Raw genomic sequence first — 57671 nt, 5'->3', positions numbered from 1 at the left:
ACTGCAGTCTGATAAGGCAGGCGCACGTGCTGCGGCCCGTCATCGGTGGCCAGCCAGAATTCGACCTCAATGCCCGACGGCGTGTCGTGCCAATGCCGGGTGAGGACAAAGCCCTGTCTCAGGTCCATCCGTTACAGCCGGGTTACAGACATGTCGCCAGCATCGCCATACGGCGCATGGCTGCGCTGTCGTCCGGCTGTTTGGCGTAATAACTGACTGCCGTGCCCGTGCCCTGCGGCACCAGATCGGCAAAGGAACTGGCGTCACGGGTGTAAACCGTCAGTTCGCCGGACTTGCCGGAGTTGATATAAGCGCTGGCATCCACCCCGAACACCCCTTCGTCCTGCCACGAGAACTTGATGCACTCAGCCACCAGCGGGGTCGGTTTGGCCGAAGCCAGTACCCGGGTCGGGCTTTTGCTGCGGGCATCATTCATTGCAGGTGAAACGCAGCCGGCCAGCATCGCCACGCCCAAGGCACCGATCAGTAATCGCATTGCAAATCCCCTCGAAAAGTTGAGCACGATAACACGCTGCCTGACTGGCTTAGCGCCCGGATCCATACCCTGGCAAAAAGCGCCCATCACAGTGACACCCGGGTAAAGAGCCAAAACGTGATGCAGATCATGAAAGCGGCGGATTTATGCCCCGCAACTGGCGAAACAGCAAGTTACTGCTAGCTTCATCCCGTGTTCCGCGCACAATACGAAAATTAGAACAATTACTCTAAAACCGCTTATCAGATCCGCGCATTCACCCTGCCCGGCGCATAACCAGCACTGGTGCCAGTCGGGTGCCGGTCGACAAAACGCCATAGAGCGGTGAAGGAGCAATGCAATGGGGTTAACCACCGCCCGCAAGGCCAGCTACACCGCGTGGACACTGGCCCTGGTGCCGATACTGGGTTACACCGATAACGCCCGCGACTGGCAAAACCTGCCGACCGATTTGAACATGCTGTTCGGCTATTACAGCCGCATTGACACCAACACCCCCATTGACACCTCTCTGCCCATCGACGGCCTGTCCCTTAATGCTGACGTCTACATCATGCGTTACGCCCGCTCCTTTGCGGTGGACGGTCGCAACAGTGCGATCCAGATTCTGCAGCCCTATGCCGATACTTCGGCATCGTTCGATGATGCGCGCTTCTTTAGCGGCACCAAGCACAACGGCGGCATGGGCGACACCCAGGTGGTGCTGGTGCACAACATCTTCGGCGGCCCGGCCCTGAGCAAGGAAGAATTTGCCAGGTGGAAGCCCGAGACCTTCCTCACCGGCGCACTGTGGATCACCACACCAACCGGTGATTACGATAAAAACAAGGTGATCAACATCGGCGCCAATCGCTGGGTGTTCAAACCGGAAATCGGCTTTGGTACCCCTTTCGGTCCGACCTGGCTGGAGGTCAATACCTGGGTCTCGCTGTACGGCGACAACGACGAATACCAGGGCAACGGCAAGCTCGAGCAGAAGCCGCTGTATGCCGTCGAGGGGCACTACAGCTACACCATCAACCCTGCCCTCTGGGCTTCGCTGGACGCCACCTACAGTGCCGGCGGCGAAACCAGAATCGACGGCGACTGGCAGGACAACAAGCAGGCAAACACCCTGGTCGGCGCCAGCATGGGCTTTATGTTGTCGCCGCAATTCGGCGGTTTGCTGGCTTACACCGATACCGTCTCGGAGCGCACCGGCTCGCCGGATGTCGCGACCTGGACTGTGCGCCTGCAGTACGTCTGGTAGAGATATCGAATATGCCTATTGTGCGTAACACCCTGCTGGGCCTGCTCCTGGTGTTTAGCGGCCAGATCTGCGCCGCGCAGCCTGCGACCATTGAACCCGCAGCCGTAAAGGCGCTGCAACGGATGGGCAGTTACTTGCGCAGCCTCAAACAATTTGCGGTTGAGGCCCGCAGTCAGACCGACCAGGTACTGGATAACGGCCAGACCGTCGAGTTTCGCCATACCACCCGCTTGCTGGCCGAACAGCCCGACAAGCTGCAGCTTTCGATCGACAACCAGGACCTGCAGCGCAGTCTGTTTTACAACGGCAAGACCTTCACCCTTTACCAGAGCCCCGGCACTTACTATGCCCGGGCACCGGCGCCCGCCAATATCGATGCGCTGATCGACCAGTTGCACGAGCGCTACGCAATCGAGTTGCCCCTGGCGGACCTGTTTCGCTGGAATGCCGACACCGCCAGGCAGGCCGGTCTGCGCTCGGCCCTGTTGATTGGCAGCGACACCCTCGACGGTCAGCGCTGTGACCATTACGCACTGCGCCAGGACGATATCGACTGGCAGTTGTGGCTGCGCCAGGGCGAACAACCCTTGCCTTGCCGCCTGATCATCAGCCGCCGTGACATCCCCGAACAGCCGCGCCACAGCGTGGACTTCAGCTGGCAGCTGAACCCGCCGCTCAACGCTAAAAGTTTCGAGTTCGTGCCGCCCGCCGGTGCTCAAGAAGTACCGCTGCAATGGGCACCCGCTCAATCCGGCGCGGAGCAACAGCCATGAAAAACACCCATTGGCTGCTCTGTGGCCTGCTCAGCCTCAGCCTGCTGCACACCTCCCTCGCCCAGGCCTGGCAGATGCGTAGCGGTGGCGGCGCCCGGACCTTCGTCGTGCCCCACAACTTCCCCCAGGGCGGCGGTCACCCGCAGCCGGCTCCGCGCCCCATGCCGCCGGGCCCGCACCCCCAACCGCATCCGCATCCGCCACAGCCGGGGCCCCATCCGCAGCCCCATCCCGAACCGGGACCCCATCCTTATCCGCAACCCGGCCCGGGGCCGCACCCTTACCCGCCGCCAGGGCCGCATCCTTATCCACCGCCGGGACCCCATTACGGGCCTGGCCCCTATCCACCGGGACCGCATCCCGATGGCTGGTACAACCCGTGGGCAGCCGCCGCCGTCATTGGCGCAGCCACGGCAACAGCCATAGCCATTGGCACCTATGTGTCCAGCGTGCCTGCCGATTGCGTTTCGGTGGTGGCCAACAACGTGGCGTATCAGCATTGCGGGCCCAATTGGTATCAGCCGCGCTACGTGGGCGGCAATGTGCAGTTTGTGGTGGTCCCCGCGCCCTGGTAATGGTGCTCAGGCAAGGAATGTCATATGACAGTGCTCAACGATTTGAATGCTCTGCAAGCCAGCGTTGGCGAAGCGGTACTGGGTCAGGATGAAGTCATTCGCCAGATCGTCGTGGGCCTGCTGGCCAACGGTCACCTGCTGCTCGAAAGCCTGCCGGGGCTGGCTAAAACCCGTACGGTCAAGGCGCTGGCCAAGCACCTGGACGCAAAGATGAGCCGTATCCAGTTCACCCCCGACCTGCTGCCCTCGGACATCACCGGCGCCGAGGTGCTGCATCAGGCCAACGGACAAAACCAGATCATGTTTCAGCCGGGACCGCTGTTCGGCAACCTGATCCTGGCGGACGAGATCAACCGCGCACCGGCCAAGGTCCAGGCCGCCCTGCTTGAAGCCATGGAAGAGCGCCAGATCACCGTGGCCGGCAACAGCCATGCCCTGCCGGAACTGTTTATCGTACTGGCCACGCAAAACCCCATCGAACAGGAAGGCACCTACCCGCTGCCGGAAGCGCAGATGGACCGCTTTCTGATGAAGCTGGTGCTCGACTACCCCATGCCTGCGGATGAATCCCGGGTGCTGCGCATGCTGCGCGGTGAAGAACAGGCCCAGGGCACGACCCGCGAAGCCGCAGCCGGCTTCGCCCTGGGCCAGGACGTCATTTTCGCTGCCCGCCGTGAGGTCAGCGCAGTGGCCGTGTCCCCGGCCATTGATAGCTACCTGATCGACCTGATCAATGCCACCCGCCACCCCGCCGATTACGACGCTGATCTGGCCCGCTGGATCAGCATCGGTGCCAGCCCTCGCGGTGGTATCGGCCTGGACCGCTGCGCCCGTGCCGATGCCTGGCTGCGCGGCCAGGCATTTGTCTCGCCGGACAACGTGCGCGCCGTGGTCCATCCGGTGCTGCGCCACCGCCTGCAACTGAGCTACGACGCGGTGGCCGATGGCGTCAGCGCCGATCAGGTGCTGGACCGGATTCTCGCTAAAGTCGCGATCCCCGCCTGAGGAGCAAACCGATGCAGGCTCTACAACAGGATGTCGACGGGCTTGTGTATGTCTCGCTGGGGCAATTAATGGCGCTGGAGCACAAGGCCCGGGCGTTGAGTTTTGTCGCCCGCCAGCCCCAGGGCAGCATCCTCTCGGGCAGCCATGCCTCGCGCTTGCGCGGGCGCGGCCTGGATTTCGATGAGTTGCGCCGCTACCAGCCCGGCGATGATCTGCGCCACCTCGACTGGCGCGCCTCGCTGCGCACCGGCAAACCGGTGGTACGCACCTTTACCGAGGAACGGGACCGCCCGGCGTTGATCCTGGTCGACCAGCGCATGTCGATGTTTTTTGGCTCCAGCCGTAGCTTCAAATCCGCCATCGCCGCCGAGCTGGGGGCATTGGCGGCATGGATGGTATTCAACGCCGGTGACCGGGTCGGCGGTCTGGTCTTCAACGACCAGGGGATCGACAGCATCGCCCCGCTGCGCAGCCGCAAACGGATCGAAATGCTGTGCAGCAAAATCGCCCTGCAGAACCAGCAGCTCAATAGCGCCCTGCCCGACTGCGAAGACGCCGACCAGCTGGACAAGGTGCTGCAACGCTGCCTCGCAGTGGCCGGGCACGATCATCTGATTTGCCTGATCAGCGACTTCGCCGGTGCCGGGCCGCGCACCCTGCAGTTGCTGCGCCAGCTGGCCGTGCATAACGATGTCATCGCAATGCAGGTCTATGATCCGCTGGCGCTCAACCTGCCGGACAACGCTCGCCTGCTGGTGACCCAGGGCCAGTTGCAAATGGAACTGGCGGTGCAGCATCAACATGTACGCCAGCCCCTGGGCGACTTTTTCAGCGGCCGCTTTAAAGAGGTCGCCAGCCTGCTGCGGCGCAGCCAGGTGCCGCTGATGATGTTCAGCACCGCACAGGATGCCCGGAGCCAATTGCGCACTGAACTGGGCAAGCTCGGCGGACCCCATCGATGAACCCCCACATCCCCGCCATCGACCAGCTTCAGGAGCTGGGCCTGCCCGCGCCGATCAGCTATATGCCGCAAACCTGGGGCTGGTGGGTGGTGTTCGGGCTTCTGCTGGCCGGCCTGCTGGTCTGGGCGGCACGGGGATATTGGCACTGGCGGCGCAACCGCTACCGGCGCGAAGCCTTGCAACGCCTGGCCCAATTGCGTGCCAGCGACGAGCCGCTGACAGCCCTGCGTGAACTGCCCACCCTGCTCAAGCGCGTTGCTATTTCCATGCCCGTACCACAAGCCGCCGGCCCCCTCAAAGGTGATGCCTGGCAGGGGTTTCTGGTGAGTCACTGCACACAGCCCTTGCCTGAAGATTTCAGCCAGCAACTGGCAATGCTGGCCTATGCCCCGGACGAGCAACTGCTGGCGCTGCCCGACACCCAACGCCAGCAGCTGTTCGATACCTGCGCACTCTGGGTGGAGCAGCATCATGTGGCAGTTTGATTACCCCTGGCTGCTGCTGTTGCTGCCACTTCCCTGGCTGGGCTATCGCTATTTACCTGAATACCGCGAAGCCCGCAGCGCGGTTCGGGTTCCGTTCTTCAATGCCATGAGCCGGGCCATCGATCAGGCTCCGCAAACCTCGGGTGCGCGGCACAACCCCTGGCAACTGCTGCTCAATGTGCTGGTGTGGGCATTGCTGGTGGTGGCTGTCGCCCGCCCGGTGTGGATCGAAAAGCCCATCGAGCGTCAGCAGCCGGTACGCGACCTGATGCTGGCCATCGATATCTCGCAATCGATGCAAACCACCGATTTTACCGATGCCGGCGGACAGAAAATCAACCGGCTGGCAGCCGTCAAACAGGTGGTTCAAGACTTTATCCAGCGGCGCAAGGACGACCGCATCGGCCTGATCGTGTTCGGCAGCGGCGCCTACCCGCAAGCGCCGCTGACCCTGGATCACGCCAGCCTGTCACTGCTGCTGGAGGACACCGGCATCGGCATGGCGGGGCCCAACACGGCCATCGGTGATGCGATCGGCCTCAGCCTGAAATTGCTCGATCAGGCCCACGAGCAAGAAAAGGTACTGATTCTGCTCACCGACGGCAATGACACTAACAGTGCGATCCCCCCGGCCCGGGCCGCCGCCATGGCTGCCGCCAAGGGCGTGCTGATTCACACCATCGGCATTGGCAATCCGAGTGCCGATGGCGAAGCCAAGGTCGATCTCGGCGCGCTGCAAAAAATCGCCAGGGCCACGGGTGGCCAGTACTTTCGCGCCGAAGACCGCGACAGCCTGAATCAGGTGTACGCCACCCTCGACCGGATCACCCCGCATCAGGTCAAGACCCTCAGCCATCAACCCAGGCGCGATCTGTTCTGGTTGCCGCTGGCCACCGCCATCAGCCTGCTGGCGCTCTATCATCTGCTGGCGCTGCTGGCTGCGCGCCTCGGCCAGCGTGCGCAACACGAGGAGGCTTGAAATGGAGATCAACCTCAATGACTTGCACTTTCTGCGCCCGGCCTGGTTGCTGCTGATTGTGTTCGGTGCACTGCTGCCGTGGCTATGGCGCCGCAGCCATGACCAGCAACGCCGGTTGCGGGCGATCATTGCCCCGCACCTGCTGGCGCACTTGCTGATTACCCCGCAGGACAAGCATCGCCTGCGCCCGGTGCATCTGACCGCCGCCCTGCTGATCCTCGGCGCCATCGCGGCGGCGGGCCCCACCTGGGAACAGGACCGCCCGGGGTTTGTGCAAAACCGTGCCCCGCTGATCATCGCCCTCGACCTGTCGCCCTCCATGGATGCCACCGATATCCAGCCCTCGCGCCTCGAAGCCGGCAAGCACAAACTCCACGAGTTGATCGCCCGCCGCAGTGGCGCCCGCAGCGCATTGATCGCCTACGCCGGCAGCGCCCATCTGGTATTGCCCGCCACCGATGACCCGGGGTTGCTGGACAGTTTTATCCAGGCCCTGGCCACCGACCTGATTGCCAGTCCGGGTAAAAACGTGGCCGCGGTCATCGAACAGGCCAAGCGCTTGTTGCAGGCAGAAAACACCCCCGGCACCTTGCTGCTGGTCACCGACGGCGCCGATACCACCCGCCTCGACGGCCTCAAACAGCAGTTGCAGGGCAGTAACCTGCAAGTGCTGGTACTCGCCGCAGGCAGTACCAATGGCGGCATTATTCGCAATGCCGACGGCCAGCCGCGCACCGACAGCAATGGCCGCCCCGAACTGGGCAGTTTCGATCAGGCGGCCCTCAAGCAACTGGCCGCTGCCACTGACGCACCGCTGGGCAGCCTGACCATCAATGATGACGATCTGGACTGGATCGAAGGCCACGCCCGGCAACACTTCCAGGCGGCCAGTGATGAACAGCGTGAACTGCACTGGAAAGACGCCGGTTACTGGCTGTGCATCCCGCTGCTGATCCTGGCTTTTTTCTCGGTGCGACGGGGCTGGAGCCTGAACTGGAACGCCGCCCTGATACTCGGGGTTGGCCTGGCCCTGCAGCCCGCCCCGGCTCAGGCCAATGCCTTGAGCGATGCCTTTTTCACCCGCGACCAGCAAGGGCGCCGGGCCTTTGAACAGCAGCATTTCCCGGCAGCGGCCAGCCTGTTCGAAGACCCGTACTGGAAAGGTATCGCCGCCTACAAGGCCGCCGACTTTGATCTGGCGCTGGCCAGCTTCGCCCGACTGGACACCCCCCAGGCGTACTTCTACCTGGGCAATATTTATGTGCGGCGCTTCAAGTTCGATCAAGCCATTGCCGCCTACACCCGGGCCCTGGCCCTGCAACCAGAATTCCCCGAAGCCAGTAACAACCTGGCGCTGGCCCGAGCCCTGCTCAAAGACACCGACAGCGCCGAACAGAACACCCCCGAGGTCAAGCCCGACCAGATCAAGTTCGACCTGCAACCGGGCAAGGGCCAGAGCAAAGCGCTGCAAACCCCCCAGGCCGCCAGTGATCAACAGTGGCTGGAAAACCTCACCACTTCGCCGGCCAATTTCCTGCGCCAGAAGTTCAGCCTGCAGGACCAGAGCGCACCAAGTCAGAAGGTGGCGCCATGAGCCGTTACTGTCTGGCACTGATGCTGTGCAGCGGGCTGGTGCATGCCGATGAACCGCTGTTAAACGTACAGACCCGGCTGCTGCCCGGGGATTCGGTGGTGGTGGGCCAGCCCTTGCAGTTGCAGGTCGACGTGCTGACCAACAGCTGGTTCACCAGCGCCGCCACGCTGCCGGAGCTGAGCATCGCCGGCACCGATGTCATGCCCCCCGGTGGCGAGGCGCAGCACCTCAGCCAACAACTTCAGGGCCAGACCTTTACCGGCCTGCGCTACACCTACCGCATCACCCCGAATCTGGCGCAAGGCTTCACCATTGCGCCCCTCACTATTCGCGCCACCCCGGCGCAGGCCAGCGTCGAACTGTCGGCGCAAACCCCGGTAATGCACTTCACTGCCAGCCTGCCCGATGGCTTCGAGCCCGGCGAGCCGGTGCTGGTTGCCAGCGGACTGCGCTTTAGCCAACACATCAGCCCCGAGGGCGGCACGCTAAAAGTTGGCGACAGCCTTACCCGCACCCTGACCTTGCAAGCTGACGATGCCCAGGGCCTGTCACTGCCCGCCCCGCAACCGGGCACTGTAGCGGGGCTTGGCGCTTACCCGAAAACCCCGCGGATCACCAACCTGGATGACGGCCGGGGCAACTTCAGCGGCGGGCAACGCATCGACAGCGTGAGCTACCGCATCGAGCGCAGCGGTGATTTCCAGCTGCCGGCGATCAGCGTCAAGTGGTGGGACAGCGTCAACCGCAAGGCACAACTGAGCCAGGTCCCTGCAGTCAACTTCAAGGCCAGCGCCGACAGCAGCTACAGCCCGGTGTTCTCCATCGTTCAGGACCTCAGGCAACTGGGCCAGCCAACCCGGTTACGGCTGCCAGAACCGCTGCTCATCCTCGCTTTCATCCTGCTGTTGGCGGCCGCCGCTTTGCTCAGCCGGCGCTGGTGGCTTCAGGGTCTGCGCCGCGCCAGGCACTGGTTGCGTAGTCGTCCTGCGCGCAAAACCTACGGCTTGCGCCCACTTAACCCCGGTCACGACAAGGACTTCCCATGATCAATAAAACCATGCACCAACCTGTACTCGCTGACGCGCAACCAGGCAGCGATCCAGTGCTCAGCTATCGCCAACCAGACACCGGCGCGAAGTTTTCAACAGTGCTGGCTCTGCTGCTGGCCCTGCCCTTGTTCGCCCAGGCCGCAGAACCGCTGCCCTCCTGGAACGACGGCCCGTCGAAAAAAAGCATCATCGAGTTCGTGCAGACGGTGACCCGACCCGACAGCAAAGGCTTTGTAAAACCCGAAGAGCGGATTGCCGTGTTCGATAACGACGGCACCCTGTGGAGCGAACAACCGGGGTATTTCGAGGAGCTGTTCGCTTTCGACGAGATCAGGCGCATGGCCCCGCAGCACCCGGAATGGAAAGACCAGCAACCCTTCAAGGCGGTGCTGGAAAACGACCACAAGGCCCTGGCAGAAGGCGGCATGGAAGGCCTGCTGAAGATCTTCATGGCCAGCCATGCCGGGCTCACCACCGATCAGTTTCGCAACAACGTGCAGGCCTGGGTCAGCAAGGCCCGCCACCCGACCACCGGCAAACCCTACACCGAGATGGTCTACCAGCCGATGCTCGAAGTACTCCAGTACCTGCGCGAACAAGGCTTCAAGACTTATATCGTGTCAGGCGGCGATACCGGTTTCATGCGCGTGTTCGCCGAAGAGGTGTACGGCATCCCGCCGGAACAGGTGATCGGCTCGACCTTTGTCACCGAGTACCAGAACCAGGACGGCAAGCCGTCAATCCTGCGCACCGCAAAAATCGCCCATAACGATGACGGCCCGGGCAAGCCGCAAAGCATCGACAGCGTGATCGGACGCCGGCCGATCCTGGCATTCGGCAACTCCGACGGCGACCGGCAAATGCTCGAATGGACCGCCGCCGGCGCAGGCCCGCGCCTGATGGGACTGGTGCATCACACCGACGCCAAACGCGAATGGGCATATGACAAGGACTCAAAAATCGGACGCCTGGACAAGGCGCTTGAAGAAGCAAAACAGCAAGGCTGGACTATCGTCGATATGGCGTCTGAATGGCGCCGGATTTATCCCTTCGAAGCCGCCGCCCCTGTGAATCAGCAGTAAGAAGTATCCGTAAGGACTGCATAAAAGCGGTCGCCACAAGCGACTAAAGCCAACAAGGAGCATGTATGACTCGATTAACCAAGTGGTGGCCCCCTCTGGCACTGGTGGCAGCTTCGGTAATGGCTTTCTCGGCCACTGTCGCAGCTGCCGAAAAACCCAACATTCTGGTGATCTTCGGTGATGACATCGGCCAGACCAACATCAGCGCCTACTCCATGGGTGTAGTGGGCTATAAAACCCCCAACATCGACCGGATTGCCAAAGAAGGCATGATGTTCACCGACTACTACGCCGAGAACAGCTGCACCGCCGGGCGCTCGTCCTTTATTACCGGGCAGACGCCGCTGCGTACCGGCTTGTCCAAAGTCGGGGTGCCGGGCGCACCGGTGGGCCTGCAAAAGCGTGACATCACCATTGCCCAGGCCCTCAAGTCCCAAGGCTACGCCACCGGGCAATTCGGTAAAAACCACCTGGGTGACCGCGACGAATACTTGCCCACCAACCATGGTTTTGACGAGTTCTTCGGCAACCTGTACCACCTCAATGCCGAAGAAGAACCCGAGCGTCCGTACTGGCCCAAAGACGACGCCGATTTCGTCAAGAGCGCTTCGCCCCGTGGCGTGATCCACAGTTTTGCCGACGGCAAGATTGAAGATACCGGCGCTTTGACTGCCAAGCGCATGGAAACCATCGACGACGAAACCACTGCCGCGGCACAGGCGTTTATCGAGAAGCAAGCCCAGGCCGACAAGCCTTTTTTCGTGTGGATGAACACCACGCGCATGCACTTGTTTACCCACGTCCGCGATTCGATGAAGGGCCAGAGTGGTATGCCCGGCAACGAATACGCCGATGGCATGCTTGAGCATGACGGCGACGTCGGCAAACTGCTGAAAACCCTCGACGACCTGAAAATCGCCGATAACACCATCGTGGTCTACACCACCGATAACGGGCCTAACCAGTTCTCCTGGCCCGACGCAGCCACCACGCCGTTCCGTAACGAGAAAAACTCCAACTGGGAAGGCGCCTATCGCGTGCCTGCCATCGTGCGCTGGCCGGGGAAAATCAAGGCCGGGGAAGTCAGCAACGAGATGTTCTCGGGCATGGACTGGTTCCCTACCCTGCTGGCCGTCGCCGGCGATACGGAGGTAAAAGACAAGCTGCTCAAAGGCTGGGCACCCGTGGCCGGCGGCACCAACTTCAAGGTGCACCTGGACGGCTACAACCAACTGCCCTACCTGACCGGGCAAGCCCCCAAAGGCGCACGTAACGAGTTCTACTACTTCAACGATGACGGCATGCTGGTGTCGATGCGTTTTGACAACTGGAAGGCGGTGTTCTGCGAACAGCGGGCACCGGGTGGCTTCAAAGTCTGGAGCGAACCGTTCGTGTGCCTGCGGGTGCCGAAAATCTTCAACCTGCGCATGGACCCCTACGAACGTGCAGACGTGGTTTCCGATCAGTATTACGACTGGGCCACTAAAAACGTTTACTTGTCCGGCGTGGCAACCATGAAAGCGGCGAAGTTCCTCGAAACCTTCGTTGACTACCCGCCTAGCCAGAAACCGGCCAGTTTCAGCGTCGATCAAGTGCGCGCAGAAGTAGACGCCAAGATCGCCGAGAAAATGAAAAACCAACCGGCGCAGTAAAGGTTGCACCTCACTCCCGTGGCCACTGGCTTGCCAGCGGCCACGGATTGAGTTCATCTCTGATTACCCCCGAACTCTTTCTGCACAAGGCCCTGCGCAATGCCGTCTCCCCGAGCTTGTACCGCGACTGTTTGCACCCCTCTGAGTCGCACGGCATTGTTAATGCCTGCCTTGTTGCTGTTTATCTCCGGCGCTGCAGCACTGGTCTACCAGGTGCTGTGGATCAAGCAACTGTCCCTGGTGATCGGCGTCGAGGTGTATGCCATCACCACCGGCATCAGCGCTTTTTTCGCTGGCCTGGCCCTGGGCGGCCTGCTGTTCGGCCGCTTCGCCGATCGCCTGGGCAAACCCCTGTTGCTGTATGCCGGGCTAGAGATCGGCGTGGCCGTGCTCGGCATCGGCGCCACCCTGGGCCTGAGCATGGCCGCAGCTCCCTTCGCCTGGCTTGAACAACAGGTCGGCCTGCTGGCCTGGCTGTTGCCTCTGCTGCTGGTGGGCGTGCCGGCGCTACTGATGGGCGGCACGCTGCCGGTGCTGGTACGGGCGCTGGCGGCCGATCCGCAACACCTGGGCCAGGCCGGGGCACGGCTGTATGCCGCCAACACGGCCGGGGCGATTGTCGGCACCCTGCTCAGCGCCTTTGTCTTGATCGCCACCCTTGGCGTGCGCGGCAGCGCCTTTGCCGCGGCCTTGCTGAACCTGGTCGCGGCGGTTGGCGCATTACTGGTGCAGCGCCGTTATTCGACGCCCCTGGCCACGCCTGAAGCCGACGATCCGCCACCGGCGCGCCTGGCCATGGTGCTGTATGCCATTGCCGGCGGCGTGGCGCTGGGCTACGAAGTGGTCTGGTCGCAATCCATCGTGCAATTCATGAGTACCCGCACCTATGCCTTTGCCGTGGTGCTGGCCACCTATCTGGCCGGGCTGTTTATCGGCAGCAGCCTGATGGCCCGCCGGGTTGATCGCCTGCGCGATCCCTGGGGCGTGTTCGGCTTGCTGATCGCCGCTGCCGGGCTGGTTGCACTGCTGGAAATCGCCCTGCTCGGGCGCTGGCTGATCCTGCTGCAGACCCAGGCCGAAAGCCTGGCCCTGGCCATGGGCGGCAGTGTCCTGCTGGGCATGAGTGCACGTTTCGCGATGGCCGCGCTGAGCATCGTGTTTATCCCCACACTGCTGCTGGGCGCCGCCTTTCCGGTAGCGCTGCGCCTGTGTGTCGGCCCGCACCGGGTGGGACGGGATGTCGGCGCGGTCGTGGCCTTCAATACCCTGGGCGGGATTGTCGGGGTGGCCTTGTGCGGTTTCGTATTGATCCCGCTGTTGGGTCTGGTACGCACCCTGGGCCTGCTGGCAATCATTGCCGCAGCGGTGGGCTGGGTCGCCACACGCCAGGGCCAGCGGGTCAGCAAGGGCCATCGTCAGGCGGTGATTGGCGTGGGGCTGGCGGCGCTGGCCGTGGCTGGCCTGACCCCGGTGGACCGCCTTGCCAGCCTGCTCCCGGGGGCGCGTAACGGCGAGCTGGGGTTCTATGAAGAAGGCCGTGGCGGCACCGTGGCCGTGGTCACCCAAGGCAAAGGCGAGCGCCGCTTTCACCGTTTGTACATTCAGGGCGTGTCGAATACCGGCGATGCCATGCCGTCGCTGCGCTATATGCGGATTCAGGCCCTGCTGCCGCTGCTGATCCATACCGGTGAACCACGCTCGGCGCTGGTGATCGGCTTTGGCACCGGGATTACAGCCGGCGCCCTGCTCAGTTATCCGGCCCTGCAACAGCGGGTTGTCGCCGAGCTGCTGCCGGCAGTGGTCAATGCATCATCGTTGTTCAAGGGCAACTTCAATGCGGCGCACGATCCCGGCATCCAGGTACGCTTGCGCGATGGTCGTCAGGAACTGCTGCGCAGCGAGCAGCGCTACGACCTGATCACCCTCGAGCCGCCACCGCCCTCGGCAGCCGGCGTGGTCAACCTGTACTCCCGGGACTTCTACCAGCTGGCTGCGCAACGCCTGCAAGCCAAGGGGCTGGTGGCCCAGTGGCTGCCGTTGCCGACGCAAAACATCGACGACTCGCGCTCACTGGTACGCAGCTTTCTCGATGTATTCCCCTATGCCACGTTGTGGACCAGCGAGTTCCACGAAATGCTCCTGGTAGGCTCGATGCAACCCATTGAACTGGACGCTGCGCGCATCAGTGCCCGCTTCGAGCAGCCCGGAGTACGCAATGCCCTGCAGGACGTGGGCGTGGCATCCGGCGCTGCATTGCTGGCCACCTATGTAACCGACCGCGCAGGGCTGGAACGCTTTGCCGGCGATGCGCCAGCGGTGACTGACGATCAGCCGCGCATCGAGTACGCGCCGTGGGTGCGGGCCAAGGAGATCAGCCGCGTGCTCCCGGCGCTGCTGGACCTGCACACTGCCCCTGACTTGCTCAATGCCGAACCGGCTTTTGTCGATCGAATGAACGTACACCGGCAACGCCTCATGCAGTTTTACCGCTCCAGCCTGCACGCCTATGATGGCGACCGCGAAGCATGGGCCCGCGACATCCGCGAAGTGATCAATGGCGATGGCGCCAACCCCTATTACCGCTGGTTTGTCGGCCAATAAACATCGGAAGTTGTAATGCCTAAAACTAAAAATAAAGTTGCCCCTGAGCAACCTGATTCGCGTTCCAGCCTGATGAGCCGTTACCTGCTTGCTGTGATCGCCGCGCTGTTGCTGGTGGTGATCGCAGGGCTATGGTTTTTTCTCGACCGCCCGCAATCCGTCACGCCAGTGGTGTTTGAGCCCAAGGTCGTAGCGCCGGCACCGGTGGCCAGACCGCCGGCACAGATGGTTGACGAGCAACAGTGCCAGGGCTGCCACGACGCCCAGGTCAAGGACTGGCAAGGCTCCCATCACCAGCTTGCGATGCAGGTCGCGGACCCGCAGACCGTGCTGGCCGACTTCAACAATGTCAGCTTTGTAAGCCAGGGCGAAAGCAGCCGCTTCTTTCGTCAGAGTGACGGGTTCTGGGTCAATACCCCGGGGGCAGATGGCAAGCCCGCCGACTTCAAGGTCGCCTACACCTTCGGCATTGCACCGCTGCAGCAGTATTTGATCGAGGTCGGTGACGGCAAGCTGCAAGCCCTGGGCGTAGCGTGGGATACCGAGAAAAACCGCTGGTTTCACCTGTATCCGGGCCAGGGGGTGAATTTCAAGAACCCGCTGCACTGGAGCAAGCCCAGCCAGAACGCCAACTTTATGTGCGTCGAATGCCATACCACCGGCTACAAGCGCAACTTCGATGCCGCCAGCAACAGCTTCAACAGCCAGTGGAACAGCCTGGGCGTCGGCTGCCAGGCCTGCCATGGCCCGGCTTCAAACCACCTGTTGTCGGTGGCCAACAAAGGCGATTTCGAGCACGCCGGCTTCGACGTCGATCTCAAGGACAAGGACGCCACCGTCGAGATCGAAACCTGCGCCCGCTGCCATGCCCGGCGCGCCCCGCTGGGCGACGGCTTTACCGTCGGCAAAGCCTTGATGGACGACTATCTGCCCAGCGTTTTGACCCGTGAACTGTATGCCCTGGACGGCAAGATCAAGGATGAAGTGTTCGAACACGGCTCATTCCTGCAAAGCAAAATGTTCGACAAGGGGGTGCGCTGCAGCAACTGCCACAACCCCCACAGCACCGAATTGAAAGCAGCGGGCAATGCAGTGTGTCTGCAATGCCACAACCCCGCAGGCAAAGCGGCTATCCCCGGCGTCGACGGCAAAGGGCTGCAGGCGAAGAACTACGACTCTGCCGAACACCATCGCCACACCGAAGGCCAGCCGGGTTCGCAGTGTGTGGATTGCCACATGCCCGGCAAGTTCTATATGGGCAATGATTTTCGCCATGACCACAGCTTCAGCATTCCTGACCCGGTACGGGCGAAAATCCTCGGCACCCCGGATGCCTGTCTGAGCTGTCACCAGGGCAAGGCCGGCGACAAAGTGAGCGAGCAATTCAAGTTGTGGACCGCCCATGATGCGCCACGGGCCGCCCGTTACGACGAAAGCCTGTGGTTGATCCGTGGCGGCCGACCCGGTGCAGCGCAGGCGCTGTACGAGCAATTGCGGCGCAGCAATCTGCCGGCGATTCAGCGCGCGACATTGCTTGGCGAACTGGCGAACTACCCCAGCGAGTCCGCGTTGAAACTGGCCAGCAAAGACCTGAACGACCCCGCCCCCCAAGTGCGTGAGAGCGCAGTGCGGGCCGTCAGTGCCTTCCTGCCGCCGGCGGAACGTATCCCGTTGTTGAGCCCGCTATTGAATGACAAGGTACGCGCCGTACGCATTATCGCCGCGCGCAATCTGCTGGGCGCCGCGCGCAATGGCCTGGGTGCGGCCCAGCAGGCCTGGGAAAACGCCATCGCTGAATACGAAACGGTGCAATTGAGCCTGACCGAACGGGCCGAAGCCAACCTCAACCTGGCCATGCTGTATCAGGCCAGCGGACGCACCGATGAGGTAGAACCCAAACTGCGGGCTGCCCTGCTGCGCGATCCAGACTTCTTTCCGGCGCTGGTGACCCTGGCCCAATGGCTGGAGGCCGGGGGTCGCAGCACCGAGGCCGCAGCGCTGCTGGACACGGCGCTCAAGGAGCACCCGCAAGTGGCCTTGCTGCAACACACCCAGGGCCTGGCGCTGATCCGCGCGGGTCAGCCGAAAGCAGCCATGGCAGCCTTGCAAAAGGCCGTCAACCTGGAGCCGGACAACCCCCAGTACCGCTATGTACTGGCCGTGGCGCTGCACCAGAGTGGCCAGGTCGAAAAAGCCTGTGCCCAACTCGAAGAACTGCTCAAGCGCCAGCCTTCGTTTCGCGATGCGCGGTTATCGTTGATCCAGTTCTATCTCGACAACGGCGAGGAACCCAAGGCCCAGGCCGTGCTGCAGGGGTGGAAGAAAATCAACCCGCAGGATGTGGCGCTGAAGTAGTCGCTGGATCACAGCGTCATCCGTTCCAGGCTGTTGCTCAGGTGCAGCAGCATGGCCGCACGCGCCGCATCAGGGTCCTGGCGGCGGATGGCGCGCAGGATGGCTTCATGCTCAAGCACGGCCATTTGCCCCAACTGCTGTAAATCGGCATCACCGCGCTCGTCAGCATTGATCCGGGTCCGCGGTATGACCGTACGGCCAAGCTGACAGATGATGTCGGTGAAGTAGGTATTGCCTGTGGCCTGGGCAATCAGCTTGTGAAAGCGCAGGTCGTGCTCGACGCTACCATCGTTATTGGCCAGGGCGTTCTGATAGTCATCCAGCGCCTGACGCATCTGCAGCAATTGTTCTTCTGTGCGCCGCCCCGCAGCCAGGGCCGCGGCCTGCGTCTCCAGCCCCATGCGCAACTCAAGAATGCTGCGCACGCTGGCGGCGGTGGCACTGGTCAGGTGTATGCCCTGGGGCTCTTCGCGCTCAAGAACAAAGGTACCAATCCCGTGCCGGGTCTCAACGAAGCCCGATGCCTGCAATCGGGAAATCGCTTCGCGTACTACCGTACGGCTCACCCCCTGCTCGCGGACGATGACCGACTCGGAGGGCAGCTTGTGCCCCGGAGCCAGTTGCCCCAACAGAATCTGCCGGGTCAGTTCGGCCACGATGTCGTGGGCCAGACCCGGCGTGCGCTTGCGTATCGGTTGATCTTGCATGGCTATTCCCTTCACCTGAGGCGGCTTAATACTATCACCTGGTTCGAGCCTGAGAGGCCTCAACTCGTATGACAACCTTGTTAAAACTCAACAAAATTTAAAAAACCCCGAATCCACTTCACCATTCTCAACTTCACACCGTCGCTAAAACCCTGCCTAACCCCCTGTAAACACACTTAAAAGTATTACAAACAGGCCATTTATAACTTATTGGTTTGTTTCCGGGCATTGCGAGGCGAAAACTCAACTCGTATGATGTCCGTCAACCGGTCGGCCAAGCCACCGGTCAGCCACACCCGCATAAAAATAATCAGTGGGGTCAGATTTGTGAACATTTCCAGCAACGTGTCTGCTGCGCCCGCCAACGATCCTGTTCTGGCGCGCGCGATCCAGAAAGTGAAGAGGCATGTACTGCCGCTCTTCGTCATCATGTTCATCGTCAACTACATAGACCGCGTCAACATCGGCTTTGTACGCTCACATATGGAGCATGACCTGGGCATTGGTGCCGCCGCCTACGGCTTTGGCGCCGGGCTGTTTTTCATTGGCTATGCACTGTTCGAAGTGCCCTCCAACATGCTGCTGCAAAAAGTCGGGGCCCGCATCTGGCTGACCCGGATCATGTTCACCTGGGGCATCACCGCCACCCTGATGGCCTTTATCCAGAACGAAACCCACTTCTATATCCTGCGTTTTTTGCTGGGCGTCGCCGAAGCCGGCTTCTTCCCGGGGGTTATCTACTATTTCACCCGCTGGTTGCCTGGCGCCGAGCGCGGCAAGGCGATTGCGATCTTCCTCAGCGGTTCCGCGCTGGCATCCCTGATTTCCGGTCCGCTCAGCGGCCTGCTCCTGCAAATTACCGGCATGGGCCTGCATGGCTGGCAGTGGATGTACATCATTGAAGGCATGGCCTCGGTGCTGCTGTGCTTCTTTGTCTGGTTCTGGCTGGACTCCAAACCCCATGACGCCAAATGGCTCAGCCGTCAGGAACAGGATGCGCTGGTCAACGAAATTGACCGCGAACAACGCGAGCGGGATGCCGTCAACACCGTCAAGCCAACCCTGGGAAAACTGCTCAAGGACCGCCAGATCATGTTGTTCTGTGCCATCTACTTCTGCATCCAGCTGACCATTTACGCGGCCACGTTCTGGCTGCCGAGCATCATCAAAAAAATGGGCGACCTGAGCGATATCCAGGTGGGCTTTTTCAACTCCATCCCGTGGCTGATCTCGATCATTGCCATGTATGCATTCGCGGCCCTGGCCAGCCGGTTCAAGTACCAGCAGGCCTGGATTGCAGCTGCCTTGCTGATTGCCGCGCTGGGCATGTTCCTTTCGACCACCGGCGGTCCGATCTTCGCGTTCATTGCCATCTGCTTTGCGGCCATCGGCTTCAAATCGGCGTCGTCGCTGTTCTGGCCGATCCCCCAGGGTTATCTGGATGCGCGCATCGCAGCAGCGGTGATTGCACTGATCAACTCCATCGGCAACCTCGGCGGCTTCGTTGCACCCACCACCTTCGGCTTCCTGGAACAAACCACAGGTTCGATTCAGGGCGGGCTTTACGGCCTGGCCGGTACCTCGATCATTGCGGCCATCATCGTGTTCTTTGCCAAGACCAAACCCAAGCCCGCGGCTGTGATGCCTGCAGCTCTGCAACCCGCCTAGGCCCCTGACTCTTTTTAAGGAACACGACATGAATAACGAACACCAGCACCACGCGGCAAAAGCCCCGGTTGTCACCAGCCTGCAGGTGATTCCGGTGGCCGGGCATGACAGCATGCTGCTCAACCTCAGCGGTGCCCACGGCCCTTTCTTCACCCGCAACATCGTGATTCTCAAGGACAGCAGCGGCAATACCGGGGTCGGCGAAGTGCCGGGCGGCGAACGTATCCGCGAAACCCTGGAAGATGCCCGCAGCCTGGTGGTAGGCCAACCGATCGGTAACTACCAGAGCATTCTCAATGCCATGCGCACCACCTTTGCCGCCCGCGACTCGGCCGGCCGGGGCCTGCAAACCTTTGACCTGCGCATCACCATCCATGCGGTAACGGCAATGGAAGCCGCCCTGCTCGACCTGCTGGGCCAGTTTCTGCAAGTACCGGTCGCAGCCCTGCTCGGTGAAGGCCAGCAGCGCGACGCGGTAAAGATGCTCGGTTACCTGTTCTACATTGGTGACCGCCAGCAGACCGATCTGGCCTATCGCAGTGAAGCCGATGCCGATGACTGGTTCCGCCTGCGTCATGAACAGGCAATGACCCCGCAAACCATCGTCCGCCTGGCCGAAGCGGCCCAGGCCAAATACGGTTTCAACGACTTCAAGCTCAAGGGCGGGGTATTGCGCGGCGCGGAAGAGATCGAAGCCGTCACCGCCCTGGCCGAACGCTTCCCCGATGCACGCATTACCCTTGACCCCAATGGCGCCTGGTCACTCAAGGAAGCCATCGGCCTGTGCCGCGATCAACACCATGTGCTGGCCTACGCCGAAGACCCCTGCGGCGCCGAAAACGGTTACTCGGGGCGCGAGGTGATGGCAGAGTTCAGACGCGCCACCGGCCTGCCTACAGCCACCAACATGATCGCCACCGACTGGCGCGAAATGGGCCATGCGATCCAGTCCCAGGCGGTCGATATCCCGCTGGCCGATCCGCACTTCTGGACCATGCAGGGTTCGGTGCGGGTCGCCCAGATGTGCCACGAGTGGGGCCTGACCTGGGGCTCGCACTCCAACAATCACTTTGATATTTCCCTGGCCATGTTCACCCAGGTGGCGGCCGCCGCACCGGGCGAAATCACTGCCATCGATACCCACTGGATCTGGCAGGACGGTCAGCGCCTGACCCGCGAGCCGCTGCAAATTGTCGAGGGTCACATCAAGGTTCCGGCCAGACCCGGTCTGGGCGTGGACATCGACATGGACGCAGTGGCCAAAGCCCACGAACTGTATAAAGGCATGGGCCTTGGTGCACGGGACGACAGCGTCGCCATGCAGTACATTGTTCCGGGCTGGAAATACGACAACAAAAAACCCTGTCTTGTGCGCTGAGTTCCATAGCGCGTCTAAAGCCTATCTAGCGAGGATTGAACCGATGTCTACCGTAACAGGCCAAAACTTTATCGGCGGCAGCCGTAGCGCTGCCGGCACAGTCACCCTTGAAAGCCTCGATGCCAGCACCGGCGTTGCCCTGCCCTTTCGCTTTCATCAGGCCACGCCCGAGGAAGTAGACCGCGCCGCCAATGCCGCCGATCAGGCCTTTATCGAATTCCGCCAGCTCAGCCCTGAACGCCGCGCCGAATTTCTCGATGCCATTGCTGACGAAATCGACCAGTTGGGCGACGACTTTGTGGCGCTGGTCTGCCGTGAAACCGCACTGCCCGCCGGGCGTATCCAGGGCGAACGCGGTCGTACCAGCGGGCAGATGCGCCTGTTCGCCAAAGTGCTGCGTCGCGGCGACTTTTTAGGCGCCCGTATCGACCTGGCCATGCCCGACCGCAAACCGCTGCCACGGGTGGACTTGCGTCAATACCGCATCGGCGTTGGTCCGGTGGCAGTGTTTGGCGCCAGTAACTTCCCGCTGGCCTTTTCCACTGCCGGTGGCGACACTGCCGCTGCTTTTGCTGCTGGCTGCCCGGTGGTGTTCAAGGCCCACAGCGGTCACATGGCAACGGCTGACCAGGTCGGTTGCGCAATCATTCGCGCCGCGGAAAAAACCGGCATGCCCAAGGGCGTGTTCAACATGATCTTCGGCGCCGGCGTCGGCGAGCCGCTGATCAAACACCCGGCCATTCAGGCAGTGGGCTTTACCGGGTCGCTGCACGGTGGCAATGCGCTGAGCAAAATGGCTGCCGAGCGCGAGCAACCGATTCCGGTATTCGCCGAGATGTCGAGCATCAACCCGGTGATCCTGCTGCCCCAGGCCCTGGCCGCACGGGGTGGCAAGGTGGCAGGGGAACTGGCCGCATCCGTGACCATGGGCGGTGGCCAGTTCTGCACCAACCCCGGACTGGTGATCGGTCTGCGCTCCCCCGAGCTGTCGGCGTTCGTCGAACAACTCACGCAACAGATGGCCGAACAGGCGCCACACACCCTGCTCAATGCGGGCGGTCTGCGCAACTACGCCAAGGGCGTCGAGCACCTGCTCAGCCATAAAGGCATCACTCACCTGGCCGGCCACAGCCAGTCCGGCGCACAGGCCCAGCCACAGCTGTTCAAGGCCGATGTCAGCCTGCTGCTGAACAAGGATCCTTTGCTGCAGGAAGAAGTGTTCGGTCCGGCGACGATCATCATCGAAGTGGAAAATGACGCCCAGCTCAAAGCAGCGCTGCTGGCCCTGCGCGGGCAACTGACCGCCACCCTGATTGGCGAACCGGCCGACCTTGAGCAATACCAGTGGCTGATGCCGATTCTTGAGCAAAAAGTAGGGCGCATCCTGGTCAATGGCTACCCGACCGGGGTCGAAGTCTGTGATGCCATGGTTCACGGCGGCCCTTACCCGGCCACCTCGGATGCACGCGGCACCTCGGTTGGCTCACTGGCCATCGACCGGTTCTTGCGTCCGGTGTGCTACCAGAACTATCCCGACGCCTTGCTGCCGGCAGCGTTGCAAAATCGCAACCCGCTGGGCCTGCAACGTCTGGTTAACGGCGAGTGGAGTTCGAAAGCGATTGCTTAAGGCTTTATGACTGGACGACGGCGCCTGCAACGGGCGCCGTTTTTGTTTCTGCGCTTGTAGAAATTGGATCCGATATCAAATTTCAGGCAAAAAAAAGCCCAAGTAGCTGATGGAAACTTGGGGCTTAAAAATGCATAAACCGTGGTAGGTGAACGCAGGGCGATCTTACCCCAGTGTCACAATAAGTAACAAGTTATTTTGCACAATTTATTTCAAAGCAATACTGACCTAAGTCATTAAATAGTCACAAGTTTTCCAACCCGGACTGATTCTGGATGGCCACCATTTGCGGGTTTTTCGTTTTATTTCAAGGGTCTAGCTTGCCAATATCGACTTTATGAGCTTATGAGCAATATGCCACTACTGCTGCCCTGGTAAAAACTGCAGCAGCGAGCCTGCTCGCCGCAGCAGAGTGTCAGAAGCCGATGCATCGACTGACCCACCGCCATCGCTGGCAAGCCAGCCCCCATTGGATACAGGCTCCTGCAGGATTGGGCTGTCAGCCCGGGAAATTGGCGCGCAGCGCTGTCAGGCCGACCTGGTAGACACCCGTGAACAGTTCCTGTGCCTCGCCTTCAGTGACACCGACCGCCGTGAAATGACCGGACCATCTCACTCGCGCGCCGTCACCCAGGGCCTCAACGCTCAAGGTCGCCAGATAGTCCTGCACCGGAAAAGGGGACTCGGTCAGGGAGTAGCTGTAGGTTTTAGCGGCGTTATCGAAGGTTTGCAGACGCTCGACAATCACCGTGCCATCCTCGGTGCGCAGGTTGCGCAAGCGCCCGCCTTCACTGAGTTCGCTTCGGGTGACGATCGGCAACCAGTCGGGCAGGCTATTGAAGCCACCGATCAATTGCCAGACCTGGTCGGCCGAAGCCGGGATGTCGATTACCGCTGATGCCGTTGCCATGTGATCTGTGTCTCCGGGTAACTGAAAAGGAAATGAAGCGCCATGCTGTCGACCCTACCACCGCAGCCCCGCAAGACCACGATTACATTGACAAGATCAAACTCGATACTGACCGATCTGCAGTCAAAACCCGAATAAGACTTTAGCCGCCTGCACCTGCAGCGACTGCAGCAATGGCGCCGGGCATTGCAGGGCCTGCAACTGCTCAATCACCCGGGCATAGTCAATAGTGTGTTCATGCTGGGTATGCGGCCAGTCACTGCCCCACACCAATCGGTCCGGGCCAAAGTTCTGCACCAGTAAGGGCAATGCCGCCCGGGCAAACTCGAGGTTTTGCCGCTCGCTGCCACCCAGACGATAGATGCCAGAGACTTTCACCCATACCCGACCGCTGCGCCCCAGTTCGAGCATTTGCGCAAAACCGGGTTGATCCAGACCCAGACGTGCGTCCGGGCGGCCAAAATGATCAATCACCACTTTGACCCCGGACGCCAGTAGCTGGCGTGCAAGATCCGGCAGGTCCTCGATCTGACGGTGCAACTCGATATGCCAGCCCAGCCCGGCAATGCGGCCCAGAAAGTCTTTCCAGACTGGCTCGGCCAGGTCCGGCAAGGCCTTGCCCATCAAGTTCAGGCGTACCCCGACCACGCCCTGGCGGGCCATGTCGTGCAGCACCCCGGGCTTGACCCCGGGTTCCAGCACCACCACCCCGCGCAGTTGCCGGGGCGCCTGTTCCAGCGCTGCCAGCAGGTAGCTGTTATCGGTGCCCAGAAAGCTGGGCTGCACCAGCACGCCGTGACTCAGACCGTGGTCGCCCAGGTATTTCAAGTACTGCACCAGGGTCGCGTCATAGTCCGGGGTGTAACGCCGGGCCGCGCTCAGGCTCAGCTCGCGACTGAATACATGGGCATGGCTATCGATGCCGGTCAGGGTTGTGGAACGGGGATCAGACATGGATTTCATCTACAAAAGTAAGCGGCTTCAGGCACGGGCGCCCTCTTTGCCAAGGGTGTCGTCCGGGATCACGGACGTGGATTTTTCAAGGCTGCGGCCACGGGTTTCCGGCAAGCAAAGGGCGGCGAGAACGGCTACGCCATAGGCGATGCCGGCGTCGATGCCAATCGCCGAGCCCAGGGACATGGACTCGCTCATATGCCCGACCAGGAACGGGAACACCGCCGACAGCACCCGGCCAAAGTTGTAGCAAAAACCCACACCGGCACCGCGCACGTCCGCCGGGTACAGTTCGTTAAACAGGGCCCCAAGGCTTGCGGGAATACCGGCGGCAAAGAAGCCCAGCGGGAAGCCGAGAAACAGCATCTGGGTATTGCTCAGCGGCAGGAACACGTAGCACTGCACCGTGACCACACAGCACAACGCGAACAGCACAATGTTCTTGCGACGCCCGATACGGTCGATCAACAAACCGCTGACCACGCAGCCGCACCAGAAGGCAAAGATAATCACCGCCAGATAACCGCCGGAGTTGAGTACCGACAGGTTGCGCTCGGTTTTAAGGAACGTCGGCAGCCAGGTCATGACCGCGTGGTAACCACCGTGGGCGCCCAGCCCCAGCAGCCCCCCGAACAGGGTCACGCGGATCAGTTCCGGGCGGAAGATGCCCGCCAGGGATTTGAAGAAGCTTTGGGGGATGACACGTTCCTTTTGCATGCGCTGGAAGCTGTCGGGCTCCTCGACATTGCGCCGCACCCAGATGATCAGGAACGAAGGCAGCAACCCGACCACGAACATCACGCGCCAGGCCATGTCCTGCGGTACCAGCGAATAGATCAGGGCGAACACCCCGACCGCCAGACCCCAACCGACCGCCCAGGCGCTTTGCACGGTGCCCATGACCTTGCCGCGATATTTCGGGTTGATGGTCTCGGCCATCAGTACTGCGCCGGCCGCCCATTCGCCACCAATGCCAAACCCCTGCAGCGCCTTGACGATCAACAGTTGATGGAAGCCGGTGACGAAGGCTGACAGAAAGGTGAAGAACGAGAACCAGAGAATCATCCACTGCAGCGTGCGCACCCGACCATAGCGGTCAGACAGCGTGCCGCCGACCCAGCCACCGATCGCCGACGTCACCAGGGTGACAGCGCTGATCAATCCTGCATCGCCCTTGGTCAAGGCGAAGGCGGCAATCAGCGCCGGAATCGCCAGACCGAACATTTGTACTTCCAGCGCGTCGAGGGACCATCCGCCGAAGCAGGCCCAAAACGTTTTTCGCTCCCGGGGAGTGACCTGCCGATACCAACTGAACATGATTCTTATCCTTATGGGTGGAACCTGAGGCAGCCGAACGCGAACCGCGCCGCTATCGGGCCAGTCATGACAAACACAACGATGAACCCCCTGCCGGCCAACGGGCCCACAGGGGTGGGGGGTTAACGGATATCCACGCTGTAACGGAAATGCTCGGCATGCCCGCGCGAGCGTCGCCACTCCAGCGGCGTACCGGCGTAATCCCGGGCCAGCCGCTCGATCACCACCACCGGGCTGTTGACCTCGACCTGCAGCAGCCGGGCATGCACTTCATTGACCGATTCGGCGGTCAGGGTTTCTTCGGCATAGGCCACAACCTGGCCGCACATCTCTTCGTAGATGGGATACAGCAACGGCCCCTGCTCACTCAGATCGATCTTGAGCAGCGGTTCGAAACGGCTGCGGGGCAGCCAGATTTCTTCGGCAAGCAGCGGCTGAACTTCCAGCAGGCGAATACGCACAATCCGGATCACTGCTGCATCGACAGCCAGCCCCAGCGCCTGGGCCACTGCCGAGGGCGCAGCCACGGGCTCGACGCTGAGGATGCGACTTTGCGGCACCAGGCGTTCGCCGGAGGCAGTCTGAAAGCGGAAAAACCGGAACAGCGAAGATTGAAACTGGGGACGGCGGACAAAGGTACCGCGACCCTGTTGGCGTTCCAGGACGCCATCACTGACCAGCATGTCTATGGCTTTGCGCACGGTGCCGGTGGACAGGTGATATTGCGCAGACAGCGCAGCCTCGGTAGGAATCGCCTCCCCCGGGCGCCAGCGGTTCCTGGCGATCTGCTCAGCCAGATGGTCACGCAGGCGTTGGTAATGCGGCAGGCGGGTATCACTGGAAAGAGCATTCATAGACTTTATGCGCCAAGTTATATAGTCATATATATGAATATTGGCGACGAGTATTTCCTCATCGCCAATGACTGTCAATATGGATCGGAATATTCACCCTGGTAATCCGTAGTCGCTGCCCGGTTACTGGAACACCGGACGCAGGAAGCTGCGCTCGTAACTGACAATGCAGCGGTTGTCCTCTGCCAGCTTGAACGCCGCGATGCACTCGGGGTCGGTTTTAGAGCGCTCGCGGTAGTCTTCATAGGCTGCCAGGGAGGGGAACGAAAACATGGCCAGCGCTATGTTGTTGGCGCCTTCCGATGGCAGGAAGTAGCCGTGGTGGATGCCACCGAATTTCTCTACCAGCGGGATCCACAACCGCCCGTACGCTTCGAATTCGGCCAGTTTGTAAGGGTCAATCACATAGCGCAGATGGCAGGTAATCATGTCTTCAGTCCATGGCGTAAAAGGAGGCCGAGACTAAGCTGCGGCCTCCTCTGAGGTCAATATGCCATCACTGCGTCCCACCCGCCTTCCCCTGCAGGAGCGAGCCTTTGCAACCTGACAACAAAGAGCTTGCGAGCACGCTCGCTCCTACAGGGGGCGGTATGCGTCAAACAGCGTGCAGGCGGTCATCCTCGGCATAAATCGCCGTGTGCATACCACCCTCCGCATCCCGCCAGGCGCGGTACATGCCGGGGGTGTTGAAGCTCAGAACGGTCTCGCCCGAAGGGGATACCGCCACTACGCCGCCGCTGCCTCCCAGTTCCTTGAGCTCGCCCTGCACCACCGCCTCACAGGCCTGGTCCAGGCTCGATCCCACCAGGCGGATACGCGACGCGATGTTATGGGCGACCACGGTGCGGATAAAGAATTCGCCGTGCCCGGTGGCCGAGATGGCGGCACTGCGGTCATCGGCCCAGGTACCGGAGCCGATCAGCGGCGAGTCGCCTACCCGACCGTAGCGCTTGTTGGTAATGCCACCGGTGGAGGTGGCTGCTGCCACATGCCCGTTGCAGTCCAGGGCCACAGCGCCCACGGTGCCGAATTTCTTTTCAATGCCCCCCGGCTCCAGCATCAGGGTCTCGGGTTGCCGTTGCTGGGCGGCCCACTGCCGACGACGCAAGGGCGTGTCATACCAATCGTTGCTGACATGCTCCAGCCCCACTTGCTCGGAAAGGAACAGATCGGCGCCGGTACCGGCCAGCAACACATGTTCACTGTGTTCAAGCACCGCCCGCGCTCCGCAAATCGGGTTGCGCACATGGTGCACGCCCGCCACTGCACCGGCCTCCAGGTTGGCGCCGTTCATGATCGCGGCGTCCAGTTCATGATCGCCGCAGTGGGTAAAGACAGCGCCTTTTCCGGCATTGAACCAGGGGCACTCCTCCAACTCGACCACGCTGGCCTGCACCGCATCCAGGCTGCTACCGCCGCGCTCCAGCACTGCAACCCCGGCCTTGAGCGCCTGCAACAACGCCTGGTGGATCGCCTGTTCGTCGTCTTCAGTCAGCATGCCGGGCATCAGTACGCCGGCGCCACCGTGCAAAGCCATGGCAATAGAAGGGGTCATTGTGCATGCACTCCGTGGTTGATGATCTGGCTCAAAAAACGTTGGGTTCGCGGGGATTCAGGGGCCGAGAAAAACCGCTCGGGCGGGGCCTCTTCAACAATTTCGCCCTGATCCATAAATACAATCCGGTCCGCGACCTTGCGCGCGAAACCCATCTCGTGGGTCACACAGATCATGGTCATGCCTTCATGGGCCAGACTGGTCATCACCTCCAGGACCTCGGCAATCATTTCCGGGTCCAGGGCCGAGGTCGGTTCATCAAACAACATGACTTTGGGCTGCATGCACAACGCCCGGGCTATCGCGATACGTTGCTGCTGGCCGCCGGACAACTGGGACGGAAACTTGTTGGCATGGTCGCGCATCTTGACCTTGTCCAGCAGGCTCAGGGCGCGCTCGATGGCCTGGTCCTGGGGCACGCCAAGGTTGGAGGTTTGCGCCAGGGTGCAGTTTTTCAGCACGGTGAGATGGGGGAACAGATTGAAGTGCTGAAAGCACATGCCGACCTGACGACGAATGCGCTCCAGCCCCTTGACGCTGCCATTGAGCTCCTCCCCCAGCACCTCGACTGTGCCTTGCTGGTGTTGTTCGAGCTGGTTGATGCAGCGGATCAGGGTCGACTTGCCCGAACCCGAAGGCCCGCAAATCACCACCTTCTCCCCCGCTTCGACGTTCAGGGAGATATTTTTCAGTACGTGGGCATTACCGAACCATTTGTTCAATTGCTCGATGCGCACCATCAGGGCTGGATCGGACTTGGCTTTGCTGATCATGAGCGGCTCTGCTCCATACGTTGTTCAAGGTGTCGGGCGTAGCGCGACAGTGCAAAACAGATGACAAAGAAATAAATCGCCAGGAACACATAGATTTCGTGGCCGTACTCGACCCACTCAGGGGTGACGGCGGTGCTCATGGCAATGCCCACGATGTCCAGTACGCCGACAATCATCACCAGCGTGGTCTCTTTGAACAGGCCGATAAACTGCGTCAGCAACGGCGCAATGGATTGCTTGAGCACCTGCGGCAGGATGATCTGGCCCATGGTTTTCCAGTAGCCGAAGCCCAGTGCCTGGGCTGCTTCGTACTGGCCCCTGGGCAGATTCTGCAAGCCGCCACGCAGGGTCTCGGCCATGTAGGCTGCGGTGAACAGGATCAACACCAGCTGCACCCGCAGCAGGATGTCAAAAGCCGAACCCGGCGGCAGGAACAGCTGAATCATCAGCGACGCCATGAACAGCAGCGAGATCACCGGCACCGAACGCACCAGCTCGATGTACAGCACGCACAGCAGGCGGACCACCGGCAGTTTGGAGCGTCTGCCCAGGGCCAGCAGAATTCCCAGCGGCAAGGCGAAAATCATCCCGGCCGTGCCGAGGAACACCGTTACCAGCATCCCGGCGAACCTGGTCGAAGACACCTCCGGCAAACCGGCGCCGCCCTTGAGCAGCCACCACATCACGATGGGCAGCAACGCCAGGTAAGCCAGGAGCAGGCGACGGTCCAGGCGCTTGAAAAACAGCAGCCCGAACGCCGAACCCGCCAGCACAAATGACAGGGTCACCCGCCACTGTTCGGCCTGGGGATAGAAGCCATAGACAAACAGGTTCCAGCGCTGGGTTATCGGCAACCAGCAAGCCCCGGCAGGGTTGCAATCCCTGGCATGTTCGCCAACGAAGGTGGCATCAAAAACCAGCCAGTTGAGGGCCGCGGGCACGCACCAGCACAGCAGTGCAATCACCCCGAGGGTCAGCAAACTGTGGCCCGCGCTGGGGAACAGCTGGCTGCGGGTCCAGGTCAGCGCGCGCCGGGTCCAGGGCAGTCGTGGCGGCGCCAACGGCAGCGTCAGTGCTTGATTCATTGCAGTCATGTTCAGTGCCCCCTCTGGCCGATACGGTGGTTGTAGATGTTCATCCCCAGGGAGATCACCAGGCTGATTGCGCAGTAAGTGCCCATCACCAGGGCGATGCACTCAATGGCCTGGCCGGTCTGGTTCAGGGTGGTGCCGCCGGTGGACGACACCAGCTCCATGAAACCGATGACTACCCCCAGCGAGGAGTTCTTGACGATGTTGAGGTAGGTGTTGGTGATCTGCGGAATCATCGGGTAGATCGCTTGCGGCACGATCAGCTGGCGCATGGTTGAGCCGGACTTGAAGCCCAGTGCCCTGGCTGCTTCGTACTGGCCGCGATGAACCGACTCGATGGCGCCGCGCACGATTTCGGCGATGTAACTGGCGCTGTAGAACGACAGGGCCAGACACAGGGCGAGCATTTCCGGTACCAGAGTGATTCCGCCCTTGAAGCCGAAGCCACGCTGCACCGGCACCTCCCACTGCACCTGGGCCCCGCTCAAGACGTACACCAGCAACGGCAGCAACAGGGCCCCGGCCAACAGTGCCGGCCAGCGCCGGGAAGCAAACCCGCGCCACGGCGCACGGGCATCCTTGACTCGACAAAACCCATAGCCCAGCAAGGTACCCAGGGCCATCAAGGTCAGGCCCCAACCCACCAGGCTGCCTTGCTCAAGCCAAGGCAGGGTGAGGCCGTTGTTGTTCAAAAACACCACGCCGGCCAGTGAAGCCGAGTGTTTGACCCCGGGCAACGCCAGGACCAGCCCGTACCACCACACCAGATGCACCACCAGCGGCACATTGCGCAGAAACTCGACGCAGGTGCCGCTCAGGCGCTTGATCAGCCAGTTGTCCGGGACCCTGGCCAAGCCCAGTGCGCCACCCAGCAGGGTCGCCAGCACAATGCTCAGCACCGACACCAGCAAGGTGTTGAGCAGGCCCACCAGATAAGCCCGGGCGTAGGTCGCGTCCGGGGTGTAGTCAATCAGCGAGAAACTGATGTCGTAACCGGCACGCTGAGATAAAAAACCGAATCCCGAGGCGATATTCAGGTGTTTGAGGTTCAACGCGGCGTTACTGGCGAGCAAATAAAAGACTGCCGCAACCAGGGCCAGTACCAGCCCCTGCTGCAACACACTGGACAGACGCAGATTGGGCGAACGATGGGTCGACATAAGCGTAATTCCCTTAACGAATCGGCGGTGCATACATCAAGCCATGGTCTTTCCAGCTGCGGTTCAACCCGCGGGGAATGTTCAGGGCTGTCTGCTGGCCGAGGTTACGGTCGTAGATCTGCGCGTAATTGCCCACTTGCTTGAGGGCGCGGTATGCCCAGCCATTGTCCAGGCCAAAGGATTGACCGATGGTGCCTTCAGTCCCCAGCAAACGGGCGATATCGGTTGATGCCGTTTTACTGGTGCGTAACTGGTCGACGTTGTCCGAGGTCACGCCCAACTCTTCACCGGTCATCAGCGCGTAGGCGGTCCAGGTCACGATGTTGCGCCAGGTGGTGTCACCCTGGGCGACGAAAGCGCCCAGAGGCTCCTTGGAGATCACTTCGGGCAGCAGCGCGTAGTCCTGGGGGTTGTTCATCAGCGCCAGGCGTGCGGCCAGGCCCGAGGAGTCGTTGGAGATGGCATTGCAGCGCCCGCGCTGGAAGGCCGCGTACAGCTCGGGGCTTTTCTCGATGACCACGGTTTTATAGGTCAGGCCACGGCGGCCGAAATAGTCCTCCAGGTTCTGCTCGGAGGTGGTGCCCGGTGACAGGCAAAAGGTTGCGCCGTCCAGATCGGTGAGTTTTTCGATGCCGTCGGCGGCGTGGGTCATAAAGCCCTGGCCGTCATAAAACCAGACGGTGGTGAAATCCACCCCCAGGTTGGCTATCCGCTCGGCCGTCCAGGACGCGGCGCGGGACAGAATGTCGATTTCCCCGGACGCCAGGGCGGTAAAGCGGTTTTTGGCGGTGGTGGTCAGGTACTCGACCTTGTCCGCATCGCCCAGCACCGCGGCAGCCACTGCCCGGCAGAGATCCACGTCCATGCCGGTCCAGCGCCCCTTGTCATCGATCAGGGAAAAGCCCGGTTTGTCGCCGGCTACCCCACAGCGCACAGAGCCATGGGCTTTGACTTTATCCAGCACACCTGCCTGGGCGGTTTGGACACAGGTGGCGAGCAGTGCCAGTACGGGCGCTCCAAGTAAAAGCTTCACCCTATTCAATTTGTGCATATCATTGCCCCTTTAAAAATTCTTCTTGTTATGCCTGACAACCACAGTTCAACGGCAGGTGGCGTGTTATGGGCACAATAAAGACAGAGCCACGGGCCGGATAGCGACTCTTGATCCACAATGCTGGACGCCCTATCGAATATTGGAATAACTCTATGAATATCGACTGGTATGAAGACTTTCTCGCCCTGGCCGATACCGGCAAGTTCACCGCGGCTGCCAGCATGCGTGGCTCGTCGCAATCGGCGTTGAGCCGGCGCATTCAGTTACTTGAAGGCCACCTGGGCGCGACCCTGGTGGACCGCGACCGCAACCCGGTGCGCCTGACGGCTGCCGGCGAAGCCCTGCTGCCGAATGCCGTGGAACTGGTGCGCATGGCCCGGGACTGCGAGCAGAGCGTAAGAGTGCTGAACCGGCCGCTGACATTCGCCTCGTTGCACACCCTGGCCTGCAACTTTTTCCCGGGCTGGATCAGCCGGCTCAACAGCCCTGAGGCGCCCCTGTTTACCCGGATCGATACCGGTTATCGCAGCACCGATGATTACTACATGGCGCTGATGTCGGGACGTTGCGATTTCATCCTGTTCTACCGCGACGCCAAGACTGCGCCCTACTCCCGTCAGAGCGAGTTCGAGGTCAAGTCCCTGGGCCATGACGAACTGTACTGGGTCGCCACCCCGGCCCTGGCCGCGCACTGTGCGCAGACCGATGCGCCGATCCCGCTGTTGAGTTACTCGCGCAGTGCGCAACTGCATGAACTGTCGCGCACCCAGATCAACCGCCATCCACAACCACAGCGCCTGCTGCAGGTGTTCGAAGCGACCGTATCCGAAGCCCTGAAACCCATGGTCGCCAGCGGCCAGGGCGTGGCGTGCATGCCCCACAGCATGGTCGCGCCCCTGATCGAGCGGCAGGAACTGGTGCGCTTGTACCCGGACATGGAATCGGACCATCTGGAAGTGATTCTGGTGCGCTGGCGGGATAACCGTAATCCCCAGGCCGATGCGTTTTGGCAGAGGTTGTAGCCAGGTCTACCGGCGCCACAGCCTTCAATATGGGCCCGGCAAAAAGCTCGCGAGGCAAGCTCGCTCCTGCATGGGTCCGGAACGGGCAGGGTTTATCATCACATCGCTGGCTGAGCAGGTACGACTTTAGATAAGCTCTGCGTCCCCCATCAGCAACCAGCGGTAAGCGCATGTTTGAAGTCACCGAGGTCCCCATCGCCCAACTGCGCGCCGCGCTCGAGTCCGGACAGGTAACGGCGGTTGAGCTGGTGCAGGCTTATCTTGCCCGCATCGATGCCTATGACACGCCCGATACAGCCACTGCCCTCAATGCCGTGGTGGTGCGCAACCCTGAGGCACTGGCCGAAGCGCAGGCCAGCGATGCACGACGGGCCAGGGGGCAGACCCTGGGACCTCTGGACGGCATCCCCTACACCGCCAAGGACAGCTATCTGGTGAAAGGGCTGACCGCAGCGTCGGGCAGCCCCGCCTTCAAGGACCTGGTGGCCCATCGCGATGCGTTTACCATCGAACGCCTGCGTGGCGCCGGGGCCATTTGCCTGGGCAAGACCAATATGCCGCCCATGGCCAACGGTGGAATGCAGCGCGGGGTATATGGCCGGGCCGAGAGCCCGTATAACGCCGATTACCTCACCGCGCCCTTTGCCTCGGGCTCATCCAACGGTGCAGGCACGGCAACCGCAGCCAGTTTTTCGGCCTTTGGTCTGGCGGAAGAAACCTGGTCCAGCGGACGTGGCCCGGCCTCGAACAATGGTTTGTGCGCCTATACCCCATCGCGCGGAGTGATTTCGGTGCGCGGCAACTGGCCGCTGACCCCGACCATGGACGTGGTGGTGCCGTTTGCCAGAACCATGGCCGACCTGCTTGAAGTACTAGACGTGGTCGTGGCCGAAGACCCGGACACCCGTGGTGATCTGTGGCGCCTGCAGCCCTGGGTACCGATCCCGGCAGTGGCCTCGGTGCGCCCTGCCTCTTATGCAGAGCTCAATGCCGGCGCTGACGCACTGGCAGGCAAGCGCTTTGGCATACCGCGCATGTACATCAATGCCGACCCCGAAGCGGGCACGGCCGAAGCACCGGGTATTGGCGGCCCGACCGGCCAGCGGATCATTACCCGGGCCTCGGTGATCGAGCTCTGGCAAGCTGCGCGTCAGGCCATTGAAGCCCGGGGTGGTGAAGTGATCGAAGTCGACTTCCCGCTGGTATCCAATTGCGAGGGTGACCGCCCCGGAGCACCCACCGTGTTTACCCGCGGTCTGGTGTCCAAAGAGTTTTTGCATGATGAGTTGTGGGAGCTGTCGGCCTGGGCGTTTGACGACTTCCTGCGGGCCAATGGTGATCCGAAACTTGGCTGTCTGGCAGACGTTGACGGTGCACTGATCTTCCCCCACGACCCGGGAACCTTGCCCAATCGCGAAGATGAACTGGCGGCGGGCATGGATGAATATGTGCGCATGGCCGAGCGCGGCATTACCCCGTGGGACCGGATCAGTACCGTGCCGGATGGCCTGCGCGGTCTGGAGCAGACCCGCAGGATTGACCTGGAGGACTGGATGGATGGTCTGGGTCTGGATGCAGTGCTGTTCCCGACGGTTGCCGATGTAGGGCCGGCGGATGCGGATGTGAATCCGGTATCTGCGGATATTGCGTGGAGCAATGGGGTTTGGGTTGCCAACGGTAACCTGGCGATCCGGCATCTGGGTGTGCCGACGGTGACGGTGCCTATGGGTGTGATGGCGGATATTGGCATGCCGGTGGGGCTGACCTTTGCCGGTCGGGCCTATGATGATTCGGCGTTGTTGCGATTTGCTGCGGCGTTTGAAGCCACCGGCAGCAAACGCTTGATCCCGCCGCGGACGCCGCCATTGGCATAAGTTTTGGCTTTGGGTTTTAAAGACGATGTCCTGCCGCCACTCGATAGCCGGAACGACGCGGATGCCCATCACAGGAGGCCGAACGCAGGGGCTGTTGTGGGGGTGGCGAGGCAGGACGCCGAGCCAGCCGTGTCGGGCCATGAATACCGCGTATATATCCGTTTGATGTATCACGGCTCTCTACGGGTTCCGCCCTTACGGCGGCTCACTTTTGTCAAACAGCCACAAAAGTAAGCAAAAAGGCTTTGCCCCAGCGTACGGCCTTCGCTGCGCTCAGGTTCCCTCGCTCCGGTCCCGCTCCGTGGCCACGCCGTGACGGGCCATCCATGGCCCAACACGGCTCTCCCGGCATCCATGCCGGGAGGACCACTACGCAGAACCTCCTCTCGGCCTCCCGAAGGGGCCAGTAGATCAAGATCAAAAACAAATCAAAAGCAGATCAAAAGCAGATCAAAAACGCCCCTGAAGGCGCTGTTTTGCTTTTTGCTTTTTGCTTTTTGCTTTTAAAAACGATGTCCCTGCCGCCACTCGATAGCCGGAACGACGCGGATGCCCATCACAGGAGGCCGAACGCAGGTGCTGTTGTGGGGGTGGCGAGGCAGGACGCCGAGCCAGCCGTGCCGGGCCATGGATGGCCCGTCACGGCGTGCCCCCACAACAGCGCCGGAGTGAGGGTACCGGGCGAGCCTAGGCGAGCACGGCCGTATGGTAGGGCACAGACCTTTTGGGTACTTTTGGGGCGTTTGCCAAAAGTACCTCGCCGTAAGGGCGAAACCTGTATTTCAGATAAACGCCTGTGCAGGATATGTATCCGGTAGATCTATAAATCCCACCGTGTACATATCCGTTTGATGTATCACGGCTTTCTACGGGTTCCGCCCTTACGGCGGCTCACTTTTGTCAAACAGCCACAAAAGTAAGCAAAAAGGCCTTGCCCCAGCGTACGGCCTTCGCTGCGCTCAGGTTCCCTCACTCCGGTCCCGCTCCGTGGCCACGCCGTGACGGGCCATCCATGGCCCAACACGGCTCTCCCGGCATCCATGCCGGGAGGACCACTACGCAGAACCTCCTCTCGGCCTCCCGAAGGGGCCAGTAGATCAAGATCAAAAACAAATCAAAAGCAGATCAAAAGCAGATCAAAAGCAGATCAAAAACGCCCCTGAAGGCGCTGTTTTGCTTTTTGCTTTTTGCTTTTTGCTTTTTGCTTTTTGCTTTTAAAAACGATGTCCCTGCCGCCACTCGATAGCCGGAACGACGCAGACGCCCATCACAGGAGGCCGAACGCAGGTGCTGTTGTGGGGGTGGCGAGGCAGGACGCCGAGCCAGCCGTGCCGGGCCATGGATGGCCCGTCACGGCGTGCCCCCACAACAGCGCCGGAGTGAGGCGAGCTCAGCCGTATGGTAGGGCACAGACCTTTTGAGTATTTTTGGGATGGTCCGACACTCGGCGTTTGCCAAAAGTGCCTCGCCGTAAGGGCGAAACCCGTAAAAAGCCGTGATACATAGAACGGATATGTACGCTCAGTTTTAACTGCGGTACCGCGTACATATCCGTTTGTGCATCCCAAAGTCGCCAGCAACACCCCTTAGCGGGTTTGCGCAACTATCTGCGATGCCGCAAGCATCGCCTTGAGCAACACCGCACATCCCGCCGCCAGATCCCCCGGATCGGCATTCTCGATCTCGTTGTGACTGATCCCCCCCTCACAGGGCACAAAAATCATCCCCGCCGGACCCAGCTCGGCCAGGAAGATCGCGTCATGCCCTGCCCCGCTGACGATGTCCATGTTGGATAACCCCAACTCATTGGCCGCGTCGCGCACCGCATCCACACAATCCGGGTTGAAGTACAACGGCGGGAAGTCCGCAGTCGGGGTCAGTTCAAAACTCAGGCCATGCTGCTTGCAGGTGGCTTCGATCACTCCACGCACTTGCTCGATCATCGAGTCCAGTCGCTCCGGCAACAGGTGACGGAAATCCAGAGTCATGCGCACTTCGCCCGGGATTACGTTGCGTGACCCCGGATAGGCTTGCAGGCAGCCCACGGTGCCACAGGCATGGGGCTGATGGCTCAAGGCGGCCTGGTTGACCGCGGCCACCACGGCCGCAGCGCCGACCAGGGCGTCTTTGCGCAGGTGCATGGGCGTCGGCCCCGCGTGGGCTTCTACGCCGCGCAGGTTGAGGTCGAACCATTTTTGCCCCAGAGCCCCAAGCACCACGCCTATGGTTTTGCGTTCGTCTTCAAGGATCGGCCCTTGCTCGATATGGGCTTCGAAGTAAGCACCCACCGGGTGGCCACTGACTTTGCGGCTACCGGCATAACCAATGGCATTCAGGGCCTCGGCAACCGTTACACCCTGGGCGTCGGTCTTGGCCAGGGTTTCTTCAAGGGTGAATTTTTCCGCAAATACCCCGGAGCCCATCATGCACGGCGCAAACCGCGAGCCTTCTTCATTGGTCCACACCACCACTTCCAGCGGGGCTTGTGTCTCGATGTTGAGGTCATTGAGCGTGCGCAGTACTTCGACACCCGCCAGCACTCCGTAGCAACCGTCAAACTTGCCGCCGGTGGGCTGGGTATCGATATGGCTGCCGGTCATTACTGGCGGCAAGTCCGGGTTGAGCCCGGGACGACGGGCGAAAATATTGCCCACCGCGTCGACACTGACCGTGCAGCCCGCTTCTTCACACCAGCGTACGAAGATGTCCCGGGCCTGACGGTCGAGGTCGGTCAGGGCCAGGCGACAGACCCCGCCTTTGACTGTGGCTCCCAGTTGCGCCAGCTCCATCAGCGAGGCCCAGAGGCGCTCTCCATTGATGGACTGCGGGCGTTGCTGCTGAAGGTCTTGTACAGCGTTCATGGCGTTTTCCTCAGGCAGTTCTTATAAGAATTGATGGGGGGGAATTTCAAATTGCACCTTTGACCACGGTCACCTGCGGGCGGCTCAGGCGGCACAATCCGTAGTAAATCGCAGCCCCCAGTAACGACCCGGTAAACCAGCCGTAATCGTAAAACCAGCTGAAGGCGCTGCTGCCCAGTGACAACAGGGTCAGCGCAACCGGCACGCCGAAGGCAATGAAACCGTTCCAGTTCCAGGCCGGGTACACACCATCGAGGTAGAGCCCCTCAAGGTCGAGTTTTTGCTGACGGATGATGAAATAGTCCACCACCATGATCCCGGCAATCGGCCCCAGCAGGCTGGAATAGCCCAGCAGCCAGTTGGAGTACACGGTTTCAAGGCTCACGTCAGAGACCAGCAGGCCGAGTTTTTTCAGCAGTTCATGGGCCATCAAGGCCAGCCCCACCAGACCGGTCAACATCACGGCCTTGGTGCGGTTGATCAGTTTTGGCGCGATGTTCTGGAAGTCGTTGGTGGGCGAGACAATGTTGGCGGCCGTGTTGGTGGACAGCGTGGCGATGATGATCAGGGCCATGGCCAGGGCCACCCAGCCAGGACTCTGGATGTGGCCAATGAGGCTCACCGGATCGGACACCGTGACGCCCACCAGTTTTTCCGAGGCAGCGGTCAGCACTACCCCCAGCGCGGCGAACAGAAACATGGTCAGGGGCAAACCGAATATCTGGCCCAGAATCTGGTCTTTCTGGCTTTTGGCGTAGCGGCTGAAGTCCGGGATATTCAGGGACAGGGTCGCCCAGAAACCGACCATGGCGGTCAGGCCGGCAAAGAAGTATCCGTACACGCTGGCACCCTCGGGGCGCTTGGGCGGCTGGGCCAGCAACTCGGTCATTGACACGTTTGGTAACGCCCAAACCAGCAAGCCGATACCGACCAGTACCAGCAGCGGGGCCGACAGGGTTTCAAGCCATTTGATCGACTCGGCACCGCGTAATACCACCCACAGATTGAGGGCCCAGAACACCATGAAGCCGATCACTTCTCCGGTGCCGCCGAGGCTTTTCCAGCCTTCAAATACCGACCCCAGGAACAGGTGAATGGCCAGGCCGCCGAACAGGGTTTGAATGCCGAACCAGCCGCAGGCCACCAGGGCGCGGATCAGGCACGGAACGTTGGAGCCAAGGATGCCGAACGAGGATCGCAGCAATACCGGAAAGGGAATGCCGTACTTGGTGCCCGCAAATGCATTGAGGGTCAACGGAATCAGGACCACGATATTGGCCAGAAAAATCGCCAGCAGCGCCTCGCCCACACTGAGCCCGAAGTAGGCAGTCAATACGCCGCCCAAGGTGTAGGTCGGCACACAGATGGACATGCCGATCCACAGCGCCGTGATGTGCCATTTGTTCCAGGTGCGCTCGTGAACTTTGGTGGGCGCCATGTCGTGGTTATATCGGGGACTGTCGAGAACGTCAGTCCCGGCCTCCAGTTCGAACAACCCGTTACGTTCGGTGACTTGTGATCTGCTTGGCTGCATGCTCGTTCACTCTCTTGTTTTGGTGTTCTGGTAACAGGCGCTGCGCAATAACACAGTGCGACTCACTTGCCTGGTCCGGTGAATCCGGTTCTGGCAGCGACAATCAAGAACTGTGCCGTGTTAGTTGCCTCCCCCTGTCTATCGGCTTTCGGTACTTGCAACTGGCTGGTTTAAAAGGTTTTAACCATCAAGGCAAATGACACTCATTCCCGTTAAAGACCCTCTTTTAACTCGTCCCTCTTTTTTCATATAACAAAACGAAACAACTCGGTGCACGCTTATTTATTTTCCGCTTTAAGCTCCCGTTCGCTCAGGGCCTCAAGCGCCTGATTTAGCATAAGAAACTTCGCCTATATTTGAATCCTGTCAAGTGCGTCAAAATGGTGATGCCGTGCACTATTTTGGTGATTTAAATTAAAAACATATATAAATCAGTTAGTTATATAAATATAAGTGCTTTAAAAATAAAGTTTGATCATTTAGCAACAACACTCTAGATTTCATTCCTGACACCAGTGACAGGAACCGATCCTGTACAGCGGTCGTAATAACAACACTTAGAGCCGGTTATAGCCGGTCTGCCTGCGAGGAACTCGGTATGTCACTGTTAATCCGTGGCGCTACGCTTGTGACCCATGATGAAAGTTATTGTGCTGATGTTTATTGCGCTGACGGTCTAGTCCGCGCAATTGGAACTGATCTTGATGTTCCGGCCGGCTGCGAAGTGCTCGATGGCAGCGGTCAATATTTACTTCCCGGCGGTATCGATCCGCACACCCATATGCAATTACCCTTTATGGGAACTGTGTCCAGCGAAGACTTTTTCAGTGGTACTGCTGCCGGTCTGGCCGGTGGCACAACTTCAATTATCGACTTTGTGATTCCCAACCCTCAGCAGTCCTTGCTGGAGGCCTTTCATCAATGGCGCGGCTGGGCTGAAAAATCGGCTTCGGATTACGGCTTCCACGTGGCGATTACCTGGTGGAGCGAGCAGGTGCGCGAAGAAATGGCCGAGCTGGTCAGCCACCACGGGATCAACAGCTTCAAACATTTCATGGCTTACAAAAACGCGATCATGGCCACCGACGACACCCTGGTCGCCAGCTTCGAGCGCTGCCTGGAACTGGGTGCTGTGCCCACCGTGCATGCCGAAAACGGCGAGCTGGTGTATCACTTGCAACGCAAGCTCATGGCCCAGGGCATGACCGGGCCCGAGGCCCATCCGCTGTCGCGCCCCTCCCAGGTGGAGGGCGAAGCAGCCAGCCGGGCGATCCGCATCGCGCAGACCATCGGTACGCCGCTGTACATGGTGCATGTCTCGACCCGTGAAGCGCTGGATGAAATCACCTACGCCCGCAGTCAGGGCCAGCCGGTGTATGGCGAAGTATTGGCTGGCCATTTGCTGCTGGATGAAAGCGTGTACCAGAACCCCGACTGGCAGACCGCTGCCGGCTACGTGATGAGCCCGCCCTTCCGTCCTCGCGGGCATCAGGAGGCGCTTTGGCATGGCTTGCAGTCCGGCAATCTGCACACCACGGCCACCGATCACTGTTGCTTCTGCGCCGAGCAAAAAGCCGCCGGGCGTGATGATTTCAGCCTGATTCCCAACGGCACGGCCGGCATCGAGGACCGCATGGCGGTGCTCTGGGATGAAGGCGTGAACACCGGGCGCCTTTCCATGCAGGAGTTCGTCGCACTGACCTCCACCAACACCGCGAAGATTTTCAATCTGTACCCGCGCAAAGGCACGATCCGGGTCGGCGCCGACGCCGATCTGGTGCTGTGGGACCCCCAGGGCACGCGCACCATTTCCGCCAAAACCCACCATCAAAAAGTCGACTTCAACATCTTTGAAGGCAAGACCGTGCGCGGTGTCCCCAGCCATACCATCAGCCAGGGCCGCCTGGTATGGGCCAATGGCGATCTGCGGGCGGTGCGCGGCGCCGGTCGTTATATCGAACGTGCGGCCTACCCCGCGGTGTTCGACCTGCTGAAAAAACGCGCGGAGCAGCACATGCCCGTTGCCGTAAAGCGCTGACTATAAAAACCACTGCCCGACAGAGGCAGACGATCCCCACAACCGTGAGGCAACCAACGTGATCAAGTCCCTGAACCATTTGCCGCATTCCCACCAGGATGCGGTGGCGCTGGCCAGTCATTTCACTGATCTGGCACCACCCCTGTCCGCCCGACAGGCCGTATTGGAAAGCTCGCGCTGCCTGTATTGCTATGACGCCCCGTGTGTCAATGCGTGCCCCAGCGATATCGATATCCCGTCGTTCATTCGCAATATCCAGCAGGAGAATGTCAAGGGCGCCGCGCACAAGATCCTCTCGGCCAACATCCTGGGCGGCAGTTGCGCCCGGGTCTGTCCGACCGAGGTGCTGTGCCAGCAGGCCTGCGTGCGTAATAACGACCAGGAATGCGCCCCGGTCTTGATCGGCTTGCTCCAGCGGTATGCGGTGGACAATGCGCAGTTCAGCGAATACCCGTTCACCCGGGCAGCGCCCACCGGCAAGCGTATCGCCGTAGTCGGGGCGGGGCCCGCCGGGCTGGCCTGTGCCCATCGCCTGGCCCTGCTCGGGCATGAAGTGGTGATCTTCGAAGCCAGCGAAAAAGCCGGCGGCCTCAATGAATACGGAATCGCCAAATACAAGCTGGTGGACGACTTTGCCCAGCGCGAGGTGGATTTCGTGCTGCAAATCGGTGGCATCGAGGTGCGCCACGGCCAGCGACTGGGCAGCAATCTCAGTCTGAGCGAGCTGCATCTGCAGTTCGATTCGGTGTTTCTGGCCATCGGCCTGGCAGCCAGTCGCCAGTTGGGCCTGCCCGACGAAGACGCGCCCGGCCTGCTGGCCGCCACCGACTACATCCGTGAACTGCGCCAGAGCGACGACCTGACGCAACTGCCCCTGGCCGATCGCTGCATCGTGCTGGGCGCGGGCAATACGGCCATCGATATGGCGGTGCAAATGGCCCGTCTTGGTGCTCGCGAGGTCAATCTGGTGTACCGCCGAGGCCTTGAGGACATGGGCGCCACCGGGCACGAGCAAGACATTGCCAAGGCCAATCAGGTGCGGCTGATGACCTGGGCCCAGCCACAGGAATTGCTGCTGGATGAACAAGGCCGCGTGCGCGGCATGCGCTTTGCCCGTACCCGCCTTGAAGGCGGGCGCCCGGTGAGCACCGGTGAAAGCTTTGAGCTGGCGGCAGATGCGGTGTTCAAGGCCATCGGCCAGACGTTCGATGAAAGCGCGCTGAACGATCCGCTGGCCCAGGCGTTGAAGCGTGCGGGTGACCGGATTGAGGTGGATGAGCAACTGCGCACCAGCGTACCCGGGGTCTATGCCGGGGGCGATTGCACCTCCCTGGGCCAGGATCTGACCGTACAGGCGGTACAACACGGCAAGCTGGCCGCAGAAGCCATTCATGCCCATCTCATGCTTAACCAGGAGGCAGCGTAAATGGCCGATCTCTCGATTGTTTTCGCCGGTATCAAGGCACCCAACCCGTTCTGGCTGGCCTCTGCGCCCCCCACCGACAAAGCCTTTAACGTGGTCCGCGCCTATGAAGCGGGCTGGGGCGGCGTGGTCTGGAAAACCCTGGGTGAAGACCCGGCGGCGGTCAATGTGTCGTCCCGCTATTCAGCCCACTTCGGGCCTAACCGCGAAGTCATGGGTATCAACAATATCGAGTTGATTACCGATCGCTCTCTGGAGATCAATCTACGGGAAATTACCCAGGTCAAAAAAGACTGGCCGGACCGGGCGTTGATCGTGTCATTGATGGTGCCGTGCGAGGAGCAGGCGTGGAAATACATCCTGCCGCTGGTTGAGGCCACCGGCGCCGATGGAATCGAGCTGAATTTCGGCTGCCCCCACGGCATGCCTGAACGGGGAATGGGGGCGGCGGTGGGCCAGGTGCCCGAGTACGTGGAGATGGTGACCCGCTGGTGCAAGACCTATTGCTCGCTGCCGGTGATCGTCAAGCTGACGCCCAACATCACCGATGTGCGACTCAGCGCCCGGGCCGCCCACCGCGGCGGTGCGGATGCAGTGTCGTTGATCAATACCATCAACTCCATCACCAGTGTCGACCTGGAGCGCATGGTGGCGTTGCCAATGGTCGGCAGCCAGAGCACCCACGGCGGCTATTGCGGCTCGGCGGTCAAGCCGATAGCCCTGAATATGGTGGCCGAAATTGCCCGCGATCCACAAACCCGGGGCTTGCCGATCTGCGGCATTGGCGGCATCGGCAGCTGGCGTGATGCGGCAGAATTCATCGCCCTGGGCTGTGGCGCGGTGCAGGTGTGTACCGCAGCGATGCTCCACGGGTTCCGGATTGTGGACGAGATGAAGGATGGCTTGTCGCGCTGGATGGACAGCCAGGGCTACACCAGCCTGGAGGATTTCTCCGGGCGCGCTGTGGGCAACACCACCGACTGGAAGTACCTGGATATCAATTACCAGGTGATCGCCAAAATCGACCAGGATGCCTGTATCGGTTGCGGGCGCTGCCACATTGCCTGTGAAGACACGTCGCACCAGGCCATTTCCAGCGTCAAGCTGGCCGACGGTACCCGTCGTTATGAGGTTATCGAGGACGAGTGCGTGGGTTGCAATCTGTGTCAGATCACCTGCCCGGTGGAGTCATGTATCGAGATGGTGCCACACGACAATGGCTTGCCGTTCCTGGACTGGAACCATGATCCACGCAATCCGTATCACGTGGCATCCTGAAGCACGGGGCCAGCGGATAACCCCGTCGCGAGCAAGCTCGCTCCTGCAGGTCTGAGCCTGTGGGAGCCGGCTACCGCTCAGGGCTCCAGGCCGATCCCGCGCAGGATCACGCTGGTGACCGTCTGCACCGCCCGCTCGAACTGGATGTCCGACAGTGGCTGGTGATCGTTGAGGATGTTTACCTGATGGTCGAAGTCGGCGTAATGCTGGGTTGAGGCCCAGATCATGTACAGCACGCTGGCGGGCTCCACCGGCAGAATCCGCTTGTCCACCACCCATTGCCGGATCTTGGCTTCTTTCATCTTGGCCCAGTCATAGAGGCTGGCATCCAGCGCCAGGCCCAGCGAAGGAGCGCCGTGGATGATTTCGTTGGCCCAGACTTTCGAGCCGTAAGGCCGGGTGCGCGAATGGTTCATTTTGGCCCGGATATAACTGCTGAGTACCAGCCGCGGGTCGTCGTAGGTCTCGAAACACAGCGCATCCTGTTTCCACACGTCGAGCAGGCCCAGCAGCACTGCACTATAGAGCTCGGTTTTGGTGCTGAAGTAATAATGCAGGTTGGAGCGTGGCAGCTGAACTTCAGCGGCGATGTCCGCCATTGCCGCGCCCGCAAAGCCTTTTTCTGCAAAAATCTTCTCGGCGCCGAGAAGGATTTTTTCTACGTTCGCCCGGCGAATTTCAATTTTGTGATTGCCCATTGCTTATCGCCCTTGTCCTTGTGCTTCATCGATGAGCACCCTGACAATTCAGGCCCCCCCGCAGACGCAAAATATTCTCGCCCGAGGCGTCGCATAGCGCCTGTTAAGGCTACGCTTACGCTGCTACGCGACACTGCGGCAGTTTAATTCGCGGCGGGTAATTCAATCACGTCCGTTTCAATGCCATCGAGTTTGGGCTTGAGTTTCATTTTTTCCTGCGCCTCATGAGCCTGGGCTTCAGTGGCGAATGGTCCGACCAGGAAGTGCTTCACACCCTCACGCTCATAAATATAAGGAGTGAAACCATTGTCAAGAAGCCTTCCCGTGGTATCGGTGATAGTTGCGCGCTGGCCCTCAGTGATCTCCAGCGCCCAACGGGCAACCGGGGCCTGGACCGCCGTAGCTTCAGAAGCTGCTTTAGCCCGCTGGATTTTATCGTTAGACTCCTGACCGCAAGCCGTCAAGGCCAATATTGCTGTCATCACGATGACTTTACGCACTGCGTTTCCCCTGTCTGTTTGTGTGAATCGATTTTATCACTGGGGCACCAACCATTGCTCACCTTGAACAAATCCGATTCGCCCCAATTTAAGGCTCATACGCGAGAACTTTTCCCCTGTGGGGAATTAAGTCCCTGGCGCTGACGTCTGTAATGAGCGGCGCATTTATACGCACTAAGCAGTATTCTGTAGTCATGAACGAAGCCGCACCGTCTCAGAGACGTGCCTTACAAAGCCCTCAAGGAGAAAAAAATGCTGATTCTCACCCGTAAAGTTGGTGAAAGCATAAACATTGGTGATGATATTACGATCACTATTTTAGGAGTCAGCGGGCAACAGGTCAGAATCGGCATCAACGCGCCGAAAGATGTCGCTGTTCACCGTGAAGAAATTTATCAACGCATCCAGGCAGGTCTGTCTGCCTCTGACAAAAACGATCAACCGTAAACCTCCGAGGTATCAGCCCTTGGAATGAGTGTCAGGGCTGCCCGGCCAGCCCTCCTCAATCCACGACCTCAGAGGCAACCCGTCACGCCCTCCCCCTCGCTTGTTCAAGCCTGCTTCAGTACTGGATTATTCCTGCCTACTTGACCGTTCCAAGGTTTGCGACCACGCTCAGTCCGCGTAGAAAGCTGATACAGACTGAGTCACTGCACTGATGAAGGTCTGAAAGCGCCTCCTAATGTCAGCCCGGCAAAGGGCTGGACCTGTACCGTCAAGGAATGAAAGACATGTCCGATTTAATCGTAGTGGGATTTTCAGATACCGAAGTAGCAGATCGCGCCCTCACCAAAATGGTTTCGCTCAGCAAAGAGCACCTGGTAGAGCTGGAAGATGCGGTCATTGTGGTTCGTAACGCCGACGGCAAAATCCATATCAAGCAAAGCGTCAATCTTACCGCTCTCGGGGCTACTTCTGGCCTGGTCACCGGCGGCCTTTGGGGGGCACTGGTGGGCCTGCTGTTCCTCAACCCGCTGGCCGGTTTTGCCATTGGCGGCGCTCTGGGCGCAGGCACCGGCGCCCTTTCGGGTTCGTTGAGCGACTACGGGATTGATGACCAGTTCATCAAGTCCCTGAGCGAAACCATCCCCAACGATTCCTCGGCCCTGTTTTTGCTGCTGCGCAAATTCCAGCCGGAAAAAGTGCTGCAAGAGCTTGAAGACTCAAACTTCAAAGGCAAGGTCCTGCGCACCTCGCTGTCCCCTGAACAAGAGCAGAAGCTGCAGGACGCCCTGTCCAAAACCGCGGCAGTGGGTACTACAACCGTCTAAGCCCTTATTCGGGTTGCATCGGCCATTCGGCAGCCTTGATGGCTGCCGGATTCTAGCCCAGGCGCACTGCCGTGCCGGTGGCAAACACCACCAGCATCCCGCCACGCCCTGAAGGCATGCTGATTTCGAAGTTCAGCCCGACAATGGCATCTGCCCGCAAGCCTTGCGCCCTGTCGCGAATTTCATCCGTGACCTCGGCACGCGCTTCTTTCAGTGCCCGCTCCAGGGTCTGAGAGCGCCCGCCAAAGAAATCCCGCACCCCGGTAAAAAAATCCCGCACTACGTTGATGCCGTGTACCGACTCGGCACTGACCACTCCCAGGTACTCGGTGATCTGGCGGCCTTCTATTCGGTTGGTGGTGGTGATGATCATGGCGGTTCCTCAAATATTCGCGAGCGGGATGGTGATCCCTGATTGTGCAAAAGATTAACTCAAACCCCCGCACCTTTGCCGCGCCAGCTGCTCTAAACAGGGCTGCGCTGGCCTTATCCGCCTGCAGTGGTACTGTTGTCAAAGCTGTGACAGGCCCCACCCGGGGCTACTATGCTTAAAGCGAATAAATCTAAAGACGTAAGAGTTGGGACCTCTCGCTCGGCAGATGCAGATGGCTGATATGAACTCAATAGCTGCGCCAAGCCACTTTTCGATCCCGCTTACAGGAAGCCCATAATGGTTCAAAGACAAGTCATCAATGCCTCGGTCAGCCCGAAAGGCAGTCTGGAAACACTCTCGCAACGTGAAGTTCAGCAATTGAGCGAAGTCGGCTCAGGCAGCAGTTACACCCTGTTCCGACAGTGCGTGCTGGCAATCCTCAATACCGGCGCCCAGGTCGACAACGCTAAAACCATCCTTGAGGCCTATCAGGATTTCGAGGTGCGGATTCACCAGCAGGACCGTGGCGTTCGCCTTGAACTGCTCAATGCGCCGGCTGATGCATTCGTTGATGGCGAAATGATCGCCAGCACCCGCGAGATGCTGTTCAGCGCCCTGCGCGACATTGTCTACACCCAAAGCGGCCTGGACAGCCCGCGCATCGACCTGAGCACCTCAGCAGGCATCACCGACTATGTGTTCCACCTGCTGCGCAACGCCCGCACCCTGCGCCCGGGCGTAGAACCCAAGATCGTCGTGTGCTGGGGTGGTCACTCGATCAATACCGAAGAGTACAAGTACACCAAAAAGGTCGGCCACGAACTGGGCCTGCGCAGCCTGGACATCTGCACCGGCTGCGGCCCAGGCGTGATGAAGGGGCCAATGAAAGGGGCCACCATTTCCCACGCCAAACAGCGTTTGACCGGTGGCCGTTATCTGGGCCTGACCGAACCGGGCATCATCGCCGCCGAAGCGCCGAACCCCATCGTCAACGAACTGGTGATTCTGCCGGACATCGAAAAACGCCTTGAAGCCTTCGTCCGGGTTGGCCACGGCGTGATCATCTTCCCGGGCGGCGCCGGGACTGCCGAAGAGTTCCTGTATCTGCTCGGTATCCTGATGCACCCGGAAAACAGCGATGTGCCGTTCCCGGTCATCCTGACCGGGCCAAAGGAAGCAGCGCCGTATTTGCAGCAGCTGCATGAATTTGTCGGTGCCACCCTCGGCGAGGCGGCACAGACCCATTACCAGATCATCATCGACAACCCGGCCGAAGTGGCCCGGCAAATGACCTCGGGGCTCAAGGCGGTGAAAATGTTTCGCCGCGAGCGCAATGACGCGTTCCACTTCAACTGGTTATTGAAAATCGATGAGGGCTTCCAGCGTCCGTTCGAGCCCACCCACGCCAATATGGCCAGCCTGCAATTGCGCAGCGACATGCCGGCCCATGAACTGGCGATCAACCTGCGTCAGGCTTTTTCCGGGATTGTGTCGGGCAACGTGAAGGAGAAAGGCATTCACTTGATCGAGCAGCACGGCCCGTACGAGATTCATGGTGACCCGGCAATCATGAAACCGCTGGATAAACTACTCCATGCATTCGTCGCCCAGCACCGCATGAAACTGCCGGGTGGCGCGGAGTACGTACCCTGCTATCGCGTCGTAAGCTGAGCCTGTCCTGAGGGGCATGCCGGGCGGGCAAAAGCGCATTGCGCCCGGCTTGCCCGGCAAAGGATTACTTCAACGGTGCAAATTTTTTGACCGTTTCCAGCCAGGCCGGATCCAGCCGGGTCTGTTCGGTATCGATACCGAGCGCCTCCAGCCGTGCCTTATGCAGATCAATCTCGTGAACCATCTGGCTCAGCGCACTGGAATTGGCGTCCAGCTGGTACATCTGGGTAATCCCCAGGTGATAGAAGCGCAGCAGCTTCATGGCCGTCACATCGCCAGCCATCACCCCCGCCGTCACATGGTGCATGACGTTGGTGACTTTCATCAGACTGCGTTTGAGCTGCCAGCCATACACCGCCGGTGCCATCCAGGGCTGCGACCAGAAGTTGAACCGCACCAGGGCAATGGTGATGAGCAAAGCCACAATCACGCCGGCCAGGTTCAAACGGAAATTATCACCACCCTCGACTCCCAGCAGCATCACTGCCAACCCGGATACCAGTAGCGCCAATGCGGCAAAGGTCAGCGCGATGTACAGGGTGCTGCGCCGGGTCTTCTGGCGATAGATCTCGGGGCTGAGCGGTTTTATTTCAAACATCACTGTCACAAAACTCCTGGCTGATTATGAAAGTCCGAGGCGCATTATGCCCGTCCACAAGCCAAGGGGATTGAATCAATCAGCGTAACGCGCGGGGTGCGCTGATTGGCAGTCAAGGTTGCATCGGAATGAGGCGATTGGGCTTGACCGCCTTGAACGAGAAACTTGAATAAATTTCCTTTACCGCGGGCAAGGTCTGCAGCACCTCCCGGGCAAATTCACCGAAGGACTCCAGGTCTTTGGCCACCACTTCGAGCAAGAAGTCATAACGGCCCGAGATGTTATGGCAGGCAATAATTTCAGGGATGTCCAGCAAGCGCTGCTCAAAATCCCTTGCGGTTTCCCTGGAATGCGAAGCCATCATCAGACTCACAAAAGCTGTCACCCCGTAGCCCAGCTCCCTGGGTGAGAGAATCGCTTGATAGCCACAAATAAGGCCGCTTTCCTCCAGGGCTTTTACCCTTCGCCAACAAGGTGAAGTGGTCAATGAAACTTTCTCGGCCAGCTCGGCAATGGTCAGGCGCGCATTGCCTTGCAGCGCGCTAAGCAGGGCCTTATCGGTTCTATCCAGAGCAATTGGCATAATTTGCCTCCAAGTTTCAGCATGACCGGCTTTTATGCCAATAAACCTGTATTTGGCTGGCCAATATGGAATTTTTATTGTTGGTTTTGAGCATAGCATCGGAGGAAATATCGGAGAGTCCGCCATGACAGACAAGAACAATGACTTCGGTTTTTCTACCCGCGCGATTCATCACGGCTACGATCCACTGCAGAATAACGGCGCGCTGATACCACCGATTTATCTCACCTCAACCTTTGCCTTTCCCACCGTCGAATATGGCGCAGGGTGTTTTGCCGGTGAGCAAAGCGGGCATTTTTACACCCGCATTTCCAACCCGACCCTGGCCCTGCTGGAGTCGCGCATGGCGGCACTGGAAAACGGCGAAGCGGGTGTGGCATTCAGCTCCGGCATGGGTGCGATTGCCGCCACCTTCTGGACCCTGCTCAGACCCGGCGATGAAATCATCGTCAACCGCACGCTATACGGCTGTACCTTTGCCCTCCTGCACCACGGCATCGGCGAATTCGGGGTCAAGGTCAAGCATGTCGACATGTCCGACCTGATCGAACTCGAAGCCGCGATCAGCCCGGCAACGCGCATGATCTACTTCGAATCACCGGCCAACCCCAACATGAAGCTGGTGGATATAGCCGCCGTTTCAGACATTGCCCACAAGCACCAGGACATTGTCGTGGCTATCGACAACACCTACTGCACCCCGTACCTGCAACGCCCGCTGGAACTGGGTGCCGACCTGGTCGTGCATTCGGCCACCAAATACCTCAGCGGTCACAGTGACATTACGGCGGGCATAGTCGTGACCAGTCAGGCCCTGGCAGACCGGATCCGCCTGCAAGGCCTCAAAGACCTCACGGGTGCAGTAATGTCGCCCCAGGATGCCTATCTATTGATGCGCGGCCTCAAGACCCTGGCCTTGCGCATGGACCGCCATTGCAGCAACGCTCAAGTCATCGCCGCTTGTTTGCAGGAGCACCCCGCGGTGGAATGGGTCGCCTACCCCGGCCTGCCCTCTTTTCCCCAGCACGCACTGGCATCCCGGCAAATGAAACTGCCGGGGGGCATGATCGCCTTTGAACTCAAGGGTGGCCTTGCCGCGGGCCAGCGGTTCATGAACGCCCTGCAACTGTTCAGCCGTGCAGTCAGCCTCGGCGGAGCAGAGTCGCTGGCGCAGCATCCCGCGAGCATGACCCACTCCACCTACACCCTGGAAGAACGGGAGCGGCATGATATTTCCGAGGGGCTGGTGAGACTGGCGGTAGGTCTGGAAGACATTGCCGATTTGTTGGCGGATATCGAGCAGGCACTGCAAGCCTGAACCGCATCTGGGCAGCGACTACAGAAAATGCGGTTGTTTGGTAAGCATGTGCACAGGTGTGAACCGATGCTGGCTCAACCCGGCGGGATCGTCGCCAAAATGCCGATGCCGATGGTCAACGCCAAAAAACCACCTAAAAACCATGCCATCTTGCCCATAACAATTGCCCTCAAACGTTCGTAATAAAACAGGCGCAGAACATCTGCCAGCACCATGGGAGTGATGCCCGAGGCTCACGCCCTTGCCTGTCTCGAAAGGTTGGGGGCAATTCTGCGCCGCGAACTGCACACATAACAGTCGCAGATAATGCGAATAAAAGCGGATCAGTTGTGCGGCAACACAAAGTGGGCCGGCGACACGCTGCGCTGATACTCGGCCACAACGGCCTGGCTCAGGTTGACCACCGCCTCGTTCAACTCCAGGCCGGCACCGGCGCGCCAACTGGCATACACCGAAAAACCCGGAGCGGCCTCGATCGGCAAGGCGATCATCGCCCCGCTCTGCAATTCACGGCTGACCAGTACCGGAGGCAAGGCGCCGATGCCGAAACCGTCGGCTACCAGTTTGATAATGGCCGCCACCGAGTTGATACAGCTGACCCTCGGCGCCGCAATGGCGTGCTGATGCAGAAAGTTGAGCATGTCCTGATGGGGCCGGGAATGCCTGGAGAACGTCAGCAACCGTTCCTGACACAGATCCGCCAGGCTGGCGTAACTGCGATCCTGCGCGCCAGCACGGGCCACGACCCAGCTCAGCGGGTAACTGGCCAGTTGCACGTTGCGTACCCCGTCTGCCCGGAGCAGATCGGTCTGGAACACCAGATCCAGTTGCCCCTTGAGCAATTGCTCACTCAGGTTCAGCGCGGTATCGGCCGTCAGTTCGACTTCGACCTGCGGATAATCGCGGCTCAAGGCACTGATCAACTCGCTCAGCCAACTGTGAATCACGGTGTCCATCACCCCGATCCGCAAGCGCCCGGCAAAGCTGTCGGCCAGGCCCAGGGACTGCTGCAGGCGTTGCTGGGTGGCCAGCATTTCTTCGGCGTAACCCAGCACCTTGTGCCCCTCGCGCGTCAGGCTCACCCCACGCGAGTCACGCAGGAACAACTGCACACCCAGCTCGGTTTCGAGGACCGATATGCGACTGGATATCGCCGCCTGGGTGGTTGAAAGTTTCTCTGCGGTCAGGCGGAAACTGCCAAGACGCGCCACCCAGACGAACGTAAGAAGAAAACGCATGTTCATTAAGGGGGTTTTCTCCGGACCGGAACAAGTGCGTCACTCTAAACCTTTGCCGTGAACTCAATCCAGTCGGCTTAAGTCGGTGATTGGCAAAACTTTTTTGTTCGGGGGTGACAACTTTTTTTGACTGGACGCGTAGCTCAAAGCCACCAACCATATCGGCTAATGATGCTCCCTCATCGGGCGTCAAAAATAAAAAAACACGCTGAGTCCGGCAGCGTACCGATTTTGCGAAAGTGTGCCTGACCGCTTTCGCCTTGCCCGCACCAGCCTGCCCTGGTGTTGCGGCATTCAGCTAAGGGATTTCCCCCTCATGCAAACCGTCGTAAACCTGTGGCCCCTGATTGGCGTGTTCGTCATCATTGCGGGCTTTATACTGCGCTTCAATCCACTGCTGGTGGTGAGCGCGGCGGCTATCGTCACCGGCCTTGCAGCCCACTTCCCCCTGGAAAAAATCATTACCCTGATGGGCGAAGGCTTTCTCCAGACCCGCGCCCTGCAACTCATTCTGTTATTACCCCTGGCGGTGATCGGCCTGCTGGAGCGCCACGGTTTGCGCCTGCATGCACAAAACTGGATCGCCAGCTTTCAGCGGGCAACCGTCGGCCGGCTGCTGATCATGTACCTGTTCCTGCGTGAAGCCACCGCCGCGGTGGGCCTGACCAGCCTGGGCGGTCATCCGCAAATGGTGCGCCCGTTGCTGGCCCCCATGGCCGAGGGTGCGGCCGAGAACAAATACGGCAAGCTGCCGGACAAGGTGCGACACAAGGTGCTGGCCATGTGCGCCGCCACCGATAACATCGGCCTGTTCTTTGGCGAAGATATTTTTGTCGCCTTTGGTGCCATCGCCCTGATGCATACCTTCCTGCTGGGCTCGGGGCTGGATGTCGAGCCGCTGCACATTGCCTTCTGGGGCATCCCCACCGCCATCTGCGCCTTTATCATCCATGCATTACGCCTGTATCGCTTCGATCTGATGCTGTCGCGCAGCATGGCCGAAGTCGCTCAAGACGATGCTGACGCGGCGAAGGAGCTGGCACGATGATTATCTCTATCGAGTATTTCTACTGGCTGGCCGGCGCGCTGTTGCTGATCACCGCGGGCATGATCGCAACTGACCGCACCCACCCCAAGCGCTGGACCAGCAGCCTGTTCTGGGCACTGTTCGCGATGGTATTTCTGATTGGTGACCGGCTTTCGCCGTTCGTGGTCGGGGTTGGCGTGCTGGTGATGGCCGTTATTGCCGGCATCGGTGGCGTCGGTCGCGGCGCCCATGCCGAGTTGCACGTCAAAGCTGCACGGGCCAGCGCCGGCCGCCTGGGCCACAAGCTGTTTATCCCGGCGCTGTCGATTCCACTGGTAACGGTGATTGGCTCGGTGCTGCTCAAGAACGTCCAGATCGGCGGCGTACCGCTGCTCGACCCGAAGAACACTACCTTCGTATCGCTGGGCATCGGCTGCATGGTGGCACTGGTACTGGCTTGCATTCTGACCCGCGACACACCGCTGCAGGGCTTGCGCGAGTCCCGGCGTCTGACCGAAGCCCTGGGCTGGACCATGGTATTGCCGCAAATGCTGGCCATGCTCGGCCTGCTGTTCAATGACGCCGGAGTCGGCGCGGCAGTTGCCCACGTCACCACCGCCTACATCAACATGGACTACCGTCTGGTAGCAGTGATGGTCTACGTGCTGGGCATGGCCCTGTTTACCGTGATCATGGGTAACGGCTTTGCTGCATTCCCGGTGATGACCGGCGGTGTCGGGGTGCCAATACTGGTGGGGGTCTACGATGCCAACCCGGCAGTGATGGCGGCGATCGGCATGTTTTCCGGCTATTGCGGCACCCTGATGACGCCAATGGCAGCCAACTTCAACATCGTGCCCGTCGCCCTGCTGGAGCTGCCGGACAAATACGCCGTGATCAAGGCCCAGATGCCAACGGCGCTGCTGATGCTGGTGGTCAATATCGTCCTGCTTTATCTGTTGATGTGAGGCCCGCCATGCGCACTGTGCTGCTGACCGGTTTTGAACCGTTCGACCAAGATACGATCAACCCGTCCTGGGAGGCCGTGCGCCTTCTGGACGGCGTTTTGCTCAGCGATGATGTGCGCATCGTCGCCCGCCTGTTGCCCTGCGCCTTCGCCGAGGCGCCAGCCCGGCTTGCCGAGTTTCTGGCGCAACTGGCACCCGAGATGGTGATTGCCGTAGGCCTGGCAAGCGGCCGTGCAGACTTGTCGGTCGAACGGGTGGCAATCAACCTCAATGACGCGCGAATCCCCGACAACCAGGGCCTGCAACCGATCGACACGCCGGTGGTGGCGCAAGGGCCTGCAGCGTATTTCAGCACCTTGCCGATCAAGGCCATGGTGCGGGCAATCAAGGCTGCCGGCATTGACGCCTCGGTATCCCATACAGCCGGCACCTTTGTCTGCAATCAGGTGTTCTATAGCTTGCAGCATGCCCTCGCCGGCTCGGGAGTACGCAGTGGCTTTATCCATATCCCCACGCTGCCGCAACTGGCCCAGGAGTCCGGGGTGCCGTCCATGGCACTGGAGACTGTGGTTCAAGGGCTGCGGATTGCCCTGATCAGCGCGCTGAACACCGAACAGGATGTGCTTGAAACCGGCGGTCAGGTGAGCTGATCGCTGAATCCCGGCCCTTGGCGTCATGGGTGGCAGCCAGCCAGGGGCCTTGATGACAGCCCCCTGCGAGGGCAATTTCACCCGGTCTTGATTGAGCCCCCACGCTCGGCGCCCTCTGGCAGCAGGGCCATACTGCACCTCGCGCTCTAGAATCCTACGCAGCCATTCATTATGAGATTTGTTTTCTATTTATAGGCATATTTATAGAATAACTTTTACCAAAAATCTGATAACAGGCAAAAACATTCAATATTTTTCGCTCCATTAGCCGGTACCATTTTCCTCACACTTTGCAGGAAGGTACCGCTGTAATGCATGACGCCATGACTCGCTACATACACGCCGGAAGAACCCCGCAGGCCTTCGGCGGGCTGGTCAACACCCCGGTCTTTCGCGGTTCGACCGTCTTGGCGGACAGCTTCGCCAGCTGGGAAGCGAGCAAAAAAAACGGCAATCCCTACTCCAACTATGGACGCTTCGGCACGCCCACCACCCGCTCGTTCGAGCAGGCCATGGCCGAGCTTGAAGGCGGCCATGGCTGCCTGGTTTTCCCTTCGGGCCTGGCAGCCTGCACCCACGCCCTGCTGGCTTTTGTCAGTGCCGGCGATCATGTGCTGATGACTGACAACATCTACGGGCCCACACGTACGTTTGCCAGCAATGTACTGAGCCGCCTGGGGGTTGAAGTCGAGTATTTTTCACCGCTGATTGGCGCCGGTATTGCTGCCCTCATGCGCCCCAACACCCGGGTAGTCTTCGCCGAATCACCGGGCTCGCTCACGTTCGAGGTGGCCGACCTGCCTGCAATCTGCGCTGCCGCCCACGAGGCAGGCGCCTTTGTGCTGCTGGACAATACCTGGGCATCCCCCCTGTACTTCAAGCCGTTTGAACATGGGGTTGATGTGTCCATCCAGGCGGCCACCAAATACATCGTCGGCCACTCGGACGCCCTGCTGGGCACGGCCACGGCCAACCAGAAGGCCTGGGAGATCCTTAAAGCCGGGGCCCATGATTTCGGGCAGACCGCCAGCCCGGACGACTTGTTTCTGGCACTGCGTGGCTTGCGCACCCTGCCGATCCGCCTGCAACAACACTGGCGTAGCGGCGTGGCACTGGCGCAAAGCCTGAGCGAGCACCCGGCCATCAGCCAAGTGCTGCACCCGGCCCTGGCCAATGACCCCGGGCATGACCTCTGGAAGCGGGATTTTCTGGGCGCCAGCGGCCTGTTCTCGATACGGGTCAAAACCCGTGACACAGCCGTGCTGGGGCGGCTGTTCGATAATTTGCAACTGTTCGGGATCGGGCTGTCCTGGGGCGGCTTCGAAAGCCTGGTGGTCCCGGTCGGCCAGCCTGTGCGCAGCTGCACCCGCCAGCCCGACGAAGGTTATCTGATTCGGGTACATGCCGGGCTGGAACACATCGACGACCTGGTCGAAGACTTCCATCGGGCTCTGGATATAGCGTTTAAACAATGCAGGGTTGCGGTGGCCTGAACCCATCGCGAGCAAGCTCGCTTCTACAAGTCTGCGCTGTGGCGACTACACACCTTATGGCGCATAGCGCAGAGGCAGCCGCGTGGAATACTTGATTTGCTCCATGGAAAAACTCGAGCTGATGTCGGCCAGACCCGGGATGCAAATCAACTGTTTGTAAACCCCGTCATAGGCCGCGACATCCGGCACTGCCACCCGCAACAGGTAATCCGTGTCACCCGCCATCCGATAGACCTCAACCACCTCATCCACTGCCGAGACCGCGGCGTGAAACTGCGCCAGCCAGTGCGCATTGTGTTGCGTGGTTTTGATCGACACGAACACCACCACCCCGACATTGAGTTTGTGGCCGTCCAGCAAGGCGACCCGGGCACGGATGACTCCGGACTCTTCCAGCTTCTGAATCCGCCGCCAACACGCCGTGCTGCCCAAGCCAATCTGGTCGGCAATCTCGGCCACCGGCCGCGTGCAATCGGTTTGCAGAATTTGCAGGATGGCCCGGTCAAGCTTGTCCATGGAAGTCTTTACCTTGCTGGAAAAATGGAACGGCTCAGCCCTTGGCTGCCATTGCGGTCACTTCCACACGCATGCCTTCGACTGCCAATGCGGCTACACCCACGGCGGCGCGAACCGGCCATGGCTTGGCAAAGAAACGCTTGTACACCTCGTTGAATGCCGCGCGGTCAGCCATGTCCGTGAGGTAAATGGTCAGATGCAAGACCCGGTCCATGGAGCTGCCTGCGCGTTCCAGCGCGACCTTGAGCGCTTGCAGCGTGCATTCGCTCTGCTCGGTGATACCCCCCAGTTCCAGGCTGCCATCGGCACGGGTGGGAATCTGGGTGGAAACCAGCAGGCCGGCAAAACCGGCCACGTCGGACGAGATCGATTGGGTGTCTGGATCAGGGGTGAAGGTGATGTCTTGGTTGGCCATGTAAATCTCTTTTTGTTGGGGAACTGTCACGCTTGAAGCGCCACAGTTTACAGCCTCAGCGTCGGAACGTTGTTGATCGAGTCTTAAATAACCGCAACCCGTACCGTCACTGTGGCGACTTGCGCGGCAATCGCGCCAGTCAAACAAGCGCTCATCCGCACTTGCCGGGGTGACTTTTTGTCATGACATCCTCTACAGCTGCTGCTCATTGTCAGCCTCAAGCCTGCGCTCCTATTTTGCTATTTCGTTCCAGCCAAGGAGTAGCAAACATGCATCACTCATCTGAGCACACCCCCGACATCCAGTCCGCCGCCAGCCTGCTCAGCAGCGGCGATGTGTATTCCGGGGCCTACAACTTTATGAGCAGCATCAGTGCCGGCGTCGATCCGCGCACCGGTGCGTTCTCGGCCTCGATCA

At 60.4% G+C, this 57671-nt stretch carries 53 protein-coding genes (1 of these 53 running past the window's edge); 29 read left to right on the top strand and 24 right to left on the bottom strand.

From position 1 onward, the window contains the following. Together WG29040_RS14410 and WG29040_RS14405 are read right to left on the bottom strand one after the other, a co-directional pair. Positions 1–128, bottom strand: partial view of a DNA polymerase II gene (locus tag WG29040_RS14410; protein WP_010657205.1) — the 5' portion only. It extends 2236 nt beyond the left edge of the window; only the first 128 of its 2364 coding nucleotides appear in the window; it begins with the start codon at positions 126–128; its stop codon lies beyond the left edge, outside the window. 14 nt (positions 129–142) lie between these two features. After that, positions 143–496: a hypothetical protein gene (locus WG29040_RS14405; protein WP_003444978.1), complete on the bottom strand. Its 354-nt coding sequence runs from the start codon at positions 494–496 to the stop codon at positions 143–145. A 340-nt stretch (positions 497–836) separates the two neighbouring features. On the opposite strand from WG29040_RS14405, the gene WG29040_RS14400 reads away from it, so the two are divergent. From WG29040_RS14400 to WG29040_RS14340, 13 genes are all read left to right on the top strand, one after another. Then, positions 837–1745 carry a transporter gene (locus tag WG29040_RS14400; RefSeq protein WP_127196403.1) on the top strand — a complete coding sequence of 303 codons (909 nt, stop codon included), beginning with the start codon at positions 837–839 and terminating at the stop codon, positions 1743–1745. Between the two features lie 11 nt (positions 1746–1756). Then, positions 1757–2518 (top strand): DUF2092 domain-containing protein, encoded by a 762-nt coding sequence (locus WG29040_RS14395; RefSeq protein ID WP_127196402.1) that lies wholly within the window; start codon positions 1757–1759, stop codon positions 2516–2518. Further along, a complete protein-coding gene (locus WG29040_RS14390) occupies positions 2515–3093 on the top strand; it encodes a hypothetical protein (protein WP_127196401.1) in 579 nt (192 codons plus the stop codon). The genes WG29040_RS14395 and WG29040_RS14390 overlap by 4 nt, the downstream gene beginning before the upstream one ends. 24 nt (positions 3094–3117) lie before the next feature. After that, positions 3118–4098, top strand: coding sequence for a MoxR family ATPase (locus WG29040_RS14385; RefSeq protein WP_127196400.1), 981 nt, complete (start codon positions 3118–3120; stop codon positions 4096–4098). An 11-nt stretch (positions 4099–4109) separates the two neighbouring features. Beyond that, positions 4110–5060, top strand: coding sequence for a DUF58 domain-containing protein (locus tag WG29040_RS14380; RefSeq protein WP_127196399.1), 951 nt, complete (start codon positions 4110–4112; stop codon positions 5058–5060). Continuing rightward, positions 5057–5545, top strand: a complete 489-nt coding sequence (locus WG29040_RS14375) for a DUF4381 domain-containing protein (protein ID WP_127196398.1) — start codon at positions 5057–5059, stop codon at positions 5543–5545. The genes WG29040_RS14380 and WG29040_RS14375 overlap by 4 nt, the downstream gene beginning before the upstream one ends. Then, positions 5532–6524 carry a VWA domain-containing protein gene (locus WG29040_RS14370; RefSeq protein ID WP_127196397.1) on the top strand — a complete coding sequence of 331 codons (993 nt, stop codon included), beginning with the start codon at positions 5532–5534 and terminating at the stop codon, positions 6522–6524. The genes WG29040_RS14375 and WG29040_RS14370 overlap by 14 nt, the downstream gene beginning before the upstream one ends. 1 nt (position 6525) lies before the next feature. Beyond that, positions 6526–8118 carry a VWA domain-containing protein gene (locus WG29040_RS14365; protein ID WP_127196396.1) on the top strand — a complete coding sequence of 531 codons (1593 nt, stop codon included), beginning with the start codon at positions 6526–6528 and terminating at the stop codon, positions 8116–8118. After that, positions 8115–9164 (top strand): BatD family protein, encoded by a 1050-nt coding sequence (locus WG29040_RS14360; protein WP_127196395.1) that lies wholly within the window; start codon positions 8115–8117, stop codon positions 9162–9164. Before WG29040_RS14365 ends, WG29040_RS14360 begins: the two co-directional genes overlap by 4 nt. Then, positions 9161–10249, top strand: a complete 1089-nt coding sequence (locus tag WG29040_RS14355; RefSeq protein WP_256681555.1) for an HAD family phosphatase — start codon at positions 9161–9163, stop codon at positions 10247–10249. The genes WG29040_RS14360 and WG29040_RS14355 overlap by 4 nt, the downstream gene beginning before the upstream one ends. Positions 10250–10314: 65 nt before the next feature. Further along, positions 10315–11901, top strand: coding sequence for an arylsulfatase (locus tag WG29040_RS14350; protein WP_127196394.1), 1587 nt, complete (start codon positions 10315–10317; stop codon positions 11899–11901). Between the two features lie 99 nt (positions 11902–12000). Next, on the top strand, positions 12001–14502 hold the full coding sequence (locus tag WG29040_RS14345) for a fused MFS/spermidine synthase (RefSeq protein ID WP_127196393.1): 2502 nt from the start codon (positions 12001–12003) through the stop codon (positions 14500–14502). Between the two features lie 15 nt (positions 14503–14517). Continuing rightward, entirely contained in the window at positions 14518–16857 is a 2340-nt protein-coding gene (locus WG29040_RS14340; RefSeq protein ID WP_127196392.1) for a tetratricopeptide repeat protein, read from the top strand. An 8-nt stretch (positions 16858–16865) separates the two neighbouring features. On the opposite strand, the gene WG29040_RS14335 is transcribed toward WG29040_RS14340, so the two are convergent. Next, positions 16866–17564 (bottom strand): FadR/GntR family transcriptional regulator, encoded by a 699-nt coding sequence (locus tag WG29040_RS14335; protein WP_003444979.1) that lies wholly within the window; start codon positions 17562–17564, stop codon positions 16866–16868. Between the two features lie 327 nt (positions 17565–17891). Between WG29040_RS14335 and WG29040_RS14330 the strand changes: the two genes are divergently transcribed. Genes WG29040_RS14330 through WG29040_RS14320 form a run of 3 tightly spaced genes read left to right on the top strand, consistent with a single transcriptional unit; the run spans position 17892 to position 22237 of the window. Next, the gene (locus WG29040_RS14330) at positions 17892–19232 is read left to right on the top strand and encodes an MFS transporter (protein WP_029612923.1); all 1341 of its coding nucleotides are present in this window, start codon (positions 17892–17894) and stop codon (positions 19230–19232) included. A 28-nt stretch (positions 19233–19260) separates the two neighbouring features. Then, a complete protein-coding gene (gene gudD, locus WG29040_RS14325) occupies positions 19261–20610 on the top strand; it encodes a glucarate dehydratase (RefSeq protein ID WP_127196391.1) in 1350 nt (449 codons plus the stop codon). A 43-nt stretch (positions 20611–20653) separates the two neighbouring features. Further along, positions 20654–22237, top strand: coding sequence for an aldehyde dehydrogenase (NADP(+)) (locus WG29040_RS14320; RefSeq protein WP_003444982.1), 1584 nt, complete (start codon positions 20654–20656; stop codon positions 22235–22237). A 499-nt stretch (positions 22238–22736) separates the two neighbouring features. Here the strand turns inward: WG29040_RS14320 and WG29040_RS14315 are convergent, their stop codons facing one another. The 10 genes from WG29040_RS14315 to WG29040_RS14270 form a co-directional block, all read right to left on the bottom strand. Then, positions 22737–23147, bottom strand: coding sequence for an SRPBCC family protein (locus WG29040_RS14315; protein ID WP_010657207.1), 411 nt, complete (start codon positions 23145–23147; stop codon positions 22737–22739). A gap of 123 nt (positions 23148–23270) precedes the next feature. Then, a complete protein-coding gene (locus WG29040_RS14310; RefSeq protein ID WP_127196390.1) occupies positions 23271–24101 on the bottom strand; it encodes an amidohydrolase in 831 nt (276 codons plus the stop codon). Between the two features lie 27 nt (positions 24102–24128). Beyond that, positions 24129–25418: an MFS transporter gene (locus WG29040_RS14305; RefSeq protein ID WP_003444993.1), complete on the bottom strand. Its 1290-nt coding sequence runs from the start codon at positions 25416–25418 to the stop codon at positions 24129–24131. Positions 25419–25540: 122 nt separating this feature from the next. Then, entirely contained in the window at positions 25541–26272 is a 732-nt protein-coding gene (locus WG29040_RS14300; RefSeq protein ID WP_003444995.1) for a GntR family transcriptional regulator, read from the bottom strand. 123 nt (positions 26273–26395) lie between these two features. After that, the gene (locus WG29040_RS14295; protein WP_010657209.1) at positions 26396–26701 is read right to left on the bottom strand and encodes an NIPSNAP family protein; all 306 of its coding nucleotides are present in this window, start codon (positions 26699–26701) and stop codon (positions 26396–26398) included. 166 nt (positions 26702–26867) lie between these two features. Beyond that, a complete protein-coding gene (locus tag WG29040_RS14290; RefSeq protein WP_127196389.1) occupies positions 26868–27827 on the bottom strand; it encodes an isoaspartyl peptidase/L-asparaginase family protein in 960 nt (319 codons plus the stop codon). Beyond that, on the bottom strand, positions 27824–28600 hold the full coding sequence (locus WG29040_RS14285; protein ID WP_003445001.1) for an amino acid ABC transporter ATP-binding protein: 777 nt from the start codon (positions 28598–28600) through the stop codon (positions 27824–27826). Before WG29040_RS14285 ends, WG29040_RS14290 begins: the two co-directional genes overlap by 4 nt. Further along, complete coding sequence (locus WG29040_RS14280; protein ID WP_003445003.1) at positions 28597–29694, bottom strand: amino acid ABC transporter permease; 1098 nt, start codon at positions 29692–29694, stop codon at positions 28597–28599. The genes WG29040_RS14285 and WG29040_RS14280 overlap by 4 nt, the downstream gene beginning before the upstream one ends. A gap of 2 nt (positions 29695–29696) precedes the next feature. Next, positions 29697–30851 (bottom strand): amino acid ABC transporter permease, encoded by a 1155-nt coding sequence (locus tag WG29040_RS14275; protein ID WP_127196388.1) that lies wholly within the window; start codon positions 30849–30851, stop codon positions 29697–29699. Between the two features lie 13 nt (positions 30852–30864). Next, positions 30865–31902 (bottom strand): amino acid ABC transporter substrate-binding protein, encoded by a 1038-nt coding sequence (locus tag WG29040_RS14270; RefSeq protein WP_127196387.1) that lies wholly within the window; start codon positions 31900–31902, stop codon positions 30865–30867. Positions 31903–32057: 155 nt separating this feature from the next. Here WG29040_RS14270 and WG29040_RS14265 point away from each other — a divergent pair, with 155 nt between their 5' ends. Further along, positions 32058–32927 carry a LysR family transcriptional regulator gene (locus WG29040_RS14265; RefSeq protein ID WP_127196386.1) on the top strand — a complete coding sequence of 290 codons (870 nt, stop codon included), beginning with the start codon at positions 32058–32060 and terminating at the stop codon, positions 32925–32927. A gap of 170 nt (positions 32928–33097) precedes the next feature. Then, positions 33098–34801 carry an amidase gene (locus WG29040_RS14260; RefSeq protein ID WP_127196385.1) on the top strand — a complete coding sequence of 568 codons (1704 nt, stop codon included), beginning with the start codon at positions 33098–33100 and terminating at the stop codon, positions 34799–34801. 1586 nt (positions 34802–36387) lie between these two features. On the opposite strand, the gene WG29040_RS14255 is transcribed toward WG29040_RS14260, so the two are convergent. Both WG29040_RS14255 and WG29040_RS14250 read right to left on the bottom strand, forming a co-directional pair. Beyond that, a complete protein-coding gene (locus tag WG29040_RS14255; protein ID WP_003442402.1) occupies positions 36388–37662 on the bottom strand; it encodes a Zn-dependent hydrolase in 1275 nt (424 codons plus the stop codon). Between the two features lie 46 nt (positions 37663–37708). Then, the gene (locus WG29040_RS14250; protein WP_003442400.1) at positions 37709–39196 is read right to left on the bottom strand and encodes an NCS1 family nucleobase:cation symporter-1; all 1488 of its coding nucleotides are present in this window, start codon (positions 39194–39196) and stop codon (positions 37709–37711) included. A gap of 598 nt (positions 39197–39794) precedes the next feature. Here WG29040_RS14250 and hydA point away from each other — a divergent pair. From hydA to preA, 3 genes are read left to right on the top strand one after another with little or no spacing between them, the layout of a single operon-like run. Then, positions 39795–41234, top strand: a complete 1440-nt coding sequence (gene hydA, locus WG29040_RS14245) for a dihydropyrimidinase (protein WP_003442398.1) — start codon at positions 39795–39797, stop codon at positions 41232–41234. A gap of 58 nt (positions 41235–41292) precedes the next feature. Further along, positions 41293–42660, top strand: a complete 1368-nt coding sequence (locus WG29040_RS14240) for an NAD(P)-dependent oxidoreductase (RefSeq protein ID WP_127196384.1) — start codon at positions 41293–41295, stop codon at positions 42658–42660. Then, positions 42661–43935, top strand: coding sequence for an NAD-dependent dihydropyrimidine dehydrogenase subunit PreA (gene preA, locus WG29040_RS14235; RefSeq protein WP_127196383.1), 1275 nt, complete (start codon positions 42661–42663; stop codon positions 43933–43935). A 77-nt stretch (positions 43936–44012) separates the two neighbouring features. Here preA and WG29040_RS14230 read toward each other — a convergent pair whose 3' ends face one another. Continuing rightward, positions 44013–44633 carry a TetR family transcriptional regulator C-terminal domain-containing protein gene (locus WG29040_RS14230; protein ID WP_127196382.1) on the bottom strand — a complete coding sequence of 207 codons (621 nt, stop codon included), beginning with the start codon at positions 44631–44633 and terminating at the stop codon, positions 44013–44015. A 143-nt stretch (positions 44634–44776) separates the two neighbouring features. Then, positions 44777–45133: a hypothetical protein gene (locus WG29040_RS14225; RefSeq protein ID WP_003442389.1), complete on the bottom strand. Its 357-nt coding sequence runs from the start codon at positions 45131–45133 to the stop codon at positions 44777–44779. Positions 45134–45385: 252 nt separating this feature from the next. Here WG29040_RS14225 and csrA point away from each other — a divergent pair, with 252 nt between their 5' ends. Beyond that, positions 45386–45580 (top strand): carbon storage regulator CsrA, encoded by a 195-nt coding sequence (csrA, locus tag WG29040_RS14220; protein ID WP_003442387.1) that lies wholly within the window; start codon positions 45386–45388, stop codon positions 45578–45580. Between the two features lie 284 nt (positions 45581–45864). Beyond that, complete coding sequence (locus WG29040_RS14215; RefSeq protein ID WP_003442386.1) at positions 45865–46404, top strand: DUF1269 domain-containing protein; 540 nt, start codon at positions 45865–45867, stop codon at positions 46402–46404. A gap of 52 nt (positions 46405–46456) precedes the next feature. On the opposite strand, the gene WG29040_RS14210 is transcribed toward WG29040_RS14215, so the two are convergent. Beyond that, a complete protein-coding gene (locus WG29040_RS14210; protein WP_003442385.1) occupies positions 46457–46777 on the bottom strand; it encodes a YbjQ family protein in 321 nt (106 codons plus the stop codon). A 297-nt stretch (positions 46778–47074) separates the two neighbouring features. On the opposite strand from WG29040_RS14210, the gene ppnN reads away from it, so the two are divergent. Continuing rightward, positions 47075–48448: a nucleotide 5'-monophosphate nucleosidase PpnN gene (ppnN, locus tag WG29040_RS14205; protein WP_003442384.1), complete on the top strand. Its 1374-nt coding sequence runs from the start codon at positions 47075–47077 to the stop codon at positions 48446–48448. Positions 48449–48512: 64 nt separating this feature from the next. On the opposite strand, the gene WG29040_RS14200 is transcribed toward ppnN, so the two are convergent. Then, positions 48513–49046, bottom strand: a complete 534-nt coding sequence (locus WG29040_RS14200) for a DUF3087 family protein (RefSeq protein ID WP_003442383.1) — start codon at positions 49044–49046, stop codon at positions 48513–48515. A gap of 112 nt (positions 49047–49158) precedes the next feature. Then, positions 49159–49629 carry an Lrp/AsnC family transcriptional regulator gene (locus WG29040_RS14195; protein ID WP_127196381.1) on the bottom strand — a complete coding sequence of 157 codons (471 nt, stop codon included), beginning with the start codon at positions 49627–49629 and terminating at the stop codon, positions 49159–49161. 124 nt (positions 49630–49753) lie between these two features. Between WG29040_RS14195 and WG29040_RS14190 the strand changes: the two genes are divergently transcribed. Beyond that, positions 49754–50947: a methionine gamma-lyase gene (locus WG29040_RS14190; protein ID WP_010657419.1), complete on the top strand. Its 1194-nt coding sequence runs from the start codon at positions 49754–49756 to the stop codon at positions 50945–50947. 74 nt (positions 50948–51021) lie between these two features. Here WG29040_RS14190 and WG29040_RS24345 read toward each other — a convergent pair whose 3' ends face one another. Next, complete coding sequence (locus WG29040_RS24345) at positions 51022–51162, bottom strand: hypothetical protein (RefSeq protein ID WP_165878368.1); 141 nt, start codon at positions 51160–51162, stop codon at positions 51022–51024. Positions 51163–51270: 108 nt separating this feature from the next. Beyond that, complete coding sequence (locus WG29040_RS14185) at positions 51271–52191, bottom strand: LysR family transcriptional regulator (RefSeq protein ID WP_003442380.1); 921 nt, start codon at positions 52189–52191, stop codon at positions 51271–51273. A 310-nt stretch (positions 52192–52501) separates the two neighbouring features. Here WG29040_RS14185 and WG29040_RS14180 point away from each other — a divergent pair, with 310 nt between their 5' ends. The 4 genes from WG29040_RS14180 to metC all read left to right on the top strand — a co-directional run bounded on the left by WG29040_RS14180 (position 52502) and on the right by metC (position 56323). Further along, a complete protein-coding gene (locus tag WG29040_RS14180; protein ID WP_003442379.1) occupies positions 52502–53233 on the top strand; it encodes a DUF969 domain-containing protein in 732 nt (243 codons plus the stop codon). Beyond that, positions 53230–54180: a DUF979 domain-containing protein gene (locus tag WG29040_RS14175; RefSeq protein WP_003442378.1), complete on the top strand. Its 951-nt coding sequence runs from the start codon at positions 53230–53232 to the stop codon at positions 54178–54180. The genes WG29040_RS14180 and WG29040_RS14175 overlap by 4 nt, the downstream gene beginning before the upstream one ends. A gap of 8 nt (positions 54181–54188) precedes the next feature. Further along, positions 54189–54830 (top strand): pyroglutamyl-peptidase I, encoded by a 642-nt coding sequence (pcp, locus tag WG29040_RS14170; RefSeq protein WP_127196380.1) that lies wholly within the window; start codon positions 54189–54191, stop codon positions 54828–54830. Between the two features lie 323 nt (positions 54831–55153). After that, positions 55154–56323: a cystathionine beta-lyase gene (metC, locus tag WG29040_RS14165; protein WP_235972478.1), complete on the top strand. Its 1170-nt coding sequence runs from the start codon at positions 55154–55156 to the stop codon at positions 56321–56323. 54 nt (positions 56324–56377) lie between these two features. Here metC and WG29040_RS14160 read toward each other — a convergent pair whose 3' ends face one another. Both WG29040_RS14160 and WG29040_RS14155 read right to left on the bottom strand, forming a co-directional pair. Then, positions 56378–56839 (bottom strand): Lrp/AsnC family transcriptional regulator, encoded by a 462-nt coding sequence (locus WG29040_RS14160; protein ID WP_127196378.1) that lies wholly within the window; start codon positions 56837–56839, stop codon positions 56378–56380. Between the two features lie 34 nt (positions 56840–56873). Further along, the gene (locus WG29040_RS14155; protein ID WP_127196377.1) at positions 56874–57254 is read right to left on the bottom strand and encodes a RidA family protein; all 381 of its coding nucleotides are present in this window, start codon (positions 57252–57254) and stop codon (positions 56874–56876) included. Positions 57255–57671: the final 417 nt, after the last annotated feature.

The organism is Pseudomonas sp. PAMC 29040 (genome assembly GCF_003994535.1).
GTDB lineage: Bacteria > Pseudomonadota > Gammaproteobacteria > Pseudomonadales > Pseudomonadaceae > Aquipseudomonas > Aquipseudomonas paraversuta.
Note: the sequence above shows the minus strand (reverse complement) of the source record. Positions and strands in the feature narration are given on the sequence as shown.

Bases quoted from the DNA above. Each gene is read 5' to 3' on its own strand.
- WG29040_RS14305 (WP_003444993.1), bottom strand. From the start codon at position 25,418: ATGTTCAGTTGGTATCGGCAGGTCACTCCCCGGGAGCGAAAAACGTTT.
- WG29040_RS14405 (WP_003444978.1), bottom strand. From the start codon at position 496: ATGCGATTACTGATCGGTGCCTTGGGCGTGGCGATGCTGGCCGGCTGC.
- WG29040_RS14290 (WP_127196389.1), bottom strand. From the start codon at position 27,827: ATGACCCCTTCTATTGCCATGGCTTTGCACGGTGGCGCCGGCGTACTG.
- WG29040_RS14265 (WP_127196386.1), top strand. From the start codon at position 32,058: ATGAATATCGACTGGTATGAAGACTTTCTCGCCCTGGCCGATACCGGC.
- WG29040_RS14260 (WP_127196385.1), top strand. From the start codon at position 33,098: ATGTTTGAAGTCACCGAGGTCCCCATCGCCCAACTGCGCGCCGCGCTC.
- WG29040_RS14195 (WP_127196381.1), bottom strand. From the start codon at position 49,629: ATGCCAATTGCTCTGGATAGAACCGATAAGGCCCTGCTTAGCGCGCTG.
- WG29040_RS14280 (WP_003445003.1), bottom strand. From the start codon at position 29,694: ATGACTGCAATGAATCAAGCACTGACGCTGCCGTTGGCGCCGCCACGA.
- WG29040_RS14255 (WP_003442402.1), bottom strand. From the start codon at position 37,662: ATGAACGCTGTACAAGACCTTCAGCAGCAACGCCCGCAGTCCATCAAT.
- WG29040_RS14250 (WP_003442400.1), bottom strand. From the start codon at position 39,196: ATGCAGCCAAGCAGATCACAAGTCACCGAACGTAACGGGTTGTTCGAA.
- WG29040_RS14380 (WP_127196399.1), top strand. From the start codon at position 4,110: ATGCAGGCTCTACAACAGGATGTCGACGGGCTTGTGTATGTCTCGCTG.
- WG29040_RS14320 (WP_003444982.1), top strand. From the start codon at position 20,654: ATGTCTACCGTAACAGGCCAAAACTTTATCGGCGGCAGCCGTAGCGCT.
- WG29040_RS14215 (WP_003442386.1), top strand. From the start codon at position 45,865: ATGTCCGATTTAATCGTAGTGGGATTTTCAGATACCGAAGTAGCAGAT.
- WG29040_RS14340 (WP_127196392.1), top strand. From the start codon at position 14,518: ATGCCTAAAACTAAAAATAAAGTTGCCCCTGAGCAACCTGATTCGCGT.
- WG29040_RS24345 (WP_165878368.1), bottom strand. From the start codon at position 51,162: ATGGTGCTGGCAGATGTTCTGCGCCTGTTTTATTACGAACGTTTGAGG.
- WG29040_RS14160 (WP_127196378.1), bottom strand. From the start codon at position 56,839: ATGGACAAGCTTGACCGGGCCATCCTGCAAATTCTGCAAACCGATTGC.
- WG29040_RS14315 (WP_010657207.1), bottom strand. From the start codon at position 23,147: ATGGCAACGGCATCAGCGGTAATCGACATCCCGGCTTCGGCCGACCAG.
- WG29040_RS14210 (WP_003442385.1), bottom strand. From the start codon at position 46,777: ATGATCATCACCACCACCAACCGAATAGAAGGCCGCCAGATCACCGAG.
- WG29040_RS14345 (WP_127196393.1), top strand. From the start codon at position 12,001: ATGCCGTCTCCCCGAGCTTGTACCGCGACTGTTTGCACCCCTCTGAGT.
- WG29040_RS14350 (WP_127196394.1), top strand. From the start codon at position 10,315: ATGACTCGATTAACCAAGTGGTGGCCCCCTCTGGCACTGGTGGCAGCT.
- WG29040_RS14190 (WP_010657419.1), top strand. From the start codon at position 49,754: ATGACAGACAAGAACAATGACTTCGGTTTTTCTACCCGCGCGATTCAT.
- csrA (WP_003442387.1), top strand. From the start codon at position 45,386: ATGCTGATTCTCACCCGTAAAGTTGGTGAAAGCATAAACATTGGTGAT.
- WG29040_RS14275 (WP_127196388.1), bottom strand. From the start codon at position 30,851: ATGTCGACCCATCGTTCGCCCAATCTGCGTCTGTCCAGTGTGTTGCAG.
- WG29040_RS14365 (WP_127196396.1), top strand. From the start codon at position 6,526: ATGGAGATCAACCTCAATGACTTGCACTTTCTGCGCCCGGCCTGGTTG.
- WG29040_RS14335 (WP_003444979.1), bottom strand. From the start codon at position 17,564: ATGCAAGATCAACCGATACGCAAGCGCACGCCGGGTCTGGCCCACGAC.
- preA (WP_127196383.1), top strand. From the start codon at position 42,661: ATGGCCGATCTCTCGATTGTTTTCGCCGGTATCAAGGCACCCAACCCG.
- WG29040_RS14175 (WP_003442378.1), top strand. From the start codon at position 53,230: ATGATTATCTCTATCGAGTATTTCTACTGGCTGGCCGGCGCGCTGTTG.
- WG29040_RS14285 (WP_003445001.1), bottom strand. From the start codon at position 28,600: ATGATCAGCAAAGCCAAGTCCGATCCAGCCCTGATGGTGCGCATCGAG.
- ppnN (WP_003442384.1), top strand. From the start codon at position 47,075: ATGGTTCAAAGACAAGTCATCAATGCCTCGGTCAGCCCGAAAGGCAGT.
- WG29040_RS14180 (WP_003442379.1), top strand. From the start codon at position 52,502: ATGCAAACCGTCGTAAACCTGTGGCCCCTGATTGGCGTGTTCGTCATC.
- WG29040_RS14400 (WP_127196403.1), top strand. From the start codon at position 837: ATGGGGTTAACCACCGCCCGCAAGGCCAGCTACACCGCGTGGACACTG.
- WG29040_RS14295 (WP_010657209.1), bottom strand. From the start codon at position 26,701: ATGATTACCTGCCATCTGCGCTATGTGATTGACCCTTACAAACTGGCC.
- WG29040_RS14375 (WP_127196398.1), top strand. From the start codon at position 5,057: ATGAACCCCCACATCCCCGCCATCGACCAGCTTCAGGAGCTGGGCCTG.
- WG29040_RS14355 (WP_256681555.1), top strand. From the start codon at position 9,161: ATGATCAATAAAACCATGCACCAACCTGTACTCGCTGACGCGCAACCA.
- WG29040_RS14310 (WP_127196390.1), bottom strand. From the start codon at position 24,101: ATGTCTGATCCCCGTTCCACAACCCTGACCGGCATCGATAGCCATGCC.
- WG29040_RS14200 (WP_003442383.1), bottom strand. From the start codon at position 49,046: ATGTTTGAAATAAAACCGCTCAGCCCCGAGATCTATCGCCAGAAGACC.
- WG29040_RS14185 (WP_003442380.1), bottom strand. From the start codon at position 52,191: ATGAACATGCGTTTTCTTCTTACGTTCGTCTGGGTGGCGCGTCTTGGC.
- WG29040_RS14395 (WP_127196402.1), top strand. From the start codon at position 1,757: ATGCCTATTGTGCGTAACACCCTGCTGGGCCTGCTCCTGGTGTTTAGC.
- hydA (WP_003442398.1), top strand. From the start codon at position 39,795: ATGTCACTGTTAATCCGTGGCGCTACGCTTGTGACCCATGATGAAAGT.
- WG29040_RS14370 (WP_127196397.1), top strand. From the start codon at position 5,532: ATGTGGCAGTTTGATTACCCCTGGCTGCTGCTGTTGCTGCCACTTCCC.
- WG29040_RS14230 (WP_127196382.1), bottom strand. From the start codon at position 44,633: ATGGGCAATCACAAAATTGAAATTCGCCGGGCGAACGTAGAAAAAATC.
- WG29040_RS14155 (WP_127196377.1), bottom strand. From the start codon at position 57,254: ATGGCCAACCAAGACATCACCTTCACCCCTGATCCAGACACCCAATCG.
- pcp (WP_127196380.1), top strand. From the start codon at position 54,189: ATGCGCACTGTGCTGCTGACCGGTTTTGAACCGTTCGACCAAGATACG.
- WG29040_RS14360 (WP_127196395.1), top strand. From the start codon at position 8,115: ATGAGCCGTTACTGTCTGGCACTGATGCTGTGCAGCGGGCTGGTGCAT.
- gudD (WP_127196391.1), top strand. From the start codon at position 19,261: ATGAATAACGAACACCAGCACCACGCGGCAAAAGCCCCGGTTGTCACC.
- metC (WP_235972478.1), top strand. From the start codon at position 55,154: ATGACTCGCTACATACACGCCGGAAGAACCCCGCAGGCCTTCGGCGGG.
- WG29040_RS14385 (WP_127196400.1), top strand. From the start codon at position 3,118: ATGACAGTGCTCAACGATTTGAATGCTCTGCAAGCCAGCGTTGGCGAA.
- WG29040_RS14300 (WP_003444995.1), bottom strand. From the start codon at position 26,272: ATGAATGCTCTTTCCAGTGATACCCGCCTGCCGCATTACCAACGCCTG.
- WG29040_RS14390 (WP_127196401.1), top strand. From the start codon at position 2,515: ATGAAAAACACCCATTGGCTGCTCTGTGGCCTGCTCAGCCTCAGCCTG.
- WG29040_RS14270 (WP_127196387.1), bottom strand. From the start codon at position 31,902: ATGCACAAATTGAATAGGGTGAAGCTTTTACTTGGAGCGCCCGTACTG.